Origin of the sequence: Glycomyces xiaoerkulensis (assembly GCF_002798405.1) — a bacterium.
Lineage (GTDB): Bacteria > Actinomycetota > Actinomycetes > Mycobacteriales > Micromonosporaceae > Glycomyces > Glycomyces xiaoerkulensis.
In genome coordinates this window covers 1-56919 of the sequence record NZ_PGGV01000012.1, presented here as the reverse complement: position 1 = coordinate 56919, position 56919 = coordinate 1, and the positions used below count along the sequence as shown (strand labels likewise).

Annotated in this window: 51 protein-coding genes, 1 tRNA gene and 1 pseudogene (1 of these 53 only partly in view); 18 read left to right on the top strand and 35 right to left on the bottom strand. The window is 70.2% G+C overall.

The window, feature by feature from the left end; translation table 11 throughout:
* Nucleotides 1-159, top strand: the end of a protein-coding gene (locus CUT39_RS03530) for a metallophosphoesterase family protein (RefSeq protein WP_100444586.1). 1413 nt of this gene lie to the left of the window's left edge; only the last 159 of its 1572 coding nucleotides appear in the window; the start codon falls outside the window, past its left edge; its stop codon occupies nt 157-159.
* A gap of 1 nt (nt 160) precedes the next feature.
* On the opposite strand, the gene mgtE is transcribed toward CUT39_RS03530, so the two are convergent.
* From mgtE to CUT39_RS03500, 6 genes are all read right to left on the bottom strand, one after another.
* Nucleotides 161-1501, bottom strand: a complete 1341-nt coding sequence (gene mgtE / locus CUT39_RS03525; protein WP_100444585.1) for a magnesium transporter — start codon at nt 1499-1501, stop codon at nt 161-163.
* Nucleotides 1502-1887: 386 nt separating this feature from the next.
* Complete coding sequence (gatB, locus tag CUT39_RS03520; RefSeq protein ID WP_100444584.1) at nt 1888-3375, bottom strand: Asp-tRNA(Asn)/Glu-tRNA(Gln) amidotransferase subunit GatB; 1488 nt, start codon at nt 3373-3375, stop codon at nt 1888-1890.
* Nucleotides 3376-3381: 6 nt separating this feature from the next.
* A complete protein-coding gene (gatA, locus tag CUT39_RS03515; RefSeq protein WP_100444583.1) occupies nt 3382-4884 on the bottom strand; it encodes an Asp-tRNA(Asn)/Glu-tRNA(Gln) amidotransferase subunit GatA in 1503 nt (500 codons plus the stop codon).
* A 4-nt stretch (nt 4885-4888) separates the two neighbouring features.
* Nucleotides 4889-5188 carry an Asp-tRNA(Asn)/Glu-tRNA(Gln) amidotransferase subunit GatC gene (gatC, locus tag CUT39_RS03510; RefSeq protein WP_100444582.1) on the bottom strand — a complete coding sequence of 100 codons (300 nt, stop codon included), beginning with the start codon at nt 5186-5188 and terminating at the stop codon, nt 4889-4891.
* Nucleotides 5189-5618: 430 nt separating this feature from the next.
* Nucleotides 5619-7385 (bottom strand): ABC transporter ATP-binding protein, encoded by a 1767-nt coding sequence (locus CUT39_RS03505; RefSeq protein WP_100444581.1) that lies wholly within the window; start codon nt 7383-7385, stop codon nt 5619-5621.
* Nucleotides 7382-9121 carry an ABC transporter transmembrane domain-containing protein gene (locus CUT39_RS03500; RefSeq protein WP_198586846.1) on the bottom strand — a complete coding sequence of 580 codons (1740 nt, stop codon included), beginning with the start codon at nt 9119-9121 and terminating at the stop codon, nt 7382-7384. The genes CUT39_RS03505 and CUT39_RS03500 overlap by 4 nt, the downstream gene beginning before the upstream one ends.
* 610 nt (nt 9122-9731) lie before the next feature.
* On the opposite strand from CUT39_RS03500, the gene CUT39_RS21630 reads away from it, so the two are divergent.
* A complete protein-coding gene (locus tag CUT39_RS21630) occupies nt 9732-10481 on the top strand; it encodes an AAA family ATPase (protein WP_408611098.1) in 750 nt (249 codons plus the stop codon).
* Nucleotides 10478-11329 carry a phosphotransferase gene (locus tag CUT39_RS03485; protein ID WP_198586845.1) on the top strand — a complete coding sequence of 284 codons (852 nt, stop codon included), beginning with the start codon at nt 10478-10480 and terminating at the stop codon, nt 11327-11329. The genes CUT39_RS21630 and CUT39_RS03485 overlap by 4 nt, the downstream gene beginning before the upstream one ends.
* Nucleotides 11330-11429: 100 nt before the next feature.
* On the opposite strand, the gene CUT39_RS03480 is transcribed toward CUT39_RS03485, so the two are convergent.
* Entirely contained in the window at nt 11430-11792 is a 363-nt protein-coding gene (locus CUT39_RS03480; RefSeq protein WP_100444649.1) for an ArsR/SmtB family transcription factor, read from the bottom strand.
* A gap of 50 nt (nt 11793-11842) precedes the next feature.
* Between CUT39_RS03480 and CUT39_RS03475 the strand changes: the two genes are divergently transcribed.
* Complete coding sequence (locus CUT39_RS03475; protein ID WP_100444577.1) at nt 11843-13747, top strand: heavy metal translocating P-type ATPase; 1905 nt, start codon at nt 11843-11845, stop codon at nt 13745-13747.
* Between the two features lie 106 nt (nt 13748-13853).
* Entirely contained in the window at nt 13854-14978 is a 1125-nt protein-coding gene (locus CUT39_RS03470; protein ID WP_157930457.1) for a hypothetical protein, read from the top strand.
* Here CUT39_RS03470 and erm read toward each other — a convergent pair whose 3' ends face one another.
* The 7 genes from erm to CUT39_RS03435 form a co-directional block, all read right to left on the bottom strand.
* Nucleotides 14979-15791: a 23S ribosomal RNA methyltransferase Erm gene (erm, locus tag CUT39_RS03465; protein ID WP_198586844.1), complete on the bottom strand. Its 813-nt coding sequence runs from the start codon at nt 15789-15791 to the stop codon at nt 14979-14981.
* A 218-nt stretch (nt 15792-16009) separates the two neighbouring features.
* Nucleotides 16010-17518 carry a sodium/solute symporter gene (locus tag CUT39_RS03460; RefSeq protein WP_100444574.1) on the bottom strand — a complete coding sequence of 503 codons (1509 nt, stop codon included), beginning with the start codon at nt 17516-17518 and terminating at the stop codon, nt 16010-16012.
* Nucleotides 17518-17856, bottom strand: coding sequence for a hypothetical protein (locus CUT39_RS03455; protein ID WP_100444573.1), 339 nt, complete (start codon nt 17854-17856; stop codon nt 17518-17520). Before CUT39_RS03455 ends, CUT39_RS03460 begins: the two co-directional genes overlap by 1 nt.
* 28 nt (nt 17857-17884) lie before the next feature.
* Nucleotides 17885-18643 carry a LytR/AlgR family response regulator transcription factor gene (locus CUT39_RS03450; RefSeq protein WP_100444572.1) on the bottom strand — a complete coding sequence of 253 codons (759 nt, stop codon included), beginning with the start codon at nt 18641-18643 and terminating at the stop codon, nt 17885-17887.
* Entirely contained in the window at nt 18640-19638 is a 999-nt protein-coding gene (locus tag CUT39_RS03445) for a sensor histidine kinase (protein ID WP_408611097.1), read from the bottom strand. Before CUT39_RS03445 ends, CUT39_RS03450 begins: the two co-directional genes overlap by 4 nt.
* 170 nt (nt 19639-19808) lie before the next feature.
* On the bottom strand, nt 19809-21488 hold the full coding sequence (locus CUT39_RS03440; RefSeq protein ID WP_100444570.1) for a solute symporter family protein: 1680 nt from the start codon (nt 21486-21488) through the stop codon (nt 19809-19811).
* Nucleotides 21485-21844, bottom strand: coding sequence for a DUF485 domain-containing protein (locus CUT39_RS03435; RefSeq protein WP_100444569.1), 360 nt, complete (start codon nt 21842-21844; stop codon nt 21485-21487). The genes CUT39_RS03440 and CUT39_RS03435 overlap by 4 nt, the downstream gene beginning before the upstream one ends.
* 280 nt (nt 21845-22124) lie before the next feature.
* Here CUT39_RS03435 and CUT39_RS03430 point away from each other — a divergent pair, with 280 nt between their 5' ends.
* A complete protein-coding gene (locus CUT39_RS03430; protein WP_100444568.1) occupies nt 22125-22544 on the top strand; it encodes a VOC family protein in 420 nt (139 codons plus the stop codon).
* 58 nt (nt 22545-22602) lie between these two features.
* Here the strand turns inward: CUT39_RS03430 and CUT39_RS03425 are convergent, their stop codons facing one another.
* From CUT39_RS03425 to ligA, 3 genes are all read right to left on the bottom strand, one after another.
* Nucleotides 22603-23586, bottom strand: coding sequence for a sigma-70 family RNA polymerase sigma factor (locus CUT39_RS03425; protein WP_232805561.1), 984 nt, complete (start codon nt 23584-23586; stop codon nt 22603-22605).
* 46 nt (nt 23587-23632) lie between these two features.
* Nucleotides 23633-25657 carry a putative bifunctional diguanylate cyclase/phosphodiesterase gene (locus CUT39_RS03420; RefSeq protein ID WP_100444566.1) on the bottom strand — a complete coding sequence of 675 codons (2025 nt, stop codon included), beginning with the start codon at nt 25655-25657 and terminating at the stop codon, nt 23633-23635.
* A gap of 336 nt (nt 25658-25993) precedes the next feature.
* The gene (ligA, locus tag CUT39_RS03415; RefSeq protein WP_100444565.1) at nt 25994-28195 is read right to left on the bottom strand and encodes an NAD-dependent DNA ligase LigA; all 2202 of its coding nucleotides are present in this window, start codon (nt 28193-28195) and stop codon (nt 25994-25996) included.
* A 127-nt stretch (nt 28196-28322) separates the two neighbouring features.
* Between ligA and CUT39_RS03410 the strand changes: the two genes are divergently transcribed.
* The gene (locus CUT39_RS03410) at nt 28323-29771 is read left to right on the top strand and encodes an alkaline phosphatase PhoX (RefSeq protein ID WP_198586842.1); all 1449 of its coding nucleotides are present in this window, start codon (nt 28323-28325) and stop codon (nt 29769-29771) included.
* A gap of 31 nt (nt 29772-29802) precedes the next feature.
* Here the strand turns inward: CUT39_RS03410 and CUT39_RS03405 are convergent, their stop codons facing one another.
* Nucleotides 29803-31584: a glycoside hydrolase family 3 protein gene (locus CUT39_RS03405; RefSeq protein WP_100444564.1), complete on the bottom strand. Its 1782-nt coding sequence runs from the start codon at nt 31582-31584 to the stop codon at nt 29803-29805.
* 100 nt (nt 31585-31684) lie between these two features.
* Nucleotides 31685-32311 (bottom strand): hypothetical protein, encoded by a 627-nt coding sequence (locus tag CUT39_RS03400; RefSeq protein WP_100444563.1) that lies wholly within the window; start codon nt 32309-32311, stop codon nt 31685-31687.
* Between the two features lie 350 nt (nt 32312-32661).
* On the opposite strand from CUT39_RS03400, the gene CUT39_RS03395 reads away from it, so the two are divergent.
* The 5 genes from CUT39_RS03395 to CUT39_RS03375 all read left to right on the top strand — a co-directional run bounded on the left by CUT39_RS03395 (nt 32662) and on the right by CUT39_RS03375 (nt 37868).
* The gene (locus CUT39_RS03395) at nt 32662-33411 is read left to right on the top strand and encodes an ABC transporter ATP-binding protein (protein ID WP_100444647.1); all 750 of its coding nucleotides are present in this window, start codon (nt 32662-32664) and stop codon (nt 33409-33411) included.
* 1 nt (nt 33412) lies between these two features.
* On the top strand, nt 33413-34150 hold the full coding sequence (locus CUT39_RS03390; protein WP_100444562.1) for an ABC transporter permease: 738 nt from the start codon (nt 33413-33415) through the stop codon (nt 34148-34150).
* 18 nt (nt 34151-34168) lie between these two features.
* Entirely contained in the window at nt 34169-34780 is a 612-nt protein-coding gene (locus CUT39_RS03385; RefSeq protein ID WP_100444561.1) for a TetR/AcrR family transcriptional regulator, read from the top strand.
* Nucleotides 34781-34956: 176 nt separating this feature from the next.
* Nucleotides 34957-37107, top strand: a complete 2151-nt coding sequence (locus CUT39_RS03380) for a DUF4153 domain-containing protein (RefSeq protein WP_100444560.1) — start codon at nt 34957-34959, stop codon at nt 37105-37107.
* Nucleotides 37108-37229: 122 nt separating this feature from the next.
* Nucleotides 37230-37868 carry a sulfotransferase family protein gene (locus tag CUT39_RS03375; RefSeq protein ID WP_100444559.1) on the top strand — a complete coding sequence of 213 codons (639 nt, stop codon included), beginning with the start codon at nt 37230-37232 and terminating at the stop codon, nt 37866-37868.
* 1 nt (nt 37869) lies between these two features.
* On the opposite strand, the gene CUT39_RS03370 is transcribed toward CUT39_RS03375, so the two are convergent.
* From CUT39_RS03370 to CUT39_RS03360, 3 genes are read right to left on the bottom strand one after another with little or no spacing between them, the layout of a single operon-like run.
* Nucleotides 37870-38874, bottom strand: coding sequence for a uroporphyrinogen decarboxylase/cobalamine-independent methonine synthase family protein (locus CUT39_RS03370; protein ID WP_100444558.1), 1005 nt, complete (start codon nt 38872-38874; stop codon nt 37870-37872).
* On the bottom strand, nt 38867-39988 hold the full coding sequence (gene mnmA / locus CUT39_RS03365; RefSeq protein ID WP_408611096.1) for a tRNA 2-thiouridine(34) synthase MnmA: 1122 nt from the start codon (nt 39986-39988) through the stop codon (nt 38867-38869). The genes CUT39_RS03370 and mnmA overlap by 8 nt, the downstream gene beginning before the upstream one ends.
* A gap of 20 nt (nt 39989-40008) precedes the next feature.
* The gene (locus CUT39_RS03360; RefSeq protein WP_100444557.1) at nt 40009-41166 is read right to left on the bottom strand and encodes a cysteine desulfurase family protein; all 1158 of its coding nucleotides are present in this window, start codon (nt 41164-41166) and stop codon (nt 40009-40011) included.
* 181 nt (nt 41167-41347) lie between these two features.
* On the opposite strand from CUT39_RS03360, the gene CUT39_RS03355 reads away from it, so the two are divergent.
* Complete coding sequence (locus CUT39_RS03355) at nt 41348-42256, top strand: hypothetical protein (protein ID WP_100444556.1); 909 nt, start codon at nt 41348-41350, stop codon at nt 42254-42256.
* A gap of 49 nt (nt 42257-42305) precedes the next feature.
* Here the strand turns inward: CUT39_RS03355 and CUT39_RS03350 are convergent, their stop codons facing one another.
* The 3 genes from CUT39_RS03350 to CUT39_RS03340 all read right to left on the bottom strand — a co-directional run bounded on the left by CUT39_RS03350 (nt 42306) and on the right by CUT39_RS03340 (nt 44760).
* Nucleotides 42306-42917 carry a biotin transporter BioY gene (locus CUT39_RS03350; RefSeq protein ID WP_100444555.1) on the bottom strand — a complete coding sequence of 204 codons (612 nt, stop codon included), beginning with the start codon at nt 42915-42917 and terminating at the stop codon, nt 42306-42308.
* 127 nt (nt 42918-43044) lie between these two features.
* Nucleotides 43045-43974, bottom strand: coding sequence for an electron transfer flavoprotein subunit alpha/FixB family protein (locus CUT39_RS03345; RefSeq protein WP_100444554.1), 930 nt, complete (start codon nt 43972-43974; stop codon nt 43045-43047).
* A 9-nt stretch (nt 43975-43983) separates the two neighbouring features.
* Nucleotides 43984-44760: an electron transfer flavoprotein subunit beta/FixA family protein gene (locus CUT39_RS03340; protein ID WP_100444553.1), complete on the bottom strand. Its 777-nt coding sequence runs from the start codon at nt 44758-44760 to the stop codon at nt 43984-43986.
* Between the two features lie 148 nt (nt 44761-44908).
* On the opposite strand from CUT39_RS03340, the gene CUT39_RS03335 reads away from it, so the two are divergent.
* On the top strand, nt 44909-45247 hold the full coding sequence (locus CUT39_RS03335; RefSeq protein WP_157930455.1) for a PLD nuclease N-terminal domain-containing protein: 339 nt from the start codon (nt 44909-44911) through the stop codon (nt 45245-45247).
* Nucleotides 45248-45305: 58 nt separating this feature from the next.
* Here CUT39_RS03335 and clpX read toward each other — a convergent pair whose 3' ends face one another.
* From clpX to tig, 5 genes are all read right to left on the bottom strand, one after another.
* Nucleotides 45306-46607 carry an ATP-dependent Clp protease ATP-binding subunit ClpX gene (gene clpX, locus CUT39_RS03330; RefSeq protein WP_100444551.1) on the bottom strand — a complete coding sequence of 434 codons (1302 nt, stop codon included), beginning with the start codon at nt 46605-46607 and terminating at the stop codon, nt 45306-45308.
* Nucleotides 46608-46909: 302 nt separating this feature from the next.
* The gene (locus CUT39_RS03325) at nt 46910-47572 is read right to left on the bottom strand and encodes an ATP-dependent Clp protease proteolytic subunit (protein WP_100444550.1); all 663 of its coding nucleotides are present in this window, start codon (nt 47570-47572) and stop codon (nt 46910-46912) included.
* A 20-nt stretch (nt 47573-47592) separates the two neighbouring features.
* A complete protein-coding gene (locus CUT39_RS03320) occupies nt 47593-48240 on the bottom strand; it encodes a ClpP family protease (protein WP_100444549.1) in 648 nt (215 codons plus the stop codon).
* 313 nt (nt 48241-48553) lie between these two features.
* A complete protein-coding gene (locus tag CUT39_RS03315) occupies nt 48554-48967 on the bottom strand; it encodes a hypothetical protein (protein WP_100444548.1) in 414 nt (137 codons plus the stop codon).
* 692 nt (nt 48968-49659) lie between these two features.
* Nucleotides 49660-51027: a trigger factor gene (gene tig, locus CUT39_RS03305; RefSeq protein WP_100444546.1), complete on the bottom strand. Its 1368-nt coding sequence runs from the start codon at nt 51025-51027 to the stop codon at nt 49660-49662.
* A gap of 247 nt (nt 51028-51274) precedes the next feature.
* Between tig and CUT39_RS03300 the strand changes: the two genes are divergently transcribed.
* The 3 genes from CUT39_RS03300 to CUT39_RS03290 all read left to right on the top strand — a co-directional run bounded on the left by CUT39_RS03300 (nt 51275) and on the right by CUT39_RS03290 (nt 52769).
* Nucleotides 51275-51940, top strand: coding sequence for a ThuA domain-containing protein (locus CUT39_RS03300; protein WP_100444545.1), 666 nt, complete (start codon nt 51275-51277; stop codon nt 51938-51940).
* 59 nt (nt 51941-51999) lie between these two features.
* On the top strand, nt 52000-52611 hold the full coding sequence (locus CUT39_RS03295) for an HAD-IA family hydrolase (protein WP_100444544.1): 612 nt from the start codon (nt 52000-52002) through the stop codon (nt 52609-52611).
* Nucleotides 52612-52698: 87 nt separating this feature from the next.
* Nucleotides 52699-52769: transfer RNA gene (locus tag CUT39_RS03290), tRNA-Gly, on the top strand.
* 308 nt (nt 52770-53077) lie between these two features.
* Here the strand turns inward: CUT39_RS03290 and CUT39_RS03285 are convergent.
* The 5 genes and pseudogenes from CUT39_RS03285 to tnpA all read right to left on the bottom strand — a co-directional run bounded on the left by CUT39_RS03285 (nt 53078) and on the right by tnpA (nt 56011).
* Nucleotides 53078-53491, bottom strand: coding sequence for a DDE-type integrase/transposase/recombinase (locus tag CUT39_RS03285; RefSeq protein WP_269799138.1), 414 nt, complete (start codon nt 53489-53491; stop codon nt 53078-53080).
* A 492-nt stretch (nt 53492-53983) separates the two neighbouring features.
* Nucleotides 53984-54313, bottom strand: a complete 330-nt coding sequence (locus CUT39_RS03275; protein ID WP_157930453.1) for a transposase — start codon at nt 54311-54313, stop codon at nt 53984-53986.
* A gap of 161 nt (nt 54314-54474) precedes the next feature.
* Nucleotides 54475-54921 (bottom strand): hypothetical protein, encoded by a 447-nt coding sequence (locus tag CUT39_RS03270; RefSeq protein ID WP_100444540.1) that lies wholly within the window; start codon nt 54919-54921, stop codon nt 54475-54477.
* A gap of 243 nt (nt 54922-55164) precedes the next feature.
* Nucleotides 55165-55323 (bottom strand): annotated as a pseudogene (locus tag CUT39_RS20990) (IS5/IS1182 family transposase); the annotation flags it as partial.
* A 271-nt stretch (nt 55324-55594) separates the two neighbouring features.
* Complete coding sequence (tnpA, locus tag CUT39_RS03260; RefSeq protein ID WP_100444538.1) at nt 55595-56011, bottom strand: IS200/IS605 family transposase; 417 nt, start codon at nt 56009-56011, stop codon at nt 55595-55597.
* Between the two features lie 24 nt (nt 56012-56035).
* Between tnpA and CUT39_RS03255 the strand changes: the two genes are divergently transcribed.
* A partial coding sequence (locus tag CUT39_RS03255) for an RNA-guided endonuclease InsQ/TnpB family protein (protein ID WP_100444645.1) occupies nt 56036-56919 on the top strand: 884 nt, incomplete at its 3' end.

The following is a 56919-nucleotide window of genomic DNA, read 5'->3' as shown; positions in this document are numbered from 1 at the left end:
CCCGAAACGAAGGACCTCACCGCCTACGACTCGATCTCGGTCGGGACGATCGGCGAATCCGACATCACCCTGGACCGCACCGTCGTCCCGGCCGACGCCCCGGACGAGGCCGAAGAGGTGCAGAACGGGGAGGCGGCCACCACCCCGGCCGAGGATTGAGTCACGAGAGCGGGCCGAGCACCGCCGCGGCGATCGAGAAGTAGAGCACCAGGCCGGTGGCGTCGCACAGCGTGGAGACCATCGGCGCCGAGATCACCGCCGGGTCGATGCCGGCTTTCCGGGCGATCAGCGGCAGGAACGCGCCCACGAACGTCGACCAGGTGCAGATCGACAGCAGCGTCAACGCGATGATCAGGCCGATGTCGGGCCCGTAGGCGACGGCGACGACCGGGCCGCCGACGGTCCCCAGCATCGCCCCGAGCATCAGCCCCACGCGGCCCTCGCGCCAGATGATCTTGAACGTGTCCGAGAAGCGGACCTCGCCGACGGCCATGGCGCGGATGACGACCGCCGAGGCCTGCGAACCGGAGTTGCCGCCGACGCCGGTCAGCAGCGAGATGAACACCGCCAGGACGGTGACCTGCTCCAGCGCGGCCTCGTAGTAGTTCAGCACCGAGACGGTCAGGATCCCGGCTACGGCGAGCAGCAGCAGCCAGAGGGCGCGCTTGCGGGCGAGGATGAACACCCCCGCCGACAGGTAGGGCCGCTCCAGCGGCTCGGCGCCGCCGGACCGGGCGGCGTCCTCGGTGTCCTCGGCCTCCAGGACCTCCATCGCGTCGTCGAAGGTGATGAGCCCGACCAGGCGGTCCTCGTGGTCGACCACGGGCAGGGCGGCCAGGTTCGCGTCCTGGATGAGCCGGGCGGCCTCCTCCTGGTCGGTGTCGGTGTGCACGAAGTGGATGTCCTCGGCCATCAGCTCGGCGACGATCCGGTCGGGGTCGGCGGCGACCAGGTCCGGGAGCGCGACGGTGCCCAGGAGCTTGCGGTGCCCGTCGGTGACCGGGAGGACGTCGAGGTGCCGGGGTCGGGTGCGCAGGTGGCGGATGCGCTCGATGGCGTCGGCGGCGATCATCGAGGCCCGCAGCGACACGTAGTCGGGGGTCATGATGCGCCCGGCCGACTCGGAGTCGTAGCCGAGCAGTTGCGCGGTCGACCGGCGCTCGGCGGGGCTGAGCCGGCCCTGGAAGCGGGTGGCGACCATGGCGGGCATCTCGTCGAAGAGCTTGGCCCGGTCGTCGGCCTCCATGGAGTCGAGCAGGTCGCGGACGGTCTCGGTCTTGAGCGCGTCGAGCAGTTCCTGCTGGTGGACGGGGTCGAGCTCCTCGAACACGGCCAGCGCGCGGTCCTTGGGCAGCAGGCGAAAGCGGACGGCCTGGTCGGCCAGGTCCATGCGGGGCAGTTCTTCCGACAGTTCGACGATCGAGACGTCGGCCAGTTCTCGGCGGAGCGCCGCGAGGGTGTCGATGGCGGCCGGTGAGATCGGTTGGATGGTCTGGGGCATCGCAGCCACCTCCTTGCGCGAGGAAACAGCCGTGCCCGGCCTCAGTGGGGCCTGCGAGCGGTGGATCGGCTCGGTTGCGGGCGTCGATGCCGCAGGTTCAGGCCGCCCGCTTCGGCATGGAAGGGGCGCGGAGCACGGAATGAGCGAGAATCGGGAACGACTCGTCGGTATCTCGACTGGGACTTGAAGAATCGTCGCCCACTGCTCTCACCTCCTCCGGCCGTGCCGCGCGGCGGCGCTGGTCTTTCGGTCTCCCGGCGCGCTCCAGCCTAACAAGGTGCGGCGGTCCGGCGAAGCGTTCCGCGGCCGACGGCCTCGCGGCTCACACGTTCGGCTGAGGGGCGCGGACGGCGCCGGCTTCGGGCCGGCGCCGTGCCGACCGGTCGCTAACCGAGTTTGGACAGGATGAGTTCGCGGACGGCCCCGGCGTCGGCCTGGCCCTTGGTGGACTTCATGACCGCGCCGATGAGGGCCCCGGCGGCGGCGTGCTTGCCGCCGCGGATCTTCTCGGCCGCATCGGGGTTGGCTGCGATGGCCTCGTCGACGGCGGCCTCGAGCGCGCCGGTGTCGGAGACGACCTCCAGGCCGCGGGAGGCGGCGACCTCGGCCGGTCCGCCTTCGTCGGCGAGGACGCCGTCGATGACCTGGCGGGCGAGCTTGTCGTTGAGCCGCCCGTCGTCGACCATGCCCTGCAGCTCGGCGACCTGCTCGGGTCCGATGCGCAGTTCGCCGAGCTCGACGCCGGTCTCGTTGGCGCGGCGCGAGAGCTCCCCGAGCCACCACTTGACCGCGGCGGTCGGGCTCGCGCCGGCGGCGACGGTGGCCTCGATGATCTCGACGGCGTCGGCGTTGACCACCGACTGCATCTCCAGCTCCCCCAGGCCCCATTCGGCGCGGAGCCGCTCGCGGCGCTTGCGCGGCAGCTCGGGCAGGCCCGAGCGGAGCCGTTCGACCCATTCGCGGTCGGGTTCCATGACCGCCAGGTCGGGCTCGGGGAAGTACCGGTAGTCGGTCGCCTCCTCCTTGGAGCGCCCGGGGCTGGTCTCGCCGGTGGCCTCGTGGAAGTGGCGGGTCTCCTGATGGATCTTCTCGCCGGAGTCCAGCAGCGCGGCCTGGCGGCGGATCTCGTGGCGGACGGCCCGCTCGACGCTGCGCAGGGAGTTGACGTTCTTGGTCTCGGTGCGGGTGCCCCAGGCGTCGCCGGCCCGGTTGAGCGAGACGTTGACGTCGCAGCGCAGCGACCCCTGCTCCATCCGGACGTCGGAGACGCCGAGGGAGCGGACGATGTCGCGCAGTTCGGTGACGTAGGCGCGGGCGACCTCGGGGGCGAGGTCACCGGCCCCCGGCACCGGCTTGGTCACGATCTCGACCAGGGGGATGCCGGCGCGGTTGTAGTCGACCAGGGATTCGGTGGCGCCGTGGATGCGGCCGGTGGCGCCTCCGACGTGGAGGGTCTTGCCGGTGTCCTCCTCCAGGTGGACGCGTTCGATCTCGACCCGGTAGTGGTCGCCGTCGACGGCCACGTCGACGTAGCCGTCCTCGCAGAGCGGCTCCTCGTACTGGGAGGTCTGGAAGTTCTTCGGCATGTCCGGGTAGAAGTAGTTCTTCCGGGCGAACCGGGTCCACTCGGCGATGCGGCAGTTGAGGGCCAGGCCGATCTTCATGGTGGCCTCGACCGCGGCCCGGTTGGCGACCGGCAGGGCGCCGGGCAGGGCCAGGCACACCGGGCAGATCTGCGTGTTCGGCTCGGCGCCGAAGGCGGTCGGGCAGCCGCAGAACATCTTGGTGCCGGTGTCGAGCTCGATGTGGGTCTCGAGGCCGAGGACGGGTTCGTAGGCGGCCATGGCGGCCTCGTAGGTGCTGAGTTTCGTCATCTCGCGTTACTTCCCCTCGATCTCGGGCGCGGTGTCGGCCAGGAGCGGGTCCTGCGTGGACTCCAGGGCCGACGCGACGCGGTAGGTGATGTCGTCGCCCATGACCGGGCCCATGACCTGGAGGCCGACCGGCATGCCGTCGGAGAGGCCGACCGGGACCGAGATGCCCGGCCCGCCGTAGAGGTTGGTCGGGATGGTGAACAGGTCGGCCAGGTACATCTGGTACGGGTCGCCGGTGCGCTCGCCGTACTTGAAGGCGGTGAACGGCGTGGTGGGGCTGATCAGCGCGTCGCACTGCTCGAAGGTGGCCTCGAAGTCGCGCTTGATGAGGGTGCGGACCTTCTGGGCCCGCCCGTAGAACTGGTCGACGTAGCCGGCCGACAGCGCATAGGTGCCCAGGATGATGCGGCGCTTGACCTCGGGGCCGAAGCCGGCCTCGCGGGTGAGGCCCATGACCTCCTCGAGGGAGCGCCGCCCGTCGTCGCCGGAACGCAGGCCGTAGCGGACGCCGTCGTAGCGCGCCAGATTGGAGGAGGCCTCGGAGGGGGCGATGAGGTAGTAGGTAGGCAGGGCGTAGCTGAACGACGGGCAGGAGACCTCGACGATCTCGGCGCCGAGCTTGACGAGCTGGTCGACTCCGGCCAGGTAGGCGTCGAGGACGCCGGGTTCGGCCGCGCCGGCGCCCTCGGCGAACTGCTCGACCACGCCGAGGCGGAGGCCGGAGAGGTCGCCGCTCGCCCCGGAGCGGGCGGCCTCGGCCACCGGCGGGACGGGCGCGTCGATGGAGGTCGAATCGCGCGGGTCGTGCCCGGAGATGACCTCGTGGAGCAGCGCAGCGTCGAGGGCGTTGCGGGCCACCGGCCCCGGTGTGTCGAGTGAGGACGAGAAGGCGATGAGGCCGTAGCGCGAGTTGGAGCCGTAGGTGGGCTTGGCGCCCAGGGTGCCGGTGACCGCGCCGGGTTGGCGGATCGAGCCGCCGGTGTCGGTGCCGATGGCCAGCGGCGCCATCTTGGCGGCCACGGCCGCGGCCGAGCCGCCGCCGGAGCCTCCGGGGATGCGGGCGGTGTCCCACGGGTTGGCCGTCCGCCGGTAGGCCGAGTACTCGGTCGAGGAACCCATGGCGAACTCGTCCAGGTTGGTCTTGCCGAGGATCGGTGTCCCGGCGGCCTGGAGGCGCTCGACGACGGTGGCGTCGTAAGGCGGAATCCAGCCTTCGAGGATCTTGGAGGCGGCGGTCGTGGGCATGCCGCCGGTGACCACGATGTCCTTGACGGCGACGGGCACGCCCGCGAGCGGGCCGAGCTCCTCGCCGGCGGCCAGCGCGGCGTCGACCTCGGAGGCGGTCGCGAGCGCGCCGTCGCGGTCGACGTGCAGGAAGGCCCCGACCTCGCCGTCGACGGCGTCGATGCGGTCGAGGAATGCCTCGGTGACCGAGCGGGAGGTGGCCCTGCCTTCGCGGATGTCGGCGGCGAGGCCGGCGGCGGTCCGGTCGATGATGCGGTCGTCCACGGCCCTACTCCTCGTCGTCCAGGATGCGGGGGACGCGGAAGCGGCCCTCGGCGGTGTCGGGGCCGCCGGCGAGGGCGGCGTCGCGCGGCAGCGAGGGCTGGGGCTGGTCTTCCCGGAACACGTTCACCAGCGGCACCGCGTGGGAGGTCGGCTCGACGCCGTCGGTGTCGACCTCGCCGAGGGTCTGCATCGATTCGAGGATGACGTCGAGCTGGCCGGCGAAGGCGTCGAGCTCGTCATCGGTGACTTCGAGGCGGGCCAGCCGCGCCATATGCGCGACTTCCTCGCGTGAAATCGTACTCACGACAGGTGTTTCCTAACGGTTTCGAGCTGCGGGAAGACCTATCGAGTCTAGGACGCGCGGGGCGGGGGCGGTCGGCCGCCCTGCGGGGTGTGGGCCCGGCCCGGGGCGGTTCGGTGCCGGGCCGGGCCCGGCGGTGCCGAAAGCGCGCGCGACCAGCGCTCCGGCCGCCGGAACGGCGGTGCATTCCCGGGTGCGCGGGGCGCCCCGACCTCGAAAATCGCTTGACCGGGCCGCCAGTGCGCTGGGCACAGCCGCTCTAGCCACGGCGGTTGTGACGTGATACTCTCTCGATACTGGTTCGGAACGGGTTTCCTGGTTTCCTTTCTGTTTCCTTGCTAAGAACGAGTCGGTGGGTGTTCCGACTTGTGGTGGTGTTCTCGAGCCAGTGCGGGCCCCGGGGCATAGCCCCGGGGCCCGATTTCGTGTCCGCTCATGCGGCCAACTCCCCGTGCCAGGCCCGCCACAGGTCCGCGTAGTGGCCGTCGCGTTCGAGCAGTTCGTGGTGGTCGCCGAGCTCGGCGACCAGTCCGTCCTCGACCACCGCGATGCGGTCGGCGTCATGGGCGGTGTGGAGCCGGTGGGCGATCGCGATGACGGTGCGGCCGGCCAGGACCGCGCCCAGGGCGCGCTCGGTGTCGCGGGCGGCGCGGGGGTCGAGCATGGCGGTGGCCTCGTCGAGGACGACCACGTCCGGATCGGCCAGGATGATGCGCGCCAGCGCGATCTGCTGAGCGGAGGCGGCGTCGAGTTCCTTCGCGGTGCCGCCGAGCTCGGTGTCCAGCCCGCAGGGCAGGTCCTGGGCCCAGTCGGCGCCCACGGCCGCGAGGGCGGACTCGAGTTCGGCGTCGCCGGCCTCGGCCTTGGCGAGGATCAGGTTGTCGCGCAGGCTCGCGGCGAAGACGTGGTGCTCCTGGGTCACCAGGGTGACGCGGCGGCGGCGCTCGTCGAGCGGGAGCGCGGCGACCTCGACGCCGCCGATGGCGACCGTCCCGGCGCGGGGGACGTCGGAGCCGGAGACGAGGCGGGCGAGGGTCGATTTGCCGGCGCCGGAGGGGCCGACGACCGCCAGGCGCTGCCCGGCGGGCACTTCGAGGTCGACGCCGTGGAGGACGTCGCCGCCGGCGGGGTAGGCGAAGCGGACGTCGCGGAGGGCGACGTCGCCGCCCTCCGGTCGGTCGGCGGTGGCGTGCGCCTCGGTGTCCTCGGCCTCGGCGACGCCTTCGACGCGGGCGAGGGCGGCGAAGCCGCGCTGGACGCGTTCGACCCACATCAGGATGTGGTCGAGCGGGAACATGATCTGCCGGGTGAGGACGGCGCAACTGGCGACCATGCCGAGGCTGACCGTGCCGTCGAAGTAGAGGGCGCCGCCGATGAGCAGGACGGCGGCGGTCGGCAGGGCGTAGGTGGCGTCGAGGAACGGGAAGAAGACGCTGCGCAGGAACAGGGTGTAGCGGGTGGCGCTCCAGTGTTCGGCAACGGTGTGGTCGCCGGCGCGGCGGCGCTGGTCTTCGAGCCGGTAGGCCTCGGTGGTGCGGGCGCCGTCGGCGGAGGCGCCGATGGTGTCGCCGACGTTCGATTCGGCTTCGCGTTCGCGCAGGTAGCCGTGGCGGGCGCGGCGCAGGTACCAGCGGGTGCCGATGGTGATCGGGGGGACGGCCACGAGCATGCACAGTCCCAGCAGCGGGCTGACCCACAGCATGGCGCCGAAGAGGACCAGGACGTTCAGCAGCGAGACCGAGACCTCCGGTACGCCCTCGCGGAAGAGGGTGCCGGCCTCGGGCACGTCGGCCGAGGAGCGGGTCATGAGGTCGCCGGCACCGGCCCGCTCGACCACGGGCATGGGCAGCCGGAGGGACCGGTCGACGAACTGCTCGCGCATCTTCGCCGACAGCAGCTCCCCGAGCCGGTGCGAGACGAACGTTCCGGCCCAGGTGAAGACGATGACGGCCGCGACGGCGGCGGCGATGCCGACGGCGAGCCGGTCGACGCCCTCGGCCGTGCCTCCGGAGGCGAGGGTGTCGATGATCTCGCCCAGCAGCAGCGGTGCGACCGCGCCGGCCGCGGCGGCGACCAGGTGGAGGCCGAGCGCGCAGGCGGCGCGGCGCTTCTCCGACAGCAGGAGCGCCGCGAAGGCGCGCCGCACCTGGGCGCGTTCGGCGACCGGCAGCAGGCCGGTCGGGCGGGTCTCGGCGGTCACTGGTCCTCCCGGGTGACGAGGGCGCGGTAGTCGGGGTGCTGTTCGGACAGTTCGCGGTGGGTGCCGACTGCGACGACCTTCCCTTCGCGCATGAAGGCGACGGTGTCGGCGCGGCCGAGCCACAGCGGCGAGGTGGTGGCGACGGCGGTGGCCTTGCCCGAGCGGGCGGCGGCGACCCGGTCGACGATGCGGGACTCGGTGTGGGAATCGACCGCGGAGGTCGGCTCGTGGAGCAGGAGGACCTCGGGGTCGGCCGCCAGCGCCCGGGCCAGGCGCAGCCGCTGGCGCTGGCCGCCCGAGAGGGTGCGGACCTGGTTCCCGACCTCGGTGTCGAGGCCCTCGGGCAGGGCCTCGACGACGTCGGCGGCGGAGGCGGTCTCGACCGCCTCGGCGACCCGGTCACGGCCCTCGCGCGCGGCGATGATGCCCGCCAGGGTGCCGGAGAACAGGTAGGCGTCGTGCTCGGCCACGAGCACGCGGCGCCGGAGCTCGGCGCGGTCCATGGCGTGGACCGGTACCGCGCCGAAGGTGGCCTCACCGTCGGCGTAGGCGCCCAGCCGGTCGAAGGCGCCGGCAGCCTGGCCGGAGTCGGCCGAGGCGACGGCGGTCAGCGTGCGGGCCTCGACGGTGAGCCCGGATTCGGGGTCGTGGAGGTCGGATCCGATCGGCGGCCCGGGCAGTGGCCGCTCGGCGGCGGCGCGCTCGGGGACGTTGAGCAGGTCGCAGATCCTCCCGCTGGCCACCCGGCCCTCGATCAGGCGGTAGGTGGTGCCGATGAGCCAGTGGACCGGTAGCAGGAGCGCGCTGGTGTAGCCGAAGGCGGCGACCATCTGTCCGGGGGTGATCGAGCCGTCGGCGACCAGGCGTCCGGAGATCCAGACGACGACGCCGAGCAGGATCGCCGGGGTGCCTTCGCCGAGGGCGTTGAGCCAGGCCATCGGGCCGGCGACCTTGTACCCGGCCTTCCGCAGCTCCTCGGAGTCGCGGCGGTAGGAGGCGCTGAAGCGGTGCTCGCCGCCGATGCCGCGCAGGACGCGGAGGCCGGCGACGATGTCGGAGGCCCGGTCGGTGATGTCGCCGATGCGGTCGCGGTAGGTCTGCTGGCGGGCCTGGAGGCGGGCGAGCACCGGTCCGGTGATGAGGCCGACGGCGAAGACGCCGGCGAAGATGGTCAGCCCCAAGGCGATCGAGGTGTTGAACAGCAGGATCCCGACCACGACGATGCCGGTGGCGCAGCCGAACAGCGGTGACAGGGAGTCGACCGCGTCGGCGATGCGGCGGAGGTCGGTGGCGCCGATGCTGACGACTTCGCCGGTGGTGACCTTGCGCCGCAGTTCGTCGCCGAGGCGTCCGACCTTGCGGGTGGAGAGCTGGAGGGTGCGGTAGGCGGCGTCAGTGCGCCACCAGACGGTCAGGCGGTGGGACCAGACGATGGCGGCGGCGGAAACGAAACCGCCGCCGACCAGGCCGAGCGACCAGGCGGTGAGGGCGCCCCAGTCGCCCCCGCGCAGACCGTGGTCGACCGCGCCGGTGAGGAAGTAGGGCAGGGCCGGGAGGCCGCCGAGTGCGACGCCGGAGGCGAGGAGCGCGGCGACCGCCAGCCCCTTGCGGCGGGTGGCCAGCCAGAGCAGGAAGCGCCACGGCCGGGTGGGCGGAGGGGACGTGGCAGTGCCCGGGGCGCCATCGGGGGAGACGGGGTCCTGGAGCGGCAGTTCGGGAGCGCGGAGGAACCTCACCCGGCGACCGTAGAGCGGGTCTCTGCCGACCGGCAATCGATTAAGCGGCCGCGGTGCCGCGTCGGCTTCGCCGGAGGCGGGCGTAGGCACCGTCGCGTTCGAGCAGTCGGTGGTGGCGGCCCAGCTCGGCGACCCGGCCGCCGTCGATGACGGCGATGCGGTCGGCGTCGTGGGCGGTGTCGAGCCGGTGGGCGATTCCGATCACAGCGCGCCCCGGCGAGGACGGCGGCCTCAACACGGTCCGCACTGCCCAAAGGTTCTCACTCCCCGACAGATCCCGATCCGTGCCGGCCTCGTGCAGATGAAGGAAGACCAGCGCGTCGAGGCCGACCGGTTGGAACTGCAAGCACTCAGGGTCACCGACATCGGCTATGACCGGCTGCGTGAGGTCGGACGGGGCGTCCTGAAAGCAGACGCGCACCGAACGCAGAGAGCACTTCTCCGAACGAGGCATGTCGGCTCACGCCGACACCGGGCCGGTCACCATGCCCTGTGTCCCGAACATGTGCAACCCGGATTGCGGTCCGTCCTGCTCCCCGGCGTGCCGACCGACGAACAACTGCCGACCGGTGGGAGCATGTGCGCCATCGTATTAGAGGAGATGAGCGAGTTGCTGGTGGAACGGGCCACGGTCCAAGCCACGGAGGCAGGGGCTGCCGCCTCGTGGCCCTTCACCCTCGCACCTGTCCGAACGCTCACGAGCGAGGGTCTGAACTTCACCAAGCCCGTGACGTTCCTCGTCGGTGAGAACGGCTCAGGCAAGTCGACCATCATCGAGGCGATCGCCGAAGGCTTCGGACTGGACGCACACGGCGGGCGAGCGGGCCGGAAGTACGGCAACGACCGGGAGAAGACCCCGCTCGGCGAAGCCATCGGCCTGGAGTACACCCGGGCCGGCTCACGGATGCAGACCGGCCCGCGCTCGAAGAAGCGTGGCTTCTTCCTCCGCGCCGAGACGGCCTTCGGACTGCTGAACTTCGTCAGCGGCATGAGCGGCTATTGGGACGAGAACCTCGGCGAAATGAGTCACGGCGAAGGCTTCCTGACCGTCCTGGAAACCATGTTCGCCGAACCCGGGCTCTACCTCATGGACGAGCCCGAAGCCGCGCTCTCCTTCACCTCCTGCCTGCGCCTGATCGCGCTCATGCACCGACTCGGCGAGATCGGCGCTCAGGTCATCTGCGCGACCCACTCGCCGATCCTCGCCTCCACACCGGGCGCCGAGATCATCGAAGTCGGCGAGCACGGTATGGAGCGTGTCGCGTGGGAAGACCTGGAATTGACCGCGCACTGGCGCAGGTACATGAGCGATCCGGACTTCTACCTGCGGCATCTCATCGGCGAAACGGGACCGGCATGAGCGGGGCAACCAATGCCGCCGATGAGCGGTTCAAGGCGTTCATGATCGGCAACCTCGGCAAAGCGGCCGAGACGTTCGGGGTGACCGTCGTCGGGGAACCGCGCTTCGGCTGGTTCCTGCGTTCGGTCAGCGCCCGCGCTGAACATCCCGGCCGCGGTGTCTGCTGGCTGCGAGTTCACACCGAATCCTTCGTTACAGCCGGAGGTGAGACCTGGACGGGGAACACGGACGCCGAGCAGATCACGGCAGTCGCCAAGCCGCATGTCCTCAAATTCGATGATTGGGACGACCAGACCTGGGGCAGGAGCCAACGCGCCGAACTGACGACCTTTGTCCGCCAGTCCCCGGCCTCCGACGACGAGTTCGCGCCCGTACCTCTGGAGGTTCCCTCGCGATGGTGGGGCGACCTCCGTCAGAACCTGCGGAATCTCGCACCTGCCGAGACCGAGCGCCGGCGCGTCACACAAGCCGAGATCACCCGCCGCATCCGGGTCTTCTGGGGCGACCTGATCGATCCGACGGTGCGGGACTGGAGGTGCGCCCATGGCGACCTTCACTGGAGCAACATCACCGCTCCGGAGGTCGTGCTGCTCGACTGGGAGCACTGGGGCATGGCCCCACTCGGCTACGATCCCGCGACGCTGCTGTCCTTCAGCCTGCTCAACACCTCGGCCGCCAACGAGGTCCGCGCCGAGTTCGCCGAAGAACTTGACTCACGAGACGGCCGAATAGCACAGCTCACCGTTATCGCCAGACTGCTCCTGCGCGCCGAGGCAGGCGAGTTCCCAGAACTTGTGGCCCCACTCCACCGGCAGGCTCAGGCCGCGCTCTCCGGGCTGCGGGGCTGACCCGCAACAGTGGTTCCGGTGCGGGGCTGCAAGGGTGGTTTCCAGCGCCAATGGAGCAGGCACGTCCGAGCACCCACTGCCTGAACGAACGACGCACCCGTCATCCGCCGGCTGCGGACTCTTCCCGTTCATTGCCGAGCGGGCGGCCGGTGGCGTGGACGGCGTGCGAGAGCGCCTGCTCGATCAGCGGCAGGACGTGGTGGTCGGCAGCGCGGTAGTAGATGTAGGTGCCTTCGCGGCGGGAGTCGACGAGCCCGGCCAGCCGCAGCTTCGCCAGGTGCTGGCTGACGGCGGTGGGGCGGGCGCCGACCAGGTCCGCGAGGCAGGCGACGTTCTCCTCTCCCTGGAGCAGCGCCCACATGAGCCGGAGCCGGGTGGGATCGGCGAGCATGCGCAGCGCGTCGGCGGCGATCCGGACCTGCTCGTCGTCCGGCATGTTGAAGTCTTCGATCCGGTCATGCATGGTCACCAGCGTACTTGCCTGTCTATATTCGTATCTGCGAAGATACTTCTATGCGCAAATTCGAGCGACTCTTCCGAGTGCCCGACGTCCGGTGGGCGAGTGCGGCGCTCGCCTGCTTCGCAGTCGGCGGCATCGCGCAGTTGGCCGACGCCCCCGCGTGGATCTGGATCGGGGCATATCTGGCCTGCTACGCCACCGGCGGCTGGGGCCCGGCCTGGGACGGACTCCGCGCCCTGGCGCGGCCCCGCTTCGAGGTCGATCTGCTGATGGTGATCGCCGCGGTCGCCGCGGCGGCGATCGGCCAGTGGTTCGACGGGGCGCTGCTGATCGTCATCTTCGCGACCTCGGGCGCGTTGGAGGCGGTGCTGACCGAGCGGACCGCCGACTCGGTGCGTTCGCTCCTCAAGCTGGCTCCGGAGCGGGCGGTGCGCCTCCGCGGCGCCGAGGCCGAGGAGGTCGACGCGGCCGTCCTCTCCCCCGGCGACGCGGTCCTGGTCCGTCCGGGTGGCCGGGTCCCGGCCGACGGCGAGGTCACCTCCGGCGAGTCGGAGGTCGACGAGTCGACCCTGACCGGCGAGGCGCTGCCGCGCCGCAAGGCCAGCGGGTCGGCGGTGCTGGCCGGGACCGTCAACGGCACCGGGGCACTGACCGTCCGGGTCGACCGGGACCCTTCGGAGTCGGTGCTGGCCCGGGTGGCGCGGCAGGTCGAGGAGGCCTCCGAGGCGAAGTCGAAGACCCAGTTGACGATCGAGAAGGTCGAGCAGCCCTACTCGCTGGCGGTCGTGGCCATCACCCTGGCGCTGGTCGGCTTCCCGCTCGCCTTCGGGGCGCCGTTCGAGCCGACGCTGCTGCGGGCGATGACCTTCATGATCGTGGCGAGCCCGTGCGCGATCGTGCTGGCGACCATGCCGCCGCTGCTGGCGGCGGTCGCACTGGCGGGCCGCCGCGGAGTCCTGGTCAAGAGCGCGTTGATGGTCGAACGGCTGACCGAGGTCGACCGGGCCGCCTTCGACAAGACCGGCACGCTCACCACCGGGCGGCCGGAGGTCGAACGGATCATCGCGCTCGACGGCGACGAGCGGCGCCTGCGGCGGCTGGTCGCGGCGGCCGAAGCGCGCAGCGAGCACCCGCTCGGCCGGGTCCTGTCGGCCATCGGCCCGACCGGCGGCGCCGAACGGTTCCAGGCGATGCCCGGGCGCGGCGTGCGCGCGGTCGTCGACGGCACCGAGGTATGCGTGGGACACCCGATCCTGCTCGAGGACGCCGAGGAAGCCACCGAGGCGCGGCGGGCCGCTGCCGATCTCGAAGCGGACGGACTGACGGTCGTGGTCGCAATAGCCGGCCACCGCCCGGTCGGCGTCGTGGGCCTGACCGACCAGATCCGGCCCGAGGCGGCCGGGGCGGTCGCCGCGCTCGGCGAGCGGCTGCCCGGCGGGCACCTGCTGCTGACCGGCGACAACGCGGCCGCGGCCCGGCGCGTGGCCGACCAGGTCGGCATCGAGCATGTGGAGGCCGGACTGCTGCCGGGCGACAAGGCCGACCGGTTGGGCGGCACGACGACGGTGTACTGCGGCGACGGAGTCAACGACGCGCCGGCGCTGGCCGCCTCGCACGTCGGCGCCGCGATGGGCGGTACCGGTTCGGATCTGGCGCTCCAGTCCTCGGACGTGGTGCTGGTCGGGCAGCGACTCACCGCACTGCCGGCCGTGGTGGACCTGGCCCGCAAGGCGAAGCGCGTGGCGCGGGCGAACCTGTGGTTCGCCGCCGCCGTCATCGCGGTGCTGGCTACCTGGGACCTGGTTGGCCACCTGCCGCTGGTACTCGGCGTGGCAGGGCACGAACTGTCCACGGTGATCGTGGGCCTCAACGGGCTGCGGTTGCTCGGCGCCCACCACTGGGCCGAGCCGCGCGAGGCAGGGACCGAGCGGGCCCCGGTCGCCGCCGCAGGCGTCTGATATTGACGAGCGTCGTTATGGAAGCGATACCAAGGGGGTTGCAACAACCCTGACGGCTCGGGTCGTCCCTTGTGCGCACACCACCACAGAACGGAGACGACCGATGATGAGGAAGGCCGGAATCGCCGCCCTGGCGGCACTGACGGGGCTGGCCGCGGGCTGCCAGTTCTTCCAGTCCGAGGACGAAGCGGCCATCAGCGACGAGGACCTGGAATCGGTGGCGGCCATGCTCACCGAGCAGAGTGAGCTGACCGCCCAGATCGCCGAGGCCCAGGAACGGCTCATACTCGACTGCGTGGAGCGGCAGGGCCACACCGTCCACGACGGGTACCAGAGCGTGATGTGGGGCTTCGGAACGCTGGAGGACCCGATCCCCGACGCCGGGTCGGTACCGTGGCTGACCCTCGACCGCGAGGAGCACGCCGAGTGGGGCTTCGGCGTCTGGACCTCCACGATGGACATGTACGGCTCGGAGGAGCACCTCGAATTCGAGGAGCTCTCCCTGCCCGAAGGCCTCGAGAGCTTCGCGACCGTCGACAACTCCGAGTTCGAGGCACTCTCGGACCAGGAGCGTTTCGACTGGTACGTCGCCTACTACGGGCGCGATCGAGCGGTCGCCGACAACGGCTACCTGATCGGAGAGTTCGACGTCGAGAGCGACTCGGTCCTGATCGGGACCGTCGAACCCGGCGGCTGCATGGGCGAGGTCGCCGAGGAGCTCGGAATCGAACCCGAATTCGAACCCGCCCCCGATTTCGGCGACGACGCCGGCACCTGGACCACGATCCCGCAGGCTCCGGGCTCGGAGGCGGTCGCCACCGGGGAGCTCGACGAGCGGGTGGTCGAAGAGCGGAGCGGCGACCGCGAGTACCTGGACTGCCTCGAAGAAGCCGGCTGGGGCCGGTGGGAGTTCAACCGCCGCGGCAGCCTCGAAGTCTGGCAGTTCGTGGACAGCGCCTATGGAAGCGATCCGGTCGAGGAGTTGAGCGACGGTCTCCCCGAGCCCCCCTCCGACGTCCCCTCGGGAGCCGAGGAGCGGAGGGAATGGGAGATCGGGCTCGCCGGCGACATGTGGGACTGCGTCGACCGGACCGGCATCGACCAGGAGCACCACCGGGCCTGGAAGTCCGTCTACGGACCGCACTTCCTCGAATTCGAGGAGGAGGCGTACGCCTGGCAGGAGGACATGCGTGACCTGATCGACCGGGCGCAGGAGATGCTCGGGTCCTGATCACCGGCGCGCCGGCAGGGCGGCGAAGAGCCGCAGCCACGCCTCCGGCGGCACCAGGCCGACCGGCCGGCCGCGGCTGATTCCCGCCGCGGCGCAGGCACGGTCGGCCGCCCGGTCACCGAGCCCGCGTCGGAGCGAAGCGGCCAGGGACCCGCCGACACCCGAGAAGCCGAGCTCCACCAGGCGGCGGTACTCCCCCATCGCCCGGGCCGGGACCAGCGGCTCGGCCCGCCGCCGCAGGTGCAGGACCGCCGAATCGACCCGAGGCACCGGCCGGAACTTGCGGCGGTCGACGCGCTCGCCGAGATCGAACGCCCACTGGGGCCAGTGGGCGACCGCGAGCTTGGACCAGCGGCCGAAGTCGCCGGAATGCTTGCGGGCGAACTCGAGCTGCGTGACCAGCGTCGCCGAGCGGAGCTTGTCGGCGGACAGACACCAGCGCACGATGTCGGTGGTGATCCCGTATGGCACGTTCGCCACCACGTCGAACGGCTCGCGCGGGGCCCGGACGGACCGGAAGTCGGCATGAAAGCAGCGGACCCGGTCGTCGCCGTCGTAGCGACGGCCGAGGCGGTCGGCCCGCCGCGCATCCAGTTCGTAGGCCAGGACCCGGCGGGAGACGGCGGCCAGGTGCCGGGTAAGGATGCCGTCGCCGGGGCCGACCTCGACCACCAGGTCGTCGGCGCCGACGCCCGAGGACCGCACGATCCTGCGGGCCAGGGCCGGGTCCACGAGGAAGTTCTGCGACAGCCGCCTGCGGTCTGATCCGCGGCGGGTGTCCTGGGCATGGGGCATGGATCGTCTGCGGGACATGGGTGCCCTCCTGGCGGAGTAGTCGAATCAGGACACGTGATTCGCCTAGGCGCTGCCAGGGAGAGGAGGCGCCGCTCGCAGGGCGGCACGGCTCGGAGGAGGTTCCTCGGAACTCAGACCATTGCGTCGGCAGGGCCTAGGCCGCTGCCCGCATCCGGATGTAGTGGACGGCGGGCGCGAAGGTCCCGCAGATCTCTAGCGATCCCATGGCCGAGAGGCTAGCCGGTTCCGCCCACGGAGTCGAATGATTTATCGGGCGTCGCGGAGCCCGACCGGACCGGCAGGTGGAGGCGCAGGACCGATTCGTCGGCCCATTCGGAGACCGACCCGGGGCGCGAGGCCAGGGCCATCGCGGCGAACGCCAGCGGGACGGTCCAGATGGCCGGCTGTGACAGCAGGATCGACACCACTCCGCTCTCCAGGTCGAGGAATACCGAGGTCAGGGCCGAACCGGTCGAGGCGCCGGCGCCGATGAGCAGGCCCACGGTCGCGCCGGTCGCGGTCAGTCCCCGCCACCAGATGCCGAGGGCCAGCAACGGGCAGAACGTCGAGGCCGCCACCGCGAACGCCCATCCGACCAGGACGTTGATGTCGACGTCCGCCGCCGGGAGGGCCAGCGCGACCGCCAGGCCGGTGCCGAGGACGACGCCGAGCCGCAGGCGGGACAGCGAGCCGCCGAACAGGTCGTGCGAGAGGCCGCCCGCCAGCGCCAGCAGCAGGCCCGAGGAGGTCGACAGGAAGGCCGCGAAGGCGCCGGCCGCCACCAGCGCGGTGAGCACCGTGCCGATCGTGCCGGGGGCGATCTTGCCCGGGACCAGGAGCGTGACCACGTCGCTCTCGTCGGGATTGGGGGCCACGACTTGGCCGAGGAGGCCGTAGACGATCGGGAACAGGTAGAAGAGGCCGAGCAGGACGATCACGCTCACCGCGACTCGGCGGGCCGACCGGGCCCCGGCGACGGTGTGGAAGCGCATCACCACGTGCGGGAGCCCCATCGCCCCGAGGGTGGTCGCGACCAGGACCGACAGCGTGGTCAGCACCGGGTGCCCGGAGTTGTCGATGTCGAGCAGCGGCCGGGTCCAGTTCGGGTCCACCCCGATCGGGTCGACCGCGGCCCCGCGGCGCTCGGGCCCGGCCAGGAATACCAGGAACAGGGCCGGCACGGCGACGAAGGCGAGTTTGAGCAGGTAGTGGAACGCCTGCACGTAGGTGGCCGACCGCATGCCGCCCACCGTGATCGCCGAGGAGACGACCAGGCCCGAGCCGACCACGCCGACCCAGTAGGGGATGCCGCTGGTCAGTTCGAGGACGGCTCCGGCGGCCTTGAACTGCGGGACCAGGTACAGCAGCATGATCACCAGTACCACCAGGCCGCACATGCGCCTGATGCGCAGGGACCCGAGCCGGTACTCGGCGAAATCGGGGACGGTGTAGGCGCCGCTGCGGCGCATCGGGCCGGCGACCAGGGCCGCGACCAGGACGTAGCCGGCGGTGAAGCCGACGGCGTACCACATCGCGCCCACGCCGTTCTTGACCAGGAGCCCGGCCAGTCCGAGGACCGAAGCGGCCGAGACGTACTCGCCGGCGATGGCCATCGCGTTCCAGCCGGGGACGATCCGCCGGGAGGCCACCAGGAAGTCCGGGGTCGATCGCGCGGCGCGCACGCCCCAGACGCCGATGACGACGCTGCTGAGGACCACCAGGCCGATCGCGGCGAGGCCCAGCATCAGGAGTCCGCCTCGATCTGTTCGGCGCGGCGGACGTGGCCGGCCGCCAGCGCCAGCAGCAGCGGGTAGGGGGCGAAGAAGAGCACCGCCCAGCCGAGGAGGCCGGAGACGAGGGCCGAGGCGAGCAGGAGGGCGCCGAGGACGGCGCCGAGGAGGAGCGCGGTGCGGAGGGCGAGGCGGCGCTGGCGGCGCAGGGCGCGTTCGGCGCCGGCCATGTCGATCGCGGTGGAGGCGATCGGGGGGCGGCCGGCCTTGTGGTTGACCCGCCGCATCGCGTCGGTCTTGCGGCGCAGTGCCAGGCGGGTCTGGGGGCTGGTGATGCGCACTCGCTGGTTCATCGGCGTGGGTTCCGGTCGGGGGCTGGCTTCACGGGCGGCTCCGGTCCTGGGTCCGGGCCGCTTCGAGCAGGCGCTCGCGCAGCAGCCTGGAGTGGCGGCGGCTGACCGGGACCTCTCCGGATTCGGTGACGGCGACCAGGCCGGCGGTGGAGGTGACGCGCAGTTCGGCGACGGAGGCGAGGTTCACCAGGTAGGAGCGGTGGGCGCGGACGAATCCGGCGCTTTCCCAGACCTGTTCGAGGTAGGACAGGGACTGCCGCAGCAGGTGGGAGTCCTCGCCGATGTGGAGGCGGACGTAGTCGCCGTGGGCTTCGACGAAGGCGATGTCGTCGCGGCGGATGAAGACCGTGCGTCCGGCGAGTTCGACTTGGACGACGGCCAGGTCGTCGGCGGCCTCGCCGGAGGGTGCGGGGCCGCCGCGCCGCTGGTTGTCGATGCGGGCGACCGCTTCGGCGAGCCGCTCGGGCCGGAAGGGCTTGAGCAGGTAGTCGACCGCTCCCAGTCCGAACGCTTCGACGGCGTGGCTTTCGTAGGCGGTCACGAAGACCAGTGCGGGCGGGCGGGACAGGCGGGCGAGGATGCGGGCGACGTCCATGCCGTCGAGCCCCGGCATGGCGATGTCGAGGAACGCGGCGTCGAAGGTGCCCCCGCCGAGGAGCCGGACGGCTTCGTCGCCGCCCTCGGCGCATACGACGTCGTCGACCGCGGGCAGCTCGGCGAGCCTGCCGGCGAGCTCGGTGCGGGTGGACGGTTCGTCTTCGACGACGAGGACGCGGAGGCGCTTCATAGGGCGTGGACTCCTCGGGCGTAGCGGGGTATGCGGATGGTGGCCTTGGTGCCCTCGCCGGGGGCGGTGTCGAGCCAGAGGCCGTATTCGGGTCCGTAGACGGCGCGGAGGCGGCGGTCGACGTTGGCCAGGCCGATCCCGTCGGTACCTTCGTGGCTGCCGATGAGGACGGCTTTGGCCTGGTCGGGTTCCATGCCGGCGCCGTCGTCTTCCACTTCTATGATGCACAGCGGTCCTTCGGAGAAGCCGCGGACCGCTATGTGGCCGACTCCGCGCTTGGATTCGAAGCCGTGGCGGACGGCGTTCTCGACGATGGGCTGGACGACCAGGAACGGGATGGGCACGGGCAGGACTTCCGGGGCTATCTGCACGGTGATGTCGAGGCGGTCGTCGAAGCGGGCGCGCTGGAGTTCGAGGTAGGTCTGCACGGCTTGGAGCTCGTCGGCGACGGTGGCGTAGTCGCCGGTGGCGGCGAAGGAGTAGCGCAGGTAGTCGGAGAAGTCCGAGAGCAGTTCGCGGGCGCGTTCGGGGTCGGTGCGGGTGTGGGCGCTGATGGCGGCCAGCGCGTTGTGCATGAAGTGGGGCGAGATCTGGGCGCGGAGGGTGCGCAGGTCGGCGGCGGCGATCCGTTCGCGGGAGCGGTCGAGTTCGGCGTGGTCGAGGGCGGCGGAGACCAGGTGGGCGGTCTCGGTGAGCTCGGCGTGGCCGATGTCGCCGGAGAGGATGAGGCAGCCGGCGAGGTCGCCGGAGACGATGAGGGGGGCGGCGCGGAGGGGCGGGTCGGTGACCGGTTCGAGTTCGTCGAGGGTTTCGGCGAGGATCTGGGCGGTCTTGGTGTTGTCGAGCCGGCCCCAGCTTGCGATGACGCGGTCGCAGTCGGCGAGGGCGACGGCGTCGGCGCCGACGAGGCGGCCGAGCCGCCGGACGGCCTCTGGGCAGCGTTTGCCGCCGAGGCCGTCGGCGAGGGCCTCGCTGACCTGGCGACTGAGCCGCAGGGCGGCGAGGGTCGCGGCCCCGGCGCCTCGGCGCCGGAACTGCTGCGGGGATCGGGCGATCACCCGCCAACTGTAACGTGGCGCACACGTCTCCTGACGGGCGCCGGGGCGCGGTCCGGGCATGGGAGTGCGGGGAGGGCCGAGGGTTAGACCCTCCCCGCGGAAGCGGCTCAGTGCCGAACGGCCCGCTCCGAGCCGGCACCGGTGAGGGCCCGTACTTGGAGAGTGGCGAACCGGTCCGGTCGGGTTTCGGAGCTCATCAACGTACCGACCACGGCACAGACGAGTCCGAGCGGGATTGACACCAAGCCGGGGTTCGACATCGGGAACCAGGCGATGTCGACACCCTCGCCGAGCAGCGAGTTGGGAGTGCTGGAGAAGACCGGCGAGAAGACCACCAGTCCGATGGCGGACGCGAGTCCGCCGTAGATCCCCGCCACTGCTCCGGCGGTGTTGAAGCGTTTCCAGAACAGGCTGAGCAGCAAGGTGGGGAAGTTCGCCGACGCCGCGACCGCGAACGCCAGGGCCACCAGGAACGCCACGTTCAGCCGCTGGGCGAAGATCGCCAGGATGATCGCGACGACGCCGACGCCGATGGCGGCGATCCGGGCGAACACCACTTCTTCCCTGTCGGAGGCGGTGCCGCGCCGGAAGACGCTGTTGTACAGGTCGTGCGCCAGCGACGACGACGAGGCGATCACCAGCCCGGCCACGGTCGAGAGGATGGCCGCGAACGCCGCCGAGGCGATGATCGCGAGCATCACCGCTCCGAAGGTCGATCCGGCTATACTCTCGCCGGCCGACTGGGCCAATTGGGGCGCGGCGGTATTGCCGGCGCTGTTCTGCGCCGTGATCGCCTCCGCGCCGACCATGGCGGCCGCTCCGAAGCCGAGCACCAGCGTGAGCAGGTAGAACGATCCGATCAGGCCGATGCCCCAGTTGACCGATTTGCGGGCCGACTTCGAGTCCGGGACGGTGTAGAAGCGGATGAGGATGTGGGGCAGGCCCGCGGTGCCGAGCACCAGGGCCAGCGCGAGGCTGATGAAGTCGAGCTTGTTCCACATCGTCTGCGTCGGGTCGCCCGGCACCTCGGCCCCGAAGCGGAGCCCGGGTTCGAGGAAGGCGCTGCCGGCTCCCGACGCCTCGGCCGCGTCGCCGAGCAGTCCGGAGATGTTGAAGTTGTATTCGACCAGCACCATGAGTGCCAGGATCGCGGCCCCGCCGAGGAGCACGCAGGCCTGGACGATCTGGACCCAGGTGGTGCCCTTCATGCCGCCCAGGGCGACGTAGAGGATCATCAGCAGGCCGACCAGGATGATGCCGGCGTTGGACGCGACGTCGGCGTTCATGCCCAGGAAGGTCTCGCCCTCGCGGATGCCCAGCAGGAGCGCGATGAGCGCGCCGGCGCCGACCATCTGGGCGATCAGGTAGAACACCGAGACGCTCATGGTGGAGATGGCGGCGGCGGTCCTCACCGGGCGCTGGCGCATGCGGAACGACAGCACGTCGGCCATCGTGAACCGGCCGGAGTTGCGCAGCAGCTCGGCCACGAGGAGCAGCGCGACCAGCCAGGCCACGAGGAAGCCGATCGAGTAGAGGAAGCCGTCGTAACCCGACAGGGCGATGGCGCCGGCGATACCGAGGAACGAGGCGGCCGACATGTAGTCGGACGCGATCGCGAACCCGTTCTGCCAGGGCCGGAAGCCGCGACCGCCGGAGTGGAAGTCGGTGGCGTTGCGGGTGTGGCGGCGGGCCCAGACGGTGATGCCGATGGTGGCGGCCACCATCACCAGGAACAGCGTGAACGTGAGGGTGCGGCCGGTGCCGGCCTCTTGTGCGAGGAGGTTCATCGGGCTTCGCCTCCGTAGTGGATCTCGTCGTGGAGTTCCTGGGCCTGCGGGTCGTATTGCCGGGCCGCGTAGCGGGAGTACGCCCAGGCGATACCGAACGTGGAGATGAACTGCAGCAGGCCGAACACGAGCGCCACGTTGATGTTGCCGAACAGGACGGTGCCCATGAAGTCGCGTGCGTAGGCCGACATGAGGGCGTACAGGAAGTACCAGGCGAAGAACACGACGGTGGCGGGCACAATGAAGCGGAACAGGCGGCGCTTGAGGTCGACGAACCGCGGGTCGTCGTGCATCGCCGCCAAGTCTTCATCGGTCACATCGGGCGGTGGGCCGTCGCGCATGGGGGTTGTAGCCATCAGACCTTCCTCCTTGAAGGGGTTGCCGTGCCGCGGGGGCGTCTGGCGCGTGTCGACACGGTGACGTGCTTTGACAAGGAAGTTAAGGCGCGCGAGGGACGTTGAGAAGCGCCGATGTGATGCGCGTCGCTGGACGCCCGGTTCTTGCGGCGGGCCTGCGATGAGCGGTCGGTGAGCGGTCGACGGACGGTCGGAGGACTCTTCACCGCGCGAGCGATGAATCGGCGACGGGGGCCTCGTCTGCATTGGTGTAGCGACCGAAGCAGAAGGGGAAGCGCTCATGGCCGGAAAGATGATCTTCGTGAACCTGCCGGTGCAGGACCTCGACCGCTCCAAGGCGTTCTACGAGGCGCTGGGCTGGTCGATCAATCCGGACTTCACCGACGCGAACGCCGCGTGCGTGGTGGTGGACGACAACATCTGCCTGATGCTGCTCACCAGGGAGTTCTACACGACCTTCGCCGAGCGGCCGATCGCCGACACCCGGGCGTTCTCGGGCGCGGCCTACGCACTGGCGCTGCAGAGCAAGGACGAGGTAGACGAACTGACCGAGCGGGCGGTGAAGGCCGGCGGCTCGGAGGAGCAGTCCAAACCGGACCGCCGTGAGCAGGAAGAGCAGGTCGGGATGCACGGGCGCACGTTCCTCGACCCGGACGGTCATCAGTGGGAACCGTTCTGGATGGACTACCCCGGCTCCTGACCGGCGATACCGGGAAACCGCGGCCGCCCCGCGATGCGGGGCGGCCGCGCCGCTGTCCCTAGGATTCGCGGTATTCGTTCGGCAGGCCGAACAGCGGGAACAGGCGCGGAGTGTCCAGGAAGAAGTTGAGTCCGGCAATGGCGCCGTCGGCGATCTCCAGGACCGTGACCGACCAGGGCGACCAGACGCCCGGCTCCTCGCTCGGCTTGTAGTGGCCGAAGGCGGGCAGCCCGTTGGCGCCGATCGGGACCAGCCGCGAGTCGCGGCAGGCCGAGCCGGTGCCCAGCAGGAACTCGACCACCGCGTCCGGGCCCTGGATCCACATGGGGATCGGCGGCATGGAGAACGCCACGTCGTGGTGGAGCAGGTCGGTGATGGCCTTCATGTCGTAGGACTGGAAGGCGGTCATGTAGTCGTCGGCCAGGCGCCGCAGGTCCTCGTCGGGGGCCTGGGAGCCGTCGGTCGGCGAGGGGTGGAGGTTCTCGATCGTGGAGCGGGCCCGCTGCAGGGCGCTGTTGACGCTGGCCGGGCTCAGCCCGAGCGTTTCGGCGGTCTCCTGGGCCGAGAAGCGGAGGACCTCGCGCATCAGCATGACGGCCCGCTGCCGGGCGGGCAGGTGCTGGACGGCGGCGACGAAGGCCAGCCGCAGCGTCTCCTTGGCGGCGGCGGCCTCGGCCGGGTCGGCGCCGAAGGCCATCGCGTCGGGGATCGGCTCGACCCACACGTAGTCGGGTTCGGGCGCCGGCAGCGGCGAGCCGGCTTCCGAGGCCGGGGCCAGGTCCATGGGGCGGGCCCGGCGCTGCGGGCCCTTGAGCATGTCGAGGCAGACGTTGGTGGCGATCCGGTAGAGCCACGAGCGCAGGCTCGATCGGCCCTCGAAGGTGTCGTGGGCGTTCCAGGCGCGGGTGAACGTCTCCTGGACGGCGTCTTCGGCCTCGAAGGAGGAACCGAGCATCCTGTAGGTGTAGGCGCACAGCTCCCGGCGGTGCGGCTCGAAGGACTGCAGCACGTCGTTCATGACCGCCAGCTTTGCACGTCGCACCGACAATTTGAAGATCCGGAGCGGGCCACGGCGGTGACGGGCGCCCTCAGCGCCCGCGGCGGTGGCCGGCGAGCCAGCGGTCGAAGTCGTCGGCGCTCATCGGCTTGGCGAAGTGCCAGCCCTGGGCGGCGTGGCAGCCCCAGCCCTCGAGCTGCTTGCGGACCTTCTCGTCCTCCACGCCCTCGGCGACCACCGCGACGTCCAGGGCCCGCCCCAGGTCGATCGTGGAGAACACGATCGCGGCGTTGTCCTGGCAGTCGACCAGGGTGGTCACGAAGGTCTTGTCGATCTTGATCTCGGTGACCGGGAGCCGCCGCAGATGCTGCATCGAGGAGAAGCCCGTGCCGAAGTCGTCGAGGCTGATGCCCAGGCCCAGGTCGGCCAGGCGCTGCACGTTGTCGACCACCCGCCGGGGGTCGGCCATGAGCGCCGACTCGGTGATCTCGAGCTGGAGCTTGGACGCGTCGACGCCGTAGGCGGCGATCCGTTCGGTCAGGAAGTCGGTGAAGCCCGGGGACTGCAGGTCGCGGACGCTGACGTTGACGGCCATGCGCAGGTTGTAGCCGGCCTCGTTCCAGCTTCGCAACCGGCACAGGGCGATGTCGACCACTCGCTCGGTGAGCATCCGCATCACCGAGGAGTGCTCGGCGGTCGCGATGATCTCGGAGGGGTTGACCATCCCGCGCACGGGGTGGTGGTACCGCAGCAGCGCCTCGGCGCCGATCACCTCGTCGGTGGACAGGCACACCTGCGGCTGGTAGTAGAGGTTCACCCCGGGCGCGCCCGGCTCGTCCAGCGCGCGGCGCAGGTCGCCCAGCAGCATGAGCCGCTCGGGCGAGTGGTGGTCGAACTCGGGCGCGTAGCGGGTGAAGCTCGCCGCCCGCTTCTTCGACTCGTCCATGGCGATGTCGGCGTGGCGGAACAGGGTGTGGAAGTCCTCGCCGTCCTTGGGGAAGACCGCGATGCCGACCGAGCCGTCGACCTCGATGCTGACCTCGTCGATCACGATCGGCTTGTCGAGGCGGGCGCGGATCTCGCGGGCGCACTCGAGCGGGTCGGTCATGCCGTCGAGCTCGCTCCAGACGAACCCGAACTCGTCGCCCCCGAGGCGCGCGATGGCCTTGCCGGGCGGCTTGTCGGCCGCGAACCGGTCGGCCAGCTCGACCAGCACCTGGTCACCCACGTCGTGGCCGAGCGCGGAGTTGATGTCGGCGAAGCGGTCGAGGTCGAGGACCATCACCGTCGCCGTGGTGCCGGTCTCGGCGGCGTCGGTGGCCTTGGCCTCGACGGCCTGCTGGAGGCCCTTGCGGTTGAGCAGGCCCGTGAGCGGGTCCCGGTCGGCCTCGCGTTCGCGCTCGGCCGCGGTCTGGAGGATGCGGTAGACGCTGAAGATCGGGATCGCCGAGGCCGCCACCAGCCACCAGGAGGTCATGGCGGCCGTGGCCAGGATCGGCGCGATCGCGGTCTGGGTGAGCCGCAGGGCCCACTCGCTCTTGAGCCACTGCCAGGCGTACTCGCTCCAGGTGCCGCCGACGCGCAGCCGCATCATCAGCGCGACCATGCTGGAGCTGGTCACCGTCCAGGCGGCCCCGGCCGCGAAGATGCCGAGCAGTTGCGGCACCGAGCTCTCCCAGACCCCGCCGCCGACTGCGCTCCACACCAGCCAGGCCGCGCACAGGGCCAGCGCCATCTGGGAGACGTTGTAAACGCCCCTCCAAACGGAGGAGCTGATCTGGATCCCGAGCACCACCAGCGCGCCGGACTGGACCACCAGGGCCGGGAGAAAACCCCAGGTGACCATCGTGGCCAGGACGTAGACGACGAAGATCGAGGCGATCGGCGACATCCACAGGCCGCCCCAGCGCGTGGGTCGGAGCTCGGCGGCCAGCGCGAGACCGGCGGTCAGCCAGAACGCGAACGGCACGTTCAACCAGCCCCCGGCGGGAGCGCCGGCGGTCGCCGTCACGGCCGTCGCGGCCGTGACCGCGCAGACGGCGACGGCGGCGATGAAGCCGTAGTACCGGCCCGGATGCTCGCGAGGCGCAGTATTGCGCATGAGCGTCGTGGCCATATTGCTCCTCCCACTGCCACAACCTCCGCCGGTGACGCGCCAGGATCACCGTTGAACGATCGTGACCGACTCCTCTGTCATATCGCGATTTCGTCTCCCAGACAACGCTGGCAGCACAGGCGGCACAGTTGTCACCAGGCGCAACCGGTTCGTGACTGAAACCGTTGTCCACTCTCCGGCTGCGGAGTCGCGTCCGTCGCTCAAGCCTGAGCGAGTGCGCCCTCGCGCGCGAGCAAGGGCGCGGCACGGTGCGGCGGGCCGAATTCACGCGATGACATTGCCTGGTTCTAACGAACCGACCCCCGTCCTGGAATACGGATCGTTATGGTTTTGTGATCAATCGGGGGCGGTCCCGTCACCTTCGCTCAGCCCTTCGACGAGGAATCGCTCGAAGTCGGCCCCGTCCACCACCCGCACGCCGAGGTCGACGGCCTTGTCGTATTTCGACCCGGGCTTGTCGCCGGCGACGACGGCCCCGGTCTTCTTCGAGACCGAGGAGGTCACCTTGCCGCCGCGGGCCTTGACCGCGGCGGCCGCGCTTTCGCGGGTGTGGTCGGGGATGGCGCCGGTGATCACCACCGACGCGCCATCGAGGGTCTTCTCGATCCGCTCGGCGCCCTCGGGGACCTCGTCGCGCATCCGCACGCCCGCCCGGCGCCAGCGCTCGACGATCTCGCGGTGCCAGTCGACGGCGAACCACTCCCTGACGCCGGCGGCGATGGTGGGGCCGACGCCGTCGATGTCGGCCAGTTCGGCCTCCTCGGCCTCGATGAGCCGGTCGAGGTCGCCGAAGTGCTCGGCCAGCGCCTGGGCCGCGACCGGGCCGACGTGGCGGATCGACAGGGCGTTGATGACCCGCCACAGCGGCTGCGCCTTGGCCTTCTCCAGGTTGTCGAGCATCTCGACGGCGTTCTTCTTCGGGTCGCCCTCCTTGGTGGCGAAATAGGAGACGACCTTGTCCTCGCCGGTCTTCTGGTCGGGTTTGGGCAGCCCGGTGTCGGGGTCCCGCACGACGACCTTGATCGGCAGCAGCTCCTCCATCGTCAGGTCGAAGACGCCGGCCTCGTCGCGCAGGACCGGTTCGGGCGGTTCGAGCGGCTGCACCAGCGCCGAGCAGGCGATGTAGCCCATGCGGTCGACATCGAAGCAGGAGCGTCCCGAGAGGTAGAACAGGCGCTCGCGCAACTGGGCGGGGCAGGAACGGGAGTTGGGGCAGCGCAGGTCGACCTCGCCCTCGGCGGCCGGGGCGAGGGCCGAGCCGCACTCGGGGCAGGTGTCGGGCATGACGAAGTCACGCTCGGAGCCGTCGCGGGCGGCCGCGACCGGAGCGACGATCTCTGGGATGACGTCACCGGCCTTGCGGACGACGACGGTGTCGCCGATCTTCACGCCCTTGGCCTCGACCTGGTCGGGGTTGTGCAGGGTGGCGAACTCGACCTCGGAGCCGGCCACGCGGACCGGTTCGAGCACCGCGTAGGGCGTGGCACGGCCGGTGCGGCCGATCGAGACCTTGATGTCGACCAGCCCGGTGTTGACCTCCTCGGGCGGGAACTTGTAGGCCACCGCCCAGCGGGGGGTGCGGGAGGTCGCGCCCAGGCGCCGCTGGCTGGCCATGTCGTCGAGCTTGACGACCACGCCGTCGATCTGGTGGACCAGCTCGTGGCGCTGGCGGCCGAACTCGTCGATGTAGTCGAAAACCTCGTCCATGGTGTCGACGACGCGCCAGTAGGGACTGGTGGGCAGGCCCCAGGTCTCGAGCGCCTCGTAGGAGTGCGACTGGGACTCCGGCCGGAAGCCGCGCAGCGCGCCCAGGCCGTGGGCGATGAAGGCCAGGGGCCGCTCGGCGGACTTGGCCGGATCCTTCTGCCGCAGGGAGCCGGCGGCGGCGTTGCGGGGATTGGCGAAAGGGGCCTTCCCGGCGGCGACCTGGGACTCGTTCAACCGGGCGAAGTCGGCGGTCGGGAAGTAGACCTCGCCGCGGACTTCGAGCAGTTCGGGCACCTCGAATCCGTCGGCGGCCTCGAGGCGGCGCGGCACGGCGGCGATGGTGGCGACGTTGGCCGAGACGTCCTCGCCGGTGACGCCGTCGCCGCGGGTGGCCGCGCGCACCAGGCGGCCGTCCTCGTAGACCAGGTCCACCGCGAGGCCGTCGATCTTGAGCTCGCACAGGTACCGGGCGTCGGCGGCCTCCTCGGAGACCCGCTCGGCCCAGGTTTGGACCTCCTCCCGGTCGAAGACGTCCTGGAGGCTGAGCATCTTCTCCAGGTGCTGCACGGGGGTGAAGACCTCGGAGAAGGTGCCGACCTGCTCGGTGGGCGAGTCGGCGCTCTTCAGCTCCGGATGCCTGGTCTCGAGGCCGGCCAGCTCCTGCATCAGCTCGTCGAACCGGGCGTCCGAGATCGTCGGGGCGTCCTCCACGTAGTAGCGGCGGCGGTGCTCGGTGATCTCGGCCGCCAAGTGCTCGTGACGCTCTCGGGCCGCTTCGAAATCCGTGTCTTCGGTGCTCACAGGTCCTATTGTTGCAGCTCGGCCCGACATTCCGGAGGCGATGAAGGTTTCCCCGGCACGTCACCGCGTGTTCATCCGATGGCCGCCGAGTCCTCCACTCGGGCCGGAAGCATCGGGGTAAGCAGCGCCACCACCGGGCTCGTAGAAGGAGCAGACCTTGACTACGCGGACATCCGGCCCCACCCGATCGAACCGGCGCGGCTTCCTGCGCCGCGGAGCCACCGCCGCGGGCGGCGGCCTGTTCGCCGTGGCGGCCATGGAGGGTATGGCCCTCCGCGCCGCCTCCGCCCAGAGCGGGCACGGCCACAAGGAGAAGCAGCCCTCCGACAACGGCGGCTACGGAGCGCTCCGCGAGCTCACCCGCGCCGACCCCGAATCCGGCTTCGAGCAGACCCTGTGGCTGCCCCAGGGATTCGACTTCACGGTGTTCTCCACCTCCGGCAGCATGATGGGCGACGGCAACGTGGTGCCGCTCGGCCACGACGCGATGGCGTGCTTCCCCGGCGGCGACCCCGACCGCTACCGCCTCGTGCGCAACCACGAGGAGCGCACCGGTGCCGAGGCGGCGGTCCCCTCCGGCCGCGAGGAGCACCGCTACGACCCCCTCGGCGGTGGCGGCACCACCACCATGTCGATCCGCTGGGGACAGGAGGGTCCGGTGTTCGAGGAGGCCTGGATGTCCCTGTCGGGCACGATCGTCAACTGCGCGGGCGGGCCGACCCCGTGGGGCTCGTGGCTCTCGTGCGAGGAGTCCGTGGCCGGCGTCGGCGCAGGCTGGGCCACCGAACACGGTTACGTCTACGAGGTGCCCTCGGCCGCGGCCGGGGAGGTCACCCCGGTGCCGCTGAAGGACATGGGCCGGTTCGTACACGAAGCGGTCGCCGTCGACCCGAGCACCGGCATCGTCTACGAGACCGAGGACCGGTCGACCGCAGGCTTCTACCGCTTCCTGCCCTCCACCCCCGGCGAACTCTCCGAGGGCGGCCAACTGCAGATGCTGAGGGTCAAGGGCGAATGGAACTTCGACACCCGCACCGGGCAGCGGCTGCGCCGGTCGATCCCGGTCGAGTGGGTCGACATCGCCGACCCGGACCCCGAGGACGCCGAGTCGAACGCGCTGGCGGTGTTCGACCAGGGCTGGGCGCAGGGCGCGGCGGTGTTCGGGCGCCTCGAGGGCTGCTGGTGGGGCAACGGGGCGGTGTACGTCGTCTCGACCTCCGGCGGCGACGAGGGCGAGGGCCAGATCTGGGAGTACATCCCGACCGGCCGCAGCGGCGGCCGCCTCCGCCTGGTGTTCGAGTCGCCCGACCGCGAGGTGCTGTCGTTCCCCGACAACATCACCGTCTCCCCCAGCGGCAACCTGGTCCTGTGCGAGGACACCGGCAGGGACCTGCCCGCCGTGCGGGGCCTGACCCGGGACGGCGAGGTCTTCCCGTTCATCTACCACGAGGGCGACACCGAATGGTGCGGCGCGACCTTCTCCCCCGACGGCAAGGTGCTGTTCGTGAACCTCCAGGGCTCGACCCGCGGCGAGCCGGGCGACCCGGACCTGGAGCCGGGCCGCACGATCGCCGTCTGGGGCCCGTGGCGGCGGGGCGTGCTCTGAACCGCCGCCGCACGCTGGCGGATCGGCCGGTTCAGATCTCGACGGGCAGGCCGCTCGCGGCTTCGACGCGCCCGGCCAGGACCCCGGCCAGGGCCCGCATGGCGGGGGCCGCCGACGAACAGGTCGCCATCGCGGCCACGCCGTCGGGGAAGTAGGCCACGTCGTAGGGCTTGCCGGTCGACACGGCCGCGGTCGGCGTCCCGGACTCGGCGGCCGACCGGACCCGGCCCATCTGGTCGGACCACTCGCCGGCGTCCTCGCAGAGCACCACCGCGAAGTCGGAGTCCCCGGCGCTCCCCCACGCCGTGGGGTTCAGCCCTTCGTCGGTCAGGGCCTGCACCAGGGTGTCCACGGCCGATCCGTCCGGCCCTTCGACCGCCACCGCGGCTCCCGGCCCGATCGGCAGCAGCTCTCCCCCGCGCTCGACGACGACCGTGCGCTCGAACAGGGACGCCGCGGCGGCCGCGTGCTCGTCGGTACCGACGGCCGAGACCTCCTCCGGGTTCGGCGGGTCGCCGGCGAAGCCGCGGTGGTACCGGATGCGCAGCAGGCGGCGGACCGAGGCGTCGATGCGGTCCTCGGTGAGGGTGCCGTCGGCGACCGCGTCCAGGACCGCCTGGTAGGCGGTCGGCAGGTCCTGGGGCATCAGCAGCAGGTCGACGCCGGCCTGGAGGGCCAGCACCGGGATCTCGGCGTCCGAATGCTGGACGCGGACGCCCTCCATGTTGAGCGCGTCGGTGGTGATGGCGCCCTCGAAGCCGAGCTCGTCCCGGAGCAGGCCGGTCAGGATCGGCTGCGACAGCGTCGCGGGGGTGCCCGAGTCGTCCAGTGCGGGGAACTGCAGGTGGGCCGACATGATCAGGTCCACTTCGGCCCCGATGGCGGACTGGAACGGCGGCAGGTCGATCGAGCGCCATTCGTCTTCGCTGTGGGTGATGACCGGCAGGCCCACGTGCGAGTCGACGTCGGTGTCGCCGTGGCCGGGGAAGTGCTTGGCGCAGGCGGCGATGCCGTCGTCGAGCGGCTGGAACCCGCGCACCTGCGCGGCGACCATCTCGGCTGCCAGGTCGGGGTCGGACGAGAACGACCGGAGGCCGATCACGGGGTTGGCCGGGTTGACGTTGACGTCGGCCACCGGCGCGAAATCGAGGTTGATGCCCATGGCGCGCAGCTCGGTGCCGCAGATCCGCGCCGATTCCTCGGCCACCGACGCCTCGCCGGAGGCGCCGAGGGCCATGGCCCCGGGCAGGGTGGTGACCGGTTCGCCGATCCGGGTGATGGGACCGTGCTCCTGGTCGACGCCGATCAGCGCTTGGACGCCGGTGTGTTCGAGCGACGCCTGGTGGATCCCGGCCGAGAGCTCGGCGATCTGGGCCGGATCGAGCAGGTTGTCGGTCCAGTCGAAGTAGATGATCCCGCCGACCCGATAGTCGGCGAACAGTTGCGCGGGGTTGTCGACCCCGTGCAGGCCCTGGTTCGATCCGGCATGGGCGCTGCCGGAGGACGAATCGCCGTAGGCGTAGACCATGAACAACTGGCCGACCTTGGTCTCCAGGCTCATGCCGGACATGGCCGAATCGACCCAGGCCTCGCGTGCGGCGACGTCGAGCGTGGGTTCGGCGGTGGATTCGGGGGCCGCCGAGGTCTCCGGAGCCGAGGAGGTGCCGCCGGATTCGGTCCGGTCCCGGAGCCGCCAGGCGGCCAGGCCGGCGGCCCCGGCTGCGACGCCGGCGGAGGCGCCGGCGATCGAGAACAGCGCCCTCCGCGAAACGGGCGATGACCGCCTCTGCTGCCTCCGATGACTCTTGCTCACTGCCGACGCCTTTCATGTCCGCTCGTCCGGGATGAAGAATATTACCGTCCGGGCCGGCGGCCCCGGGGCGTCGATCCATCTCACCCGGGGCTCACGGCACCTAAACGACCGAGAAGTAGAACTCGTCGCCCATCATCTCCCCCACCGTGACGGTGGTGTAGTCGCCTTCGGGGACCTCGATGACGACGTTCCCGGATCCGGACTCGCCGGTCGCCACGTCGCCGACGTCCACGAGGTCGTCGGGAAGCAGCACCAGCGGTTCGGAGCCGACCTCCTCGCCGCCGTCCCAGACGCCCCAGACCAGGTCCATGAACGGGTCGGCGGCGTCCTCGCCGTTGTTGGTCGCCACGATCTCGAACATGAAGTAGACGTTCCCCGACTCCGGCTCGTCGTTCATCGACTCTGCTTCGAGGATCTGATCGGTCGCGTCGGGAACCGTCTCCCCGATCGAGACCGTCCAGTCGGCGATCTCGGCGGTCGCGCCCGGTTCGAGCGGGGCGTCCGGGCTCGTGCCGTCGCCGTAGGAGACGGCGGGGTCCTCGCCTTCGTCGTCCGCCGCCTCATCGGCCTCCTCGGCTTCGGCGGTCTCGGAGGCGTCCTCCGCAGGATCGTCGGCGGTGTCGTCGTCGCTCCCGCAGGCCGCGAGGCCGACCGTGCCGAGCGCACCGACGCCCGCGATGACCAGCAGCTTCCGCGCCCGGTCGGCGATCTCTTCAAGCTGAACCATCGAAGTTACAGCCCATCCAATCTAGTTTCGACTGTGCAAAAGCGCCACAACGGTAACCGATGAAACACACTGATCGAACACGAACCCATTACAACTCGGCATCTCCGCAGTAACTCCGTGGTCCAACATGAAAGACGCAGAAGACGCAGCCCTCCAGCAGTGGGGAGAGGCGGCGGCTCCGCCTTTTGCGTTGGTTCGGCCGGTCGCGATGACGCGTCGGCGGGCCGAACTGCCATCGGAACGCGTCTATGCACGCGCCCGTCCCTCAGGGGCCACTAGACTAATTCACTGGACGATGAATTATCGTGGTACGGTCGAATTCATCAACAGATGAATTAATGGAGGCCAACATGCCGCCCACCGACGCCAAACCTTCCGCACCTCCTCCCGCGATCACCGTCGACCGCCTGGTCGTGGACCGCGGAGGCAGGTCGGTCCTCCGCGACCTGTCCACCACCGTCCCCGCCGGATCGGTCACCGGCCTGCTCGGCCCGTCCGGCTCGGGCAAGACCACCCTCATCCGCTCGATCGTCGGCACCCAGAAGGTCAAGTCCGGCCGCGTCACCGTGCTCGGCGACCCGGCCGGTTCCAAGCCGCTGCGCAACCGCGTCGCCTACGTCACCCAGGACGCCTCGATCTACCCCGACCTGAGCGTCAGGTCCAACGTGGCCTACTTCGCGGCGCTCTACGGACGCCGCCGCGCCGACGCGATGGCCGCGATCGAGCGGGTCGGCATGGGCGAGTTCGCCGGGCGGCTGGCTGCCAACCTCTCCGGCGGCCAGAAGACCCGCACCTCCCTGGCGTGCGCCCTGGTGTGCGAGCCGGAGGTCCTCGTACTCGACGAGCCCACGGTCGGACTAGACCCGGTCATCCGCGACGAGCTGTGGAGCCAGTTCCGCGCCCTGGCCTCCGCGGGCAAGACGTTGGTGGTCTCCAGCCATGTCATGGACGAGGCCGACCGCTGCGACCGCCTCCTGCTGCTGCGGGAGGGCCTGTTCATCGCCGACGACACCCCCGGCGACCTGCGCGCCGCCACCGGCACCGAGAACCTCGAGGCGGCCTTCCTGCACCTCATCCGCGAACTCGAGGAGACCCGCTGACATGTCACTGCGAATCACCCTCATCACCGCCGGCCGCATCCTGCGCCAACTGCTCAACGACCGGCGCACCGTCGTCATGATCCTGGCCGTCCCCGCCCTGATCATCTCCCTCATCAGCGCCATCATGGACGCCGCCCCGGCGGTCTTCGACCAGGTCGGCCTGATCCTGCTGGCGGCGTTCCCGTTCATGCTCATGTTCATGATCACCTCGATCACGCTGCTGCGCGAACGCACCGGCGGGACGCTGGAGCGGCTCATGACCACGCCGACGGCCAAGATGGACCTCGTCGGCGGCTACGCGCTCGCCTTCGGCGTCTGCGCCTCGCTCCAGACCGCGATCGCGGCCACCGTCGCGTACCTGTGGCTCGACCTCGACACGGTCGGCTCGGCCTGGACGGTCGGGCTCATCGCCATCGTCACCTCGCTGTTCGGCATGGCCCTGGGCCTGTTCGTCTCCGCGTTCGCCAGCACCGAGTTCCAAGCGATCCAGTTCATGCCGGTGCTCATCGTCCCGCAACTGTTCCTGTGCGGGCTGATCTGGCCGCGCGAGCAGATGGCCGGCTGGCTGCAGGGCGTCTCCGACGCGCTGCCGCTGACCTACGCGGTCAAGGCGCTCCAGGAAGTGCAGGTCTCCAGCGATCTCACCGCCGCCATGTGGGGCGACCTCGGCATCGTCGCCGGTGCGGTCGTCGTCGCAACCGTCCTCGGCGCCGCCACGTTGCGGCGGCGCACCGGCTAGGGTTCGCCTGTGGCGCGAATGAAACGCAGTGGACGGCGGTCGGGCAAACCGGATACCAAGGAGGAGATCCTGACCGCCGCCCGCAGGCTGTTCGCCGAGCACGGATTCGAGTCGGTCAGCGTGCGGCGGATCGCCGCGGACGCCGGGGTCGACCCCGCGCTGATCCACCACTACTTCGGCACCAAGGACGACCTGTTCCTGGCGGCGATCGAGCTGCCGATCGACCCCGGGCCCGAGATCGCCGCCGCGCTCCGGGCCGGCGGCCTCGAAGGCGCCGGCGGGCGGCTGATGCACACCTTCGTCTCCATCTGGGACGGTCCCCACCACGACAAGCTCGTGGCCGTGGCCAGGACCGCCGTGTCCAAACCGGCGATGTCGTTGATGTTCCGGAAGCTCTTCGAGCGCCGCATCGTCAAGACCATCAGCGAAGTCATCGGCGATGAAGTCGACCACGTCCACGTCCGCGCCAACTTCATCGGCTCGCAGATCTTCGGCATCATCATGACCCGCTACATCCTCAAGCTCGAGCCGATGGCCTCGCTGGACGCCGAGGAACTGGCCGAGACGATCGGACCGACCATCGACCGGTACCTGACCATGCCGGTCGAGCACATCGCCGCACGGCACTGACCCGGTCGGGTCACCTGCCGGGCGCCCGCCTCCTGACGGGCCGGTTCCAGCCGATCGACCGGTGGCGGCCCCGGGCCGAATCCGGCATTGTGGTCGGTGTTCCCGCTCCCGAGACGCGGCGGCCCGACGGCGGCCGTCCACTCGTCTCCGGAGCCGTCCCGAAGAGAAAGCCTCCCATGACGAACAGCCCTGATCACTCCCCTACCCCGAAGGCGGACGAAGAGCGCCCCGACGACGGCGAACCGGAGGCGGCCGCCGTCCCGGAGCAGCCTCCCGAGCAGGTGGCGACCCACCCGTTCACCGGTGCGGTCCACGTCGGCCCACCCCCTCCGACCTGGGACCTGACCGATCGGCGCTGGGGCGAACCCGACTCCGGGGCGCCGCCGGTCGTGGTCCTGCTGACCGTGGTGGTCGCGCTGTTCGCCGGCTGGGCCGCCCTCCACTCCGAGGGCGTCGGGATCGGCCTGGCCGCCACGGGCATCGCCACCGTCGCGCTGCCGCTCGCCGCGGCCGGCCGCGAACGATTGGCGGCGCGGCTGCCCGGAGCGGTCCTGATCGGCGCCCTGTGGTCGGTCGCCGCGATCCGCGACGCCGGCTGGATCGTGAGCCTCTGCGCGGTCACCGCGCTGCTGCTGACGCCGCTGGCCCTGGCACCGCAGCGACGCTTCACCGGCACGCTCGCCGCCGTGCTCGGCCACCTCGAAGGGCTCCCCGGAGCGTTCCGGTGGGCGAACCGGGGCCGCCGCAAGGACAAGCGCCGCGACATGGGCCGCAAGGCCTGGGTCGTGGTGATCACCATCGGCCTGCTGGCCGTGTTCGGCGGGCTGTTCGCGGCCGCCGACCGGAACTTCGCGGGCCTGATGTTCTCGCTCGCGCCCGACGCCGACCCGGCCGCGTTCATCCTGCGTCTGATGCTGGCCGCCGCCCTGTTCCCGCTGGTGCTGCTGTGGGTCTACACCGCGGTGGTCAGGCCGGACTACGACCCGGAGGAGCCGCCGCGGCCCCGGACGGTGTCGCGGTTCGAGATCGGGCTGCCGCTCGGGGCGTTGAACCTGCTGTTCGCGGTGTTCATCGCCATGCAGATCCGCACCTACTTCGGCGGCACGGAATACGTCATGGAGACGGCCGGGCTGACCTTCGCCGAGTACGCCCGGCGCGGGTTCTGGCAGTTGGGCGTCGTCGCGGTCCTGACGCTGGTGGTCATCGCCGTCGCCGCCGCGCTGGCCCCGCGCCGGGAGCGCGGGGACCGGTGGGCCGTGCGGCTCCTGCTGGGGGCGCTGTGCGCGATGTCGCTGGTGGTGGTCGCCTCGGCGACCTACCGGATGAGCGTCTACTTCGAGACGTTCGGACTGACGCGCCTGCGGCTGTGGGTGTTCACCGTCGAGCTCTGGTTGGCGGTCCTGTTCGTGCTGGTGCTGGTCTGCTGCTGGAAGCTGCGGGCCGGCTGGCTGCCGCGCGGGATCCTCGCCTCCGGGGCGCTGGTCCTGCTGGGCCTGGCCGCGATCAATCCCGATGCGTTCATCGCCCGCTACAACGTCGACCGGTTCGAGCAGACCGGGAAGCTCGATCTGGGCTACCTCCAGGACCTCTCGGCCGACGCGGTTCCGGAGCTCATGGCGCTGCCGGACGAGGAACTGGCGTGCGTGATGCAGGGGCGGGATCGCCGGGAGCGCCCGCTGTCGGCCTGGAACCGCGGGTACGCGCTCGCCTCCGAGCGCGAGGAGGATTTCGCCGGCGCCTCCGGCGGCTACTGCCCGGCGCACGTCGGCCCCGGCTACGAGGAGGACCGCGGCTCGTCCTCGGAGTCGGACGAGGCCGGTGAGGACGCGCCGGTCGATTACGGCTTCTTCCACGGGGACACGTGCGAACGGCTCGACACGGCCTCGGCCGACGAGATGTTCGGGACCTCGGCCGGGGGCGACTACGGCGTGGAGCCCGACACCGCGCATCAGAGCGGCACCGAGCTCTCCGGCGGGCAGTCGCCGGACGGCCGCCTGGAGTGCGGCTATTTCGGGACCGGCGACGGCTACGTGATCGTCGAACTACGGGAATGGCCCGGTGCCGAGCGCGCCGCGGACGAACTGGACGGGCGGTGGGGCCACTATTCGGGCAGTGACTACGAGGTGGCCGACCTCGGCAGCGAGACGATGGACGGGTTCACCGCCGTGTTCGAGGGCCGGTCGTACCGGGAGTACGCCTACGCGTTCGCCATCGACGAGCTCACCTTGGAGGCGAGCATCATCGGCGGTCGGACCGACGCCGAGGCGCGGGCGGTGTGCGAAGACCTCACCGACCAGATGTTCGAGCTGTACGACGAGCTTGCCTGAGTCGATGCCCGACGTCACATCGAAGGCGCGACCAGGCGGGACACCGCGGATGAGCACCGGCGAACTGGACGGTCCTTCATGATCGATTTGTGGAACGCGTTGGGCCGTAATAGGTTCTGAAGATGTTGCAAGTTATCGGCGCGGGCCTGCCCCGCACGGGAACCATGACCATCAAGGCGGCCTTGGAGACCCTCCTCGGCGAGCCCTGCCACCACATGGCCGAGGTCTTCGGCCGCAAGGACATCGACGTACCGGCCTTCTCCGCCGCCGTCCACGGCGACTTCCCGGACTGGGACGAGCTGTTCGCCGGCTACGCCGCCGCCGTCGACTGGCCCGCCTCGGCGTTCTACCCCGAGCTGGCCGAGCGGTACCCCGACGCCGTCGTGGTCCTGTCGGTGCGCGACAGCTTCGAGACCTGGTGGACCAGCACCTCCAACACCGTCCTCCAGCACTTCGGCGGCCAGAGCGGCGCCTACCCGGGCGAGGACGCCTGGGAGGCGATGGTGCGCGGCGTCTGGAGCCGGGCGTTCGACGGGGCGCCACTGGACGATGTGCAGGCGATCGAGGCCGCCTACCACCGGTACCACGAGCGGGTCCGCGAAACGGTCCCGGCCGAGCGGCTGGTCGAGTTCCGGACCGGTGCGGGCTGGGAGCCGCTCTGCTCCGCGCTCGGTCTGCCGGTCCCGGACGAGCCGTTCCCGCACCTGAACTCGACGGCCGACTTCCACGCCCAGGTCGAGGACATCAAGGAGGGCCGATAGGTCAACCGTGGAGGCGGCCGGCGGCCTCGCGGGCGGCCTCCATCGCGGCGCGCGCGTAGCCGGGGCTCGCCGCCGCCATGCCGCAGGTGGTCGTCACGCTCACCTGGCGGGGCAGCCGCTCGGGCTCGAATCCGAGCCGGTGCCACAGCTCGAGGATGAGGTCGGTCGCGCGGTCGGCGAGGCCGGGTTCGGCCGTGCCGGTCGAGGGGACGGCTCCGGCGATGAGCCGCCCGCCGCCGTCGAGGTGCTCGCCGAGCTCGTCGACCGCGGACGCGTCGTCGAAGTCGACCCGGGTCAGGTCGAGCGAGACCGCCTGCGCGCCGGCCTCCCGCAGCAACCGCAGCGGCACCCCCGGGTCGCAGCAGTGGACGACGGCGGGCACGCCGACGGCGTCGACGACCTCGCGGAGCCGGTCGCGGGCCGACTCGGGCCGGAGGCGGCGGTAGAAGTCGAGACCCGATTCGTTGCGGACCCGCCCGGCCAGGGCCGCCGGGAGCGCGGGCTCGTCGAGTTGGATCGACAAGCGGGCCTCCGGGAGCCGGTTCTGGGCGGCGGCGAGGTGTCCGCGCAGTCCCTCGGCCAGGGACGCGGCCACGTCGGCGACCGCGCCGTGGTCGGCGATCATGGCCCCGCCGGCGCGCCGCCACAGGTTGGCGGCGAGGGTCACCGGGCCGACGGCGGTCAGGCGCACCGGCCCGTCGGTGGCGTCGGCGACCTCGTAGAGGGCGTCCAGGTCCCGTTCCAGGTAGTCGGCGGCGCGGCGGGCGTCGCGGCCGGGCAGGTCGGTGACCTGCCAGGTCGAGGCCCACCATTGGACCGGCAGGCCCTCGAGCAGGGCGGCGCCGCGGCCGATCATGTCGGCGCCGAGGCCGCGGGAGGGCAGCTCCGGCAGGTGGGGCCACTCGGGAAGCTCGCCGAAGACGATGCGGACCGCCTCGCCGATGTCGGTGCCGGGCAGGGAGCCGACGCCGGTGGCGACGCCGGACGGCAGGCCGTCGTCAGACACCGGCGGCCTCGACCGATTCGTCCGCGGCAGCGGGGCTCCGGGTGGCGTCGATCGTGCCCGAGGCCAGGACGGCGTCGCCCGCTTCGGCATCGGGGTCGTAGACGACCAGGGCCTGTCCGGCGGCGACGCCGTAGGCCGGCCGGTGGAGCCGGGCGGCCAGGCCTTGCTCGTCGGCGGTGACGGTGGCCGGGTAGACCTCGCCGTGCGCGCGCAACTGCACCTCGGCCTCGAACGGGCCGGTGCGCTCGGGAGCGAGCCAGACGGGCTCGCCGGTGCGGATGTGCTCGACCTGCAGCGCCTCGCGCGGCCCGACCTCGACGCGGTTGTCGACCGGCGTGATCGACAGGACGTAGCGGGGCTTGCCGTTCTCGGCGGGCCGCTGGAGGCCGAGGCCGTGGCGCTGGCCGACGGTGAACTGGTGGGCGCCGTCGTGGTCGCCGAGGACCTCGCCGGTCGCGGCGTCGACGATCTCGCCGGTCTCCGAGCCCAGCCGCCGCTTCAGGAAGCCGGAGGTGTCGCCGTCGGCGATGAAGCAGATGTCGTGGCTGTCGGGCTTGCGGGCCACGGCCAGACCGCGCTCCTGGGCTTCGAGGCGCACGCGGTCCTTGGGCGTGTCGCCGAGCGGGAACATCGAGTGCGCCAACTGGGCGGGGGTGAGGACGGCGAGGACGTAGGACTGGTCCTTGCCGGGGTCGACCGCGCGGCGCAGCAGGCCGTCGGAGTCCTTGCGGGCGTAGTGGCCGGTGGCGACCGCGTCGAAGCCGAGGGCCATGGCCCGGTCGAGGACGGCGGCGAACTTGATCTTCTCGTTGCAGCGCAGGCACGGGTTGGGGGTGCGGCCGGCGGCGTACTCGGAGTAGAAGTCCTCCACGACCTCCTCGTGGAATCGCTCGGCCATGTCCCAGACGTAGAACGGGATGCCGATGACGTCGGCGGCCCGGCGGGCGTCGCGGGAGTCCTCGATGGTGCAGCAGCCGCGGGCCCCGGACCGGTAGGTCTGGGGATTCTTGGACAGGGCGAGGTGGACGCCGGTGACGTCGTGTCCGGCTTCGGCGGCTCGCGCGGCGGCCACCGCGGAGTCGACCCCGCCGCTCATGGCGGCCAGTACTCGCAGTTTCACGCCCTCCACCTTAACTATGAGAGTCCGGCGCTTCGAGCGCGCTCGACCGCCTCGGGCAGGGCGGCGGCGAGGGCCTCGACGTCGTCCTCGCCGCTGGACCAGCCGAGGGTGAACCGCAGGGAGGAGCGGGCGTCCTGTTCTCCGGCGCCCATCGCGAGCAGCACGTGGGAGGGCTGGGCGATCCCGGCCGAGCAGGCCGATCCTGTGGCGCATTCGACACCGGCGGCGTCCAGGAGCATCAGCAGGGCGTCGCCTTCGCAGCCGGGGAAGGAGAAGTGGGCGTTGCCGGGCAGGCGATGCTCGGGGTCGCCGTTGTAGACCGCCTCGGGCTCTATCGCCAGGACCCGGTCGACCAGGAGCTCGCGGAGGTCGGTCAGGCGCCGGGCCTCGGAGTCCCGGGTGCGCACGGCGAGGTCCACGGCCTCGGCGAGCGCGGCGATGCCGGGCACGTCGAGCGTGCCGGAGCGGATCTCGCGTTCCTGGCCGCCGCCGTGGAGCAGCGGGGTGCATTTGGTGTCGCGCTTGAGCAGGAGGGCGCCGACGCCTGCGGGGCCGCCGAGCTTGTGTCCCGAGAGGGCGAGCGCGTCCGCGCCGCCCGCGGCGAAGTCGACCGGGGTGTGGCCGATGGCCTGGACGGCGTCGGTGTGGACGGGGATGCCGTGCGGGGCGGCCAGGGCGACGATCTCCTCGACCGGTTGGAGGGTGCCGACCTCGTTGTTGGCCCACATGGCGGTGATGACGGTGACCTCGGAGGCGTGGTCGGCGAGCAACTCGTCCAGGGCCTCGACGCAGACGCGGCCGAACTTGTCGGCCGGGAGTTGGGTGATCTCGGCCTGTTCGTGGTCGCCGAGCCAGGCGACGGCGTCGGCGACGGCGTGGTGTTCGATCGAGGTGGTGACGATGCGGTTGCGGCCGGCGCCGCGGCGGGCCCAGTGGAGGCCCTTGACGGCGAGGTTGTCGGCCTCGGTTCCCGAGCCGGTGAAGACGACCTCGCTGGGTTTGGCGCCGAGCGCCTCGCCGATCCGTTCGCGGGACTCCTCGACGATGCGGCGGGCGGCGCGGCCGGAGGCGTGCAGGGACGAGGCGTTGCCCAGTTCGCGGGCGGTCCGCACGTAGGCGTCCAGTGCTTGGGGAAGCATGGGCGTGGTGGCGGCGTGATCGAGATAGGCCATGGCTTCTCCAGTCTACGGCGCGGATCGGTGTCGGCCACCGGGCCGAGACCGCAGGTGACATCGACCTGGATCCCACACGATAGAATCTGACAAATCTTCGTGACCTCTACCGTTGACGGAGAGATGCCACCCCGCGGCTAGGTCCTCAACCAGGCTGGGTCCTCAACAAGGAAGTGTGCCGATGACGCCCGAACTCGCCGAAGCACTTCAGGCAGGGCCGTTCCACACTGCCCTGCGGATCGCCATCCACTCCAGCGACCTGGGACTGGACCGGATCCGCCACCGACTCGCGATGCGCGGCATCACCGTCTCCACCACCAGCCTCAGCTACTGGCAGTCAGGCCGCAGCCGACCCGAGCGGGCCGAGTCCCTCGCCGCCGTGACGGCGCTGGAGGACCTGCTGGAGCTGCCGCCGGGCTCCCTGCGGGCGCTGCTGGGCCCCAAGCGCGCCCGGGGGCCGCGGTCGATCCGCGGGCGGCTCCCCCGGCCCGATTCGGTGCTCGGCGGCGACGCGGTCCGGGAGCTGTGCGACCAGGTTCCGGCCTCGCGGGAGCACACGCTCGACATCCTCAGCGAGCAGGTGGTCGTCCACGTCGACTCCCAGTGGCAGGAGTCGCTGATGGAGCTGTCGATGCTGGTGCGGGCCCGCCGGGACGAGGTCGACCGATACATCCTGCTGTACCGGGGCGACCCGGGTTGCGAGATCGGCGACATGGAGTTCAAGCCGGTGCGCGACTGCACCGTCTCGGAGGTGCTCCGGCACCCCGAGGCGCCGGTGGCGCTGGCGCAGATCGTGTTCGACCAGCCGCTGCCCCGGGGGGCGACGCACCTGTTCGAGATCGTCGTCCAGGGCAACGGCGGGGCCTCGGCCGGGCACGGCAACGCCTTCAGGTACCCGGTCGACCACTACTCGCTGCAGATCCGCTTCTCCCCCGACGCGGTCCCCAGGAGGGTCTACCGGTTCGCGCAGTCCTCGCTGACGCGCGACAAGCGCGAGACCGGCGACCTCCAGATGGGTCCGGGCCGGACGGTGGCGCTGGCCGAGCCGGTGCCCCGGCCGGGAGCGCTGGGAATCGGCTGGGAGCACTGACGAACGGGCGCGGCCGGGATTCCGACCGCGCCCCTGCTGCCCTGCGGGGCTACTGCTCGCGGCGGAAGCGGCCGACCGCCCACCAGGCGCCGGGCAGGAGCGCCGCGGCGGCGAGGAGTTTGACGAGGTCCCCGATCACGAACGGGACGACCCCCTGTTCGATCGTGGTGGCCGAGTCCATGCCCGTGGACCAGGCGAGGTAGGGCGCGCCGAACGCGTAGATCACCAGGTTGGCGACGACCATCAGGCCGACGGTGTTCAGGAACGTGCGGTCGGCGCCGCGCCCGGCGAGCCAGCCGACCAGTACCGAGGCGGCCAGGAATCCGATGATGTAGCCGAAGCTCGGGAATCCGACGCCGGAACCGCCGTCGGTGAACCACGGGACGCCGGCCATGCCGGCGACCAGGTAGAGCGCGAGCGTCAGCCCGGCGCGCAGCGGGCCGTAGGCGGCGCCCAGGAGCAGCACGGTGAAGGTCGTGAGCACGAACGGGACCGGGCTGATCTGCGGGATCGTGATCGCGACCTGCGCCGAGGCGCCCACTGCGGCGGAACCGCCGAGGACCAGTACGGCGTCGCGGGCGATCGCGACCGCGCGGGTGGAGCCGGGGATCAGATCGGCGAGGACGCGGGGCGCGGACAGCGCGGCGGATGGGGCGGCCATTGCGGATTCCTCCAACATCATCTGTAGGTTTTCTGCAATGAGAGGTTGCCTCGAAGCTTAGCGCACCCTTGTTTCAGCTCGATTGCGCAGCCGAGGTGAGCCAGCCGGGCTCACCTCGGCCGACCGCTCAGCCGCGCTTCTCGGCCTCCTCGAGCATCTGCGGCAGGACCTGGAAGAGGTCGCCGACGACGCCGAAGTCCGACATGCCGAAGATCGGGGCGTCGGCGTCCTTGTTCACCGCGACGATCACCCGCGAGGTCTGCATGCCGGCCCGGTGCTGGATGGCTCCGGAGATGCCCGCGGCCAGGTACAACTGCGGGCTGACGGTGGTGCCGGTCTGGCCGACCTGGAACTTGTGCGGGTAGTAGCCGGCGTCGGTGGCCGCGCGCGAAGCGCCCACGGCGCCGCCCAGCGCGTCGGCGACCCGCTCGATGAGCGCGAAGTCCTCGGACGAGCCCACCCCGCGGCCGCCGGAGACGACCACGTCGGCCTCGGCCAGGCCGGGCCGGTCGCCGGCCGGTTCGTCGACGCGTACGGCGATGCGGACGCGCTTGTCGGCCTCGGCGACGGTCACCTCGACCGCCTCGACGACCGGTTCGCTCGGGGCCGGCTCGGTGGCGACCGCACCGGGCTTGACCGTGGCGAGATTGAACCCCTTGGTGATCTTCGAGGTGGCGACGGTCGCCCCCGCGAAGATGTCCTGGGTGGCGGTGCCCTCGGCGTCGATCCCGCTGACGTCGGTCAGCAGGCCGTTGTCGAGCCCGATCGCGACGCGGGCGGCCAGCGCCTTGCCCTCGTCGCTGCCCGGCAGCAGGAACGCCGCCGGCCCGACCTTCCGGGCCAGGTCGATCAGGACGGTCGCCTTGGGATCGATGAAGTAGTCGTCGGCGCCGTCGGCGCTGACGCGGTACACCTTGGCGGCGCCGTACTCGGCGGCCGCGTCCGCGGCCCGGTCGTCGAAGGCGATCGCGGAGACGTCGCCGAGCGTGCGGGCGAGCGTGAGGACCTCGGCGGCGGGCTTGCCGATTCCGGGTACGTAGACGAGGATGTCTGCCATGGCGGTCTCCTAGATGAACTTCTCGGCGGCGAGGAATCCGGCGAGCGCGCGACCGCCCTCGCCTTCGTCGGTGACGATCTGCCCGGCGCTGCGCTCGGGGCGGTCGGTGGCGGTGAGCACCTCGGTGGTGGCGGCCTCGCCGCCGACTTCGGCGGCGTCGATGCCGAGGTCGCCGAGGGTGAGCGTCTCGACCGGTTTGCGCTTGGCGGCCATGATGCCCTTCAGCGACGGGTAGCGCGGCGTGTTGATGGTGTCCCAGACCGAGGCGATCGCCGGCAGCGGCGCGGTGAGCACGTCGTATCCGTTGTCGCGCTGGTGCTCGACTTTGACGCCCTCGCCGTCGGGTTCGATGCTGCGGGCACCGGTGAGGGCGGGGACGCCCAGGCGGCCGGCCAGCAGGTGGGGCATGACGCCCATGCCTGAGTCGGTGGACTCGGCGCCGGCGATCAGCAGGTCCCATTCGAGTCGCCCGAGTGCGGCGGCGAGGATCTTGGAGGTCGCCAGGGCGTCGGACCCGGCGACGGCCTCGTCGCAGACGTGGATCGCCTTGTCGGCGCCCATCGCGAGGGTCTTGCGGATCGTTTCGGTCGCCTGGTCGGGGCCGAGGGTGAGGATGGTGACCTCGCCGCCGTGGGCCTCCTTGAGCTGGAGGGCGGCTTCGACGGCGTATTCGTCGAGCTCCCCCATGACGTTGTTGGCGCCGCTGCGGTCGACCCGCAGCCCGGCGTCGAGTTGTCTGGCGAGCCCCGAGTCGGGCACCTGCTTTACCAGAACCACGATGTTCATCGACAACCTCCGAGGTCATTCTTGGTGACGCCGGTGAGCATAGATCGGCCGGGCGTCCTGCCGTGAATCATATCCTATTAAGTTACCAGTGAGTAATACGCCGAGCCGCTGTTGGCCCTTTTCGCCCCGACAGGGCATGATGGTGAGTATGGTCCGCGCGCTGATCTTTGTGTTCCTCGTCCATCTGGCGCTGCTGATCGCGGCGGTCGCCGACTGCCTCGGCGGCGAGCAGGCGCCACGGCGGCTGTCGCGCGTGTGGTGGGTGCTCATCATCGCCCTGCTGCCGATCGCCGGCGCGGTGCTGTGGTTCCTGGTGGGCCGCGCCAAGCCGGAAGGCGGCCAGGCCGGTCCTCCGGGGCGTCCGGGCGGCGGCGGTATGGGCGGCGGACCGAAGCGGCCGAAGGGTCCTACCGCTCCCGACGACGACCCCGACTTCCTGCGCGACCTCGACCGGCAGCTTCGCGACGACGAGCGCCGGGAGGACTGAGCCGAATCCGACGAACTCGGGCCGGGCGCTCGCCCGGCCCGCGCTGCATGCGGGGCCCTCAGGCGGACTGCTCTCGGCGGGGGCGCACGCGGCGGGGGGTCGCCTTCGTGCGCGGCACCAGGGTGGGGTTGACGTTGCGGCGCACCACGTCGTCGGTGATGCACACCTTGGCGACCTCGTCGGCGCGCGAGGGAATCTCGAACATCACCGGCTGCAGCACCTCTTCGAGGATCGCCCGCAGCGCGCGGGCGCCCGTGCCGCGCATCGTCGCGGCCTCCACGATCGGAAGCAGCGCGTCGTCCTCGAACTCGAGCTCCACCCCGTCGAGCTCCAGCAGCCGCTGATACTGCTTCACCAGGGCGTTCTTCGGTTCGGTGAGGATGCGCAGCAGCGCGGCCTGGTCCAGGTGGTTCACGGTGGTCAGGACCGGCAGGCGGCCCACCATCTCCGGAATCATCCCGTATTTGAGCAGGTCGTCGGGCATCACCTGCGAGATGATCGCGTCCTCGGCCTCCTCGCCGTCCGACCGGAGCGGGGCGGTGAAGCCGACGGTGCGCTTGCCGATGCGCTGCTCGATGATCTCCTCGATGCCGGCGAAGGCCCCGCCACAGACGAAGAGGATGTTCGTGGTGTCGATCTGGATGTGCTCCTGCTGGGGGTGCTTGCGCCCGCCCTGCGGCGGGACCGAGGCGACCGTGCCCTCGAGGATCTTCAGCAGCGCCTGCTGCACGCCCTCACCGGAGACGTCCCTGGTGATCGAGGGGTTGTCGGCCTTGCGCCCGGCCTTGTCGATCTCGTCGATGTAGATGATGCCGGTCTCGGCCCGCTTGACATCGAAGTCCGCGGCCTGGATGAGCTTGAGCAGGATGTTCTCGACGTCGTCGCCGACGTAGCCGGCCTCGGTCAGGGCCGTGGCGTCGGCGATCGCGAACGGCACTTCGAGCTTCCGGGCGAGGGTCTGGGCCAGGTGGGTCTTGCCCGAGCCGGTGGGGCCGACCAGGAGGATGTTCGACTTCTGGAGCTCGACGTGGTCCACGCCCGCCTTCTGGGACCCGAGCTCGTCGACCTGGACGCGCTTGTAGTGGTTGTAGACCGCGACCGCCAGCGAGCGCTTGGCGTCGTCCTGGCCGATCACCCATTGGTCGAGGAACTCGACGATCTCCTTGGGTTTGGGGAGGTCCTCCCAGGCGACGTCGGCCTCCTCGGCGAACTCCTCCTCGATGATCTCGTTGCACAGGTCGATGCACTCGTCGCAGATGTAGACGTTGTTCGGCCCGGCGATCAGCTTGCGGACCTGCCGCTGTGACTTGGAGCAGAATGAGCACTTCAAGATCTCACTGTCTCCCAGGCGTGGCGCCATCGCAGCTACTCCCTCCATGGCGAAGCTCGCGAGCCGTAAGCCGGTCCTGCTTGCGCTCGGTAGATTCAGGACGAACGGGTGTCTCAATCCAGTATTTCGCATTTGCGGCCTCCGCGCCAGTGGTGTTCCGGAACCGGGAGGCCGTGGCGGGCGGGCCATCCGCTGCCAGCGCCACCGTACCCTCCGGGGCCGACAAAGTGAAGACGATCGTCCAGAGACGAGTCCCCGTCGCCACGGGTGCCGGGGAGGCGAGGCGGGCCGACCGGTCGTCCGCGCCTCCCCGGCCCTGTGGAGTTGCGGGCCTAGGACTCCACCTCGGCGGGCAGCGCGTTCTTCTTGCGGTAGACCAGCACGTTGTCGACCATGCCGTACTCGACCGCCTCGTCGGCGGTGAATATCTTGTCGCGCTCGATGTCCTTGCGGACCCGGTCCAGCGCCTGGCCGGTGTGGCGGGCGAGGACCTTCTCCAACTGCTCGCGCATGCGCATGATCTCGCGGGCCTGGATCTCCATGTCCGAGGCCTGCCCGAAGGTCCCTTCGGTCGCCGGCTGGTGGATGATCACCCGGGAGTTCGGCAGCGCGGTGCGCTTGCCGGGGGTGCCGGCCGCGAGCAGCACGGCCGCGGCGGAGGCGGCCTGGCCCATGCACACGGTCTGGATGTCCGGGCGCACGTACTGCATCGTGTCGTAGATGGCCATCAGCGCCGTGAGCGAACCGCCCGGCGAGTTGATGTACATGACGATGTCGCGCTCGGGATCGTTGCCCTCGAGCACGATCAACTGGCTCATGATGTCGTTGGCCGAGGTGTCGTCGACCGGGGACCCCAGGAAGATGATCCGGTCCTCGAACATCTTGTTGTACGGGTTCATCTCCTTGACCCCGTACGAGGTCTTCTCGGTGAACGACGGGACGATGTAGCGGGCCTGCTGGTCGTGGGCCGGCCCGGAGCCTGCGTAGAATTCCATGTCTTTTCCCCTCGTTCCTGCTATGCCTCGGACGGGACGTCGGACACCCGCTGCACCACGTGGTCGACGAAGCCGTAGTCCTTCGCCTCCTCGGCGGTGAACCAGCGGTCGCGGTCGGAGTCGCTTTCGATCTCCTCGGTCGAGCGGCCGGTGTGGAAGGAGACCCGCTCTTGGAACATCTGCTTGGTGTAGAGCATCTGCTCGGCCAGGATCGCCACGTCCGAGGCCGTGCCGCCGATCCCGCCCGAGGGCTGGTGCATCAGGATGCGCGCGTGGGGAAGCGCGTAGCGCTTGCCCGAGGCGCCGGCGCACAGCAGGAGCTGGCCCATCGAGGCGGCCATGCCCATGGCGACGGTGGCGACGTCGTTCTTGATGAACTGCATGGTGTCGTAGATGGCCATGCCGTCGTAGACCGAGCCGCCGGGCGAGTTGATGTAGAGCTTGATGTCGCGGTCGGGGTCCTCGGCCTCGAGCAGGATGAGCTGCGCGCACAGCCGGTTGGCGATCTCGGAGTTCACCTCGGAGCCGAGAAAGATCACCCGCTCCTGGAGCAGGCGGTCGAACACCATGTCGTCCAGGCCGGGAGAGGTCCCTCCGTTACCGCGGCGAGCGGAGGGAAGGAATTGGTTCCTCTCCCGCTCCGAGGAGAATGGCTTCGAATGCTCCATGTCTTGCACCTTCATTCTGTCTCGGCGATATGCACTCAGCTTGCGTTACCTCCCAGACCTTAGCCCGTCGGGTCGGCGATCGGACGCGGCTGGGGACCGTGTTCGCTGCGAGCGGAGCCCTTCGCGGGGGCCCGGAGCCATGCTGTCGGGTTCCCCCGGGCGGGGCCCGCACACGCGGTGCGACACTGCGGCCGGGCCGGTTATGGCTCCCTTCACACCGCCCATCGGCGTTGGCAGATTGAGTTACCTCGCGGTAGCGTGAGGCTCGCGTCCATCGATACACCACAGAGGAGCGCGAGACCGCCGAGACCGCTCAGGACCCGAAGTAGGCGGCCCGGACCGCCTCGTCCTCGAGCGTCTGCGCTCCCGACCCCGCGGCCGTGATACGGCCCTTTTGCATCACGAACGCGGTGTCCGCCTGCTCCAGGACCCCGGCGTTCCGGTGGAGGTTGTGCGAGCGGATGCGGTCGATCGCGCCGTTGCCCGGCGCGGCTGCACGGGTTCCGCCCATGACCTGGTACATGAGGTAGGCGCCGACCATTCCGGCCGGGACGAGGGCCCACACGTACCAGGGCATGCGCGGCTCGACCGGCTCGAAGGCGGCCTGCTCGACCTCCTCGGCCGCTGCTTCGGCGTCGGGGTCGGACCCGACGCCGCTGTCTCCACCGCCCGAGCCGCCGGTGGAGCCGGAGTCGGTCTCGGGGGTCTCCTCGGGGCGGCGGGTCATCGTAGGCGAAGGTCCCGGCCAGGCGGCCGGCGGTGGACTCGTACTCGTCGACCGGGGTCTGCGGGTCGTCGCGCAGCGGCTGTTTCAGATTGACCTGCCAGAGGTCGACCGGAGTGGCGCCCTCGAGCACGGGGTGAACATGACCCCGTGATCCTCGAAATGGCCGACGGCCCATTCGGAGGCCGTTTCGGAGAGATCGAACGTCCATTCCAGAAGTGGGACCTCGAGGTCCTTGGCGTCCTCCGCTTCGGATATTTCCTCGGGCGTCGGCTCGGCTCTCCCCTTCGACGCAGTCCTCACCGGTGGGGGGTCGGACGTCCCAACATCTCCGCTTCTCCGGAGCTCCAGGCCTCGGTGATCGGACAGGCCTGGATGACTTCGCCTCCCGTTTCGCCTTGGGCCGAAGTGCCGGACGGCCACGCGATGATGGAGACCTCGAGTGCGCAGGCGGACAGCGCGGTCGCCATCCGGTGTCCCGAGAAGTGAAGACGGGGGTCATAAGGGGGCACTCCCGTGCGGTCATCTGCGACATTGAAGAAGATAGATGCTGACTATAGATGGTTGTGAATAGCATCGCTACCCGCCGGTAGTAAAAAGCCCGTCCCGGTTTCGCACCTTCGATTCCGGACGCGGGCAAAGCAAAGGACCCGCCGCGAATGCGACGGGCCCCTGGAGTGATCAGTGGGAGCGCGCTACTCCTCTTCGGCGGTCTCGGCCGCCTCGGCCTCCTTGCGGCCCGGGAACAGCGCGTCCTCGGACAGCTCGTTGCCGGCCTGGTCGACGATCGTGGCCTCCTTGACGATCTCCTCGAGCGCCACCTGCTGGCGGAGCTGCGCGGCGATCTGCTGCAGCCCGCCGTTCTCGCGGAGCTGGTCGACGAACTGCTGGAACTGGTCCTGCTCGACGCCCTGCTGCTGCGCCTGGCGGACCACCTCGGAGGTCATGAGCTCGCCGCTGACCTCGACCTCGCGCTCACGCGCGATGCGGCCCAGGACGATCGACTGGCGCAGGTTCGACTCGACGTCCCTGCGGAGGTCGGCGTTGAACTCGTCCTCGGTCTTCTCGATCGCGGCCAGGTAGTCGTCGAAGCTGCCCGAGATCTGCGAGACCTGCTCCTCGAGGTGGCTGCGGGTGTGCTGGATCTCGTCCTCGACGGTCTTCTCCGGCAGCGGCAGTTCGATCGCCTCGAGCAGGGCGTCGAGGGTCTTGGAGCGGGCCTCGGAGGCCTGCCCGGAGACGGCCTGCTGCTCCAGGCGCTCACGGGTCGCGTTCCGCAGCTCCTCCATGGTGTCGTGCGGGCTCGACATCTCGGCGAACTCGTCGTCGAGCTCGGGCAGCTCGCGCTCCTTGACCTGGTCGACGCGGATGTCCACGTCGGCGGTCTGCCCGGCCTGCTCGCCGGCCAGGTTCGACTGGATGGTCTTCTCGTCGCCGGCGCTCATGCCGACCAGCGCCTCGTCGAGGCCGTCGAGCAACTGGCCCGAACCGACCTCGTGGCTCATGCCGGTGACCGAGCCGCCCTCGACCTCCTCGCCGTCCTGGGTGGCCTTGAGGTCGACCACGACGAAGTCGCCGTCGGCGGCCGCCCGGTCGACGTTCTTCAGCGAGGAGAACCGGAGCCGCTGCTCATCGAGGTCGGCGTCGATGTCCTCCTCGGAGACCTCGTCGGCCTCGACGGTGACCTTGAGCTCGGCGAAGTTCGGCATCTCGAACGCGGGGGTCACGTCGGCCTCGACGGTGAACTCGAAAGGCTCGCCCTCTTCAATGGGCTTGACGTCGGTCAGGTCGGGACGGCCGAGGACGTTGACCTCGTTCTCTGAGACGGCCTTGTTCAGGTTCGACTGCACGGCCGGGTCCATGGCCTGGGCATAGACCGTCTCGCGGCCCACGCGCTGGTCGATGACCTGGCGCGGGGCCTTGCCCGGGCGGAACCCGGGGACGCGGATCTGCTGCCCGACCGTCTTGTACGCCTCGTTGATGAACGGCGCCAGCTCCTCGAACGGCACCTCGACCGAAAGCCGTACCCTGGTCGGGCTCAGGGTCTCGACAGTGCTCTTCACAGGCGTACTCCTATAGCTTTCACTAAACGTTGCTGTTTGCGTCGATGCGGCGGCTCAGAGCGCGCGGGAAACGCAGAATCCACCCCCGCTCCGCCCGAGTCTAGGTCGTCGCGAGGCGCCGACCACGCCGGGTGTGGCCCATCTCGCCGCGGATCCGAGCATGCCGCACGATCGAAGTGGGACCGCGGGCGGGCTCGCGATCCCTTACACTACGCCGAGAAACCGCTATCTGAGAGCGAGTACGCCGATGTCCGACGCCATCCTCGTGTTCACCAAGACGACCGGATTCCGGCACGATTCGATCCCGGCGGGCGTGGAGGCGCTCAAGGGCATCGCCGCCGAGCTGGGCATGCACGCCGAGCACACCGAGGACGCCGCGGTCTACACCCCCGAGCGGCTAGCGGACTTCGCTGCGGTCGTGTGGCTGTCGGCCTCGGGGGACGTCCTCGACGAGCTGGGGCGCGCGGCGCTGGCCGACTACGTGACCGGAGGCGGGGGCTGGTGCGGCATCCACGGCGCCTCGACCGCCGAACGCTCGTGGCCGTACTTCCGCGAGCTGGTCGGGGCCCGGTTCATCGGCCATCCGCCGGGCTGCACCGCCGGACGCGTCGAGGTCGTCGACCGCGGCCACCGGTCGACCGCCCATCTGCCGGAGACGTGGACCTGGACCGACGAGTGGTACAGCTTCGACGAGCGACCGGAGCACGTCAAGGTCCTGCTCGAAGCGGACGAGGACTCCTACGACACCGCCGGTCTGGCGATGGGACGCCCGCATCCGCTCGCCTGGCACCGCCGTCTGGAGGCCGGCCGCTGCTTCTACACCGCGCTGGGCCACGACTCGAGCGCCTACGCCGACACGGATTTCCTGCGTCACATTACCGGTGGGCTGCAGAGCGTCCTGCCCGTGAAGTGAGCCGGGCGACGTTATGCTTTAAGGCCAATGCGATCCGATCTCAGATCGAGGTGGTTTCCGTGGCCGACGGCGTACGCGTCCTGGTGACCGACATCGGTTCGGTCCTGTTCAAGTTCGACCCCGAGCATCGCTTCGAACTCCTGGCGGCCCGAACCGGACTACAGCGGGGCGACCTCGAGCGGCTCCTGTTCGACTCCGGATTCGAAACCCGCTGCGAAGCCGGCGAGTTCGCCCCCGATCAGATCCGCGACCAGGTGGCCGAGATGACCGGCTTCGACGGCACCACCGAGGAACTCAGCGAGCTGTGGACCAGCGCGTTCACCCTCGATGAGGCGGTACTGACGTGCCTGACGGACACGAACCTCACCTTGGCGATCTTCTCCAACAACGGGCCGCTGTTCGCCGATTACTTCGACACCAGGTTTCCCGAGGTCGCCGGGTGGTTCCGACATCGCTTCTTCGCCTGCCGGCTGGGCGCCCGCAAGCCTGAGCAGGCCGCCTTCGAGGTCGTGGAGGATCGGCTCGGGGAGTCGGTCGGCGTCGAGCCGCGCCAGCTCCTGCTCATCGACGACAGCCGCAAGAACACCGCCGCCGCGGCCCAACGAGGCTGGCAGGTCCACACCTTCACTGACGCCTCGGCCCTCCCCCACCTGGTCGCCGCCACCAAGTGAGCCCGGCCGCCGCGAAGGCGCCGGGTCCCTTTGCGGGAGGTATTGCCACGCGCTAGAATCGCATCCGGTCCGCCGACTGGCGGCCCCGCGGGCGTAGCTTAATGGTAAAGCCTTGGTCTTCCAAACCAATGACGCGAGTTCGATTCTCGTCGCCCGCTCAACCCCACTAGCTGGGAAAACGCCCCCGGTTCCGATCACCAGATCGGAACCGGGGGCGTTTTCACAACCAAGGTAGTCACGCAGGTAGTCGGCGACCATGTGCCGCCGGTGGCGACCGGTGGCAGGATTTCGAGGCTGGTTCGAGGTGGAAACCAAACCGGTGTCTATGAGGACAGACAGGGGACTCCGCCGCAGCAACCAGCCATTCGGCGTCTCACCGGAGCCGACTCCGCACTTCCGTCGTTGGTTCGGAAACCAACGCCCCCGGAGCCCTACCTGGAGGGGGAGCGGGAAAGTGGACACGTTCCTATGCGGCTTCGGTGAACTCTAGCTGGGATTGGGCCTCGAACTCGACGGGTGTGAGGTAGCCCAATCCCTGGTGGATGCGGTCGCGGTTGTACTCGATCTCGATGTACTCGAACAGGGCGGCGCGGACCTCGGCGGGGTCGGTCCAGCGTCTTGGGTGGATCAGCTCCTTCTTGATGGTGGCGTTCAGCGCCTCGGCCCGGGCATTGCCGAAACAGGACCCGGTGCGACCGACCGAGGGGATGATCCCGGCGGCGAAGCACCTGTCGCGGAAGGCGTTCGAGGTGAACTGCGAGCCGCGGTCGGTATGTATGGCAAGCTGGCCGATCTCGGGACGCAGGTCGGCGATGGCGACATCGAGAGCGGCGGTGACCATCTCGGTTCTCATGTGATCGGCCACCTCCCAGCCGACAATCCGTCGAGCAGGCGTCGGCGAACACGACCAGGTACACGAACCCTTCGGAGTCGGTCGGGATGTAGGTGATGTCGGAGTACAGCACCCGGCCGGGCGATGCGAGGACGAAGGCGCGGTCGATCAGGTCGACCAGCCCGGTCCGAGCGGTGCCGCCGATCGTGGTCTTCGCTCGCGGCTTCGGGTGCACGCACTCGATCCTGACCGCCCTGGCCAGGCGGCGCAGCCGCCGGATCGAGTGGCCTCGGCCCTCGCGGCGCAGCATCTGATCGAGCCGGCGCAGCCCGTACCGGCGCTTGTAGCGCTCATGCAGCGCTTCCAGGCGATCGACCAAACGCCGGTCAGCCCGTTCGCGGTTCGAGGGCGGGCGGCCCTTCCAGGCGTAATAGCCCGATGGTGAAACGCCCAGCGCCGTGCAGGCGGCGCGGATCGAGATCCGATCCGCCCGTGGTTTGCCCTGATTCTCCTGCTCGCGGCGTGCGATGAGTGTGAACCTCACAGGCTTCGGTCGGCAAACCACCTGGTGGCTTTTCCCAGCACTTCGAGCTCCTGGGCCTGGCGGCGCACGGTCTTGCGGAGCTGTTCGAGCTCGGCCCGCTCACCGGATGTCAGTTCTTCCCCCGTGATCACCGACTGATTCTTCCTCGCCTTCTGCACCCGGTTGTGCAGGCTGTACGGGGAGATACCCAGGTCACGGACAATGTGAGAGACAGGCTTCCCAGAGGTTTCGACCAGTTTCAGGGCATCCTGCTTGAACTGGTCGGTATAGGTCCTCGGCGTTTCGCCATGGTCTGATTCTTCCTCTCCTATCGGGAGAGTGTCCACCAGACCGAACCCCCTTCACAGTCAACTACATCGGCAACCTCCCTGTTCATGGCGCACCTAAAAATCAAGTTGGGGAACCGCCTCGCCAGTTGCCTGTTGGACTCGACAGGCGCCCGTTCTCCGGGAGGAGACGAGAAGCGACTGTCGAGCTCAATCCCAGATCAGCAACCCCAGGCGGTCACTTCCTCGACCGAGGTCGAACTGTTTGGCCCGTATATGGAGGCGCTGAGGTACGCACGGGTGCACTTGCCGTATCCGGGAACGGCGTCCGTGTAGAACTCTTGGTATCGCCCCAACGGCACCGTGCCTTGGAGGGTCTCGTTCTGGACATAGACCGCCAGCTCCCCCCTGAGCCAATAGCCGGCGTCGAGAGCCCACTGCCAAACCCACAGGTAGCCCCAGTTCTGACCGCATGAGGGGGAATAGAATTGCTTGAGGGAGGCTACCGGAGTCGACTGATCTCCGTAGATGTATACGGTGCCCTTGACTTGATAAGCGTCGCTGCACATGGGGCTGGCCTGTGCGGGTGAGGCCGTGGAAAGCGAAAGACCCAGGACTAGAGCCATCGCGGCTGCCAGGGCTGTGAGGCTGCGGACTGCGGTTGACATGAAACTCCAATCGTTTGTGGGGGAACGATTCTGATTCTACGAATCGCGACACGCCCGGGTCTGTCCGAGATTGCCTCACAATGGGGTGATTTAAGCCACGGGTCGCATCTGGCGTGCCGCGTCGATCGCTGTCGGGTATGCGCTGCGATGATGCTGCTCGCGGTCGGCATCAGCGCGGACAACGTATTCGCTGAGAGCTTTCACGCCTCGCTCAAGCAAGCTGCTCGGGTCCGCACGCAGTCGTTCGCCCTTGCGCAGGTACGCGAGGGTAAGCAGGGCTTGGGTGCCGGGATCGGGGACCCGCCATCGGGAGCCGATCGTCTTGCGGTGGACGCGGATGAGCCGGGCGACTCGGTTGAGGGTCGAGGTGGACAGGGGTAGCGCGGCCGGGTAGAAGAGCAACCGGAGCTCCTGGTGGTCGTTCAGGCAGAAGTAGGATTCGCCGTTCTACCAGGAGCCTCCTTATGCTCTCGGCCCACTCGACCATCGAATCCGTTGAGTTCCAACCAATCACGACCAGGATGCAACAGGTTCAGTCTGCATGCTAACGAAAACCCCCGACTCTGGCGAACATCATCCCAGTTCAACAAGGGTCGGCCCCGCCTACGCGCGGGGTTACCGATCCTTGGCGTGAAAGCCCCGTCCTTCTGGGCGGGGATGAAACGTCCCACCACTATGCGGGGCGTTGCTGCTGCTCGATGTACTGGCGGATGATCGACAGGGGCGCACCGCCGCAGGAGGCAGCGAAGTACGACGGGGACCAGAAGTGCCCGTGCATGATCGAGCGGTTGACGCGGCCGGTGAACTCATAGCGGAGTCTGCGCGCCGAGACGCCCTTGAGCGAGTTGACCAGCCGCGAGATCGACACCTTCGGCGGGTAGTGGACCAGCAGGTGCACATGGTCGCGTTCGCCGTTGAACTCCTTGAGCTCGGCCTCGAAGTCTTCGCAGACCTTGCGCATGACGCGCTCGCAGTAGTCGAGCATGGCGTCGTCGAAGACGCCGCGCCGGTACTTGGTCACGAATACCAAGTGCACGTGCATAGCCGAAACCACGTGCCTGCCACGGCGGTATCCGTCATCATTAGCCATGAGGCCAATAGTAGGATATGACTCATGCAGTTGCGCTACAACTATCGGGCCTACCCGGACGGGGGTCAGCGCCGTGCGCTGGCTCAGGCGTTCGGATGCGCTCGCGTGGTGTGGAATGACTGCCTGCGCGCCCGAAAGGAAGCACACAAGGCCGGGGAGGCGTACGTGCCCTCGGCGGTGTTGTCGAAGACCTACATCACCGCCGCGAAGCAGACGCCCGAGCGGGCGTGGCTGGGCGAGGTGTCGGCGGTGGTGCTTCAGCAGTCCCTGCGGGACCTGGACGCGGCCTACAAGGCGTTCTTCGACTCCGTCAAGGGCAAGCGCAAGGGCCCGAAGGCTGGCCCGCCCCGGTACAAGTCCCGCAAGGACGCCCGCCAGTCGATCCGGCTCAACACCAACGCCTTCGCCATCCGCCAGGGCGGCCGCGTCTACCTGGCCAAGATCGGCGAGGTGAAAGTCGCCTGGTCCCGCGAGCTCCCGGCCGCGCCCTCCAGCGTGACCGTGATCAAGGACGCGGCCGGGCGGTACTTCCTGTCGTTCGTGGTCCAGACCGGCCCCGAGCCGCCGCCCGATACCGACCAGCAGGCCGGTGAACCGATCGGTATCGACCTGGGCCTGACCGCGTTCGCGGTCACCAGCTCGGGCAAGCGGATCGACAACCCGCGGTTCCTGCGCCGCGCCGAACGCCGACTCAAACGCCTCCAGCGGGCGCTCTCCCGCAAGCAGCAAGGCTCGAAGAATCGGGCCAAGGCCCGCGCGGCGCTGGCCCGGCAGCACGCCAAGGTCGCCGATACCCGGCGCGACTGGCACCACCAGGTCTCGACGCAGCTCATCCGCGACAGCCAAGCGGTGTACGTCGAAGACCTCGCGGTGCGCGGTCTGGCCCGGACCCGGCTGGCCAAGAGCGT

Coding starts and splice junctions, on each gene's coding strand:
- CUT39_RS03470 (WP_157930457.1), top strand. CDS start 13,854: ATGAGGAAGGCCGGAATCGCCGCCCTGGCGGCACTGACGGGGCTGGCC.
- CUT39_RS03390 (WP_100444562.1), top strand. CDS start 33,413: ATGTCACTGCGAATCACCCTCATCACCGCCGGCCGCATCCTGCGCCAA.
- CUT39_RS03400 (WP_100444563.1), bottom strand. CDS start 32,311: ATGGTTCAGCTTGAAGAGATCGCCGACCGGGCGCGGAAGCTGCTGGTC.
- tnpA (WP_100444538.1), bottom strand. CDS start 56,011: ATGGCTAATGATGACGGATACCGCCGTGGCAGGCACGTGGTTTCGGCT.
- CUT39_RS03340 (WP_100444553.1), bottom strand. CDS start 44,760: ATGAACATCGTGGTTCTGGTAAAGCAGGTGCCCGACTCGGGGCTCGCC.
- erm (WP_198586844.1), bottom strand. CDS start 15,791: ATGTCCCGCAGACGATCCATGCCCCATGCCCAGGACACCCGCCGCGGA.
- CUT39_RS03430 (WP_100444568.1), top strand. CDS start 22,125: ATGGCCGGAAAGATGATCTTCGTGAACCTGCCGGTGCAGGACCTCGAC.
- CUT39_RS03480 (WP_100444649.1), bottom strand. CDS start 11,792: ATGCATGACCGGATCGAAGACTTCAACATGCCGGACGACGAGCAGGTC.
- CUT39_RS03270 (WP_100444540.1), bottom strand. CDS start 54,921: ATGTCAACCGCAGTCCGCAGCCTCACAGCCCTGGCAGCCGCGATGGCT.
- CUT39_RS03355 (WP_100444556.1), top strand. CDS start 41,348: ATGACGCCCGAACTCGCCGAAGCACTTCAGGCAGGGCCGTTCCACACT.
- CUT39_RS03380 (WP_100444560.1), top strand. CDS start 34,957: ATGACGAACAGCCCTGATCACTCCCCTACCCCGAAGGCGGACGAAGAG.
- CUT39_RS03385 (WP_100444561.1), top strand. CDS start 34,169: ATGAAACGCAGTGGACGGCGGTCGGGCAAACCGGATACCAAGGAGGAG.
- CUT39_RS03435 (WP_100444569.1), bottom strand. CDS start 21,844: ATGGCTACAACCCCCATGCGCGACGGCCCACCGCCCGATGTGACCGAT.
- CUT39_RS03325 (WP_100444550.1), bottom strand. CDS start 47,572: ATGGAATTCTACGCAGGCTCCGGGCCGGCCCACGACCAGCAGGCCCGC.
- ligA (WP_100444565.1), bottom strand. CDS start 28,195: ATGTCGGGCCGAGCTGCAACAATAGGACCTGTGAGCACCGAAGACACG.
- clpX (WP_100444551.1), bottom strand. CDS start 46,607: ATGGCGCCACGCCTGGGAGACAGTGAGATCTTGAAGTGCTCATTCTGC.
- CUT39_RS03345 (WP_100444554.1), bottom strand. CDS start 43,974: ATGGCAGACATCCTCGTCTACGTACCCGGAATCGGCAAGCCCGCCGCC.
- CUT39_RS03350 (WP_100444555.1), bottom strand. CDS start 42,917: ATGGCCGCCCCATCCGCCGCGCTGTCCGCGCCCCGCGTCCTCGCCGAT.
- CUT39_RS03300 (WP_100444545.1), top strand. CDS start 51,275: ATGTCCGACGCCATCCTCGTGTTCACCAAGACGACCGGATTCCGGCAC.
- CUT39_RS03375 (WP_100444559.1), top strand. CDS start 37,230: ATGTTGCAAGTTATCGGCGCGGGCCTGCCCCGCACGGGAACCATGACC.
- mgtE (WP_100444585.1), bottom strand. CDS start 1,501: ATGCCCCAGACCATCCAACCGATCTCACCGGCCGCCATCGACACCCTC.
- CUT39_RS03320 (WP_100444549.1), bottom strand. CDS start 48,240: ATGGAGCATTCGAAGCCATTCTCCTCGGAGCGGGAGAGGAACCAATTC.
- CUT39_RS03450 (WP_100444572.1), bottom strand. CDS start 18,643: ATGAAGCGCCTCCGCGTCCTCGTCGTCGAAGACGAACCGTCCACCCGC.
- gatB (WP_100444584.1), bottom strand. CDS start 3,375: ATGACGAAACTCAGCACCTACGAGGCCGCCATGGCCGCCTACGAACCC.
- CUT39_RS03455 (WP_100444573.1), bottom strand. CDS start 17,856: ATGAACCAGCGAGTGCGCATCACCAGCCCCCAGACCCGCCTGGCACTG.
- CUT39_RS03335 (WP_157930455.1), top strand. CDS start 44,909: ATGGTCCGCGCGCTGATCTTTGTGTTCCTCGTCCATCTGGCGCTGCTG.
- CUT39_RS03420 (WP_100444566.1), bottom strand. CDS start 25,657: ATGGCCACGACGCTCATGCGCAATACTGCGCCTCGCGAGCATCCGGGC.
- CUT39_RS03475 (WP_100444577.1), top strand. CDS start 11,843: ATGCGCAAATTCGAGCGACTCTTCCGAGTGCCCGACGTCCGGTGGGCG.
- CUT39_RS03360 (WP_100444557.1), bottom strand. CDS start 41,166: ATGGCCTATCTCGATCACGCCGCCACCACGCCCATGCTTCCCCAAGCA.
- CUT39_RS03395 (WP_100444647.1), top strand. CDS start 32,662: ATGCCGCCCACCGACGCCAAACCTTCCGCACCTCCTCCCGCGATCACC.
- CUT39_RS03460 (WP_100444574.1), bottom strand. CDS start 17,518: ATGCTGGGCCTCGCCGCGATCGGCCTGGTGGTCCTCAGCAGCGTCGTC.
- CUT39_RS03440 (WP_100444570.1), bottom strand. CDS start 21,488: ATGAACCTCCTCGCACAAGAGGCCGGCACCGGCCGCACCCTCACGTTC.
- CUT39_RS03315 (WP_100444548.1), bottom strand. CDS start 48,967: ATGACCCGCCGCCCCGAGGAGACCCCCGAGACCGACTCCGGCTCCACC.
- CUT39_RS03485 (WP_198586845.1), top strand. CDS start 10,478: ATGAGCGGGGCAACCAATGCCGCCGATGAGCGGTTCAAGGCGTTCATG.